This window comes from Marvinbryantia sp. (assembly GCF_047017445.1).
Classification (GTDB): domain Bacteria; phylum Bacillota; class Clostridia; order Lachnospirales; family Lachnospiraceae; genus Marvinbryantia.
Genome location: NZ_JBKXTT010000018.1, coordinates 1 through 57,671, shown reverse-complemented (window position 1 = coordinate 57,671; position 57,671 = coordinate 1). Strand labels below are relative to the sequence as shown.

The window sequence follows — 57,671 nt, the reverse complement described above, 5'->3', positions numbered from 1 at the left end:
ACCAGATTCCAGTTGTTTGAGTACCATACATTTTTACATCATTCTCAAACTGGTGGGGAATTGACATGAAGAAAAAAAGAGTTTGAGTACCATACATTTTTACATCATTCTCAAACAAGTTTCGTGTAGATCAGTTCGATATCTTCGTTTGAGTACCATACATTTTTACATCATTCTCAAACAAAGATTGTTTATTCCGGCCACAAGTTGCGGTTTGAGTACCATACATTTTTACATCATTCTCAAACGGGACAAAACAGGTAGGGAATAACAATTTTGTTTGAGTACCATACATTTTTACATCATTCTCAAACCTCAAATTCAAAAATGATATGCCATCACTTGCATAAGGTATGATACTCAACTCTAAGATTAAAAGATCTCACAGCCATCTGAATCTATAATATACCTGAAACATCCTTCAAGACAATCCTTTTCTTGATTTTCAATCAACAACATATTCACTTCCTGTCTAAGTGATTCTTTAATAAGACTCTCGACCTGATTTTTATCCAGATAGCTCCTCACATTAACAAATACTATAAGTTTGATTTCCAACACACAGGCAATCACTTTGATGTATCTAACAAGACGTTCCAAAAAGTCCTCTTCAAACCCTTCAAATTTTATACCAGATATTTTAAATAAACCGGTTAAATCGAGCTCACTATCAATATCTAAAATATATTCTGTACTCTGTTCCAAATCCAATAAATACTCGTTCACCCCCTGCATTAAACTTCTGGTTTTCGCAAAAAACTCTTCTGCAACAGCACGTCTGCTTAGATCTGCATATAACTTATTAAGTATCTTTTTATCATTTATATCCACTGAAAATGGATTAAATATGATCTCAGTATACTTAGCGATATTCACTTCATTTTCTTTACTGGAAAGTACAAACGAGCCCTCTCTACCAGTATATTGAGCAAACAATTCCTGTACATACTTCGAAAAAAGCTGCGACGATTCTATAATCCATTCACAGACAGGCATATTTTCTGAAAGCAAGCTGCTTTGTAATTCGTAATGAACTAATTTCACAGGATCACCAGTCTTTCATCACTATTTAAAACTTCACTTTTTATATTCCCAATCACAATGTCCATCTTCGCATACTGCTTTTCAGTCACTGTCAATAGCTGGATCAGACCTTCCTCCGGTTTATTTTTATGTACGTTTTCAATAATTGTTCGAACTGCCGTCCCATTTAAAGCCAGTTTACAGTAAACCGATTCCTGCAGCATCAAGAAACCATTTTTCAGCAAAAATTTTCTGAATTTTGTATACGCACGTCTGTTTTCGCTTGTGATCACCGGTAAATCAAAAAATACTAATACCCGCATAAACCTATAACTCAATCTTATACATCCGAATCAGAGAACTGTCATCCTCATTTAGCGCATCAAATACACTTCTTACATAAATTTTAACAGCATTATTCACATATTGAATTTTTCCATCTATCATGATTTCCTGATTCATTATATTCACCAGCTGCATTTTCTCTTCATGTTCGAACTGGTCAAGACACATAGAAACAACCTGTCGGTCAACCAGTATCCGAAACGGCTCCATCAAATCTGATCCGAGGTTGAACTGATTAAACATATTATCGTGGAACAATCCTAATTGCGTTATATACCCATTTGACACAATTTCCCGTGTAAATGCAGAAAGAATAATAGAATAGCCATAATTTAACGCTGCATTGATATAATTATCCTCTGTCCTGGTAAAATCCATTCCAAACAACGCATTAAAATAAACCTTTGCGGCATGTCCTTCCCGGTTCGTTCCGTCATTCCAAGTAATTTCTTTCAAATAAGATGACAGCAGCTCTGCTTCTCCCTTTCCAAGTATTTCTAATAATTCCTTTTGCTTGCGGATCTTTTCAGTAACGATTTCCGTCCAGACAGCTTCTTTTGTCTTTTGCTTCCATCCGATTTGCTGTCTTATTTTATTGCTGGTATCGTGACTTCCATAATAACTGACCAGCTCCGACGAAGGATTTCTCTTTTCATCACAAAAAATAACCTTTACCTTTCTTCTCGCCAGCTCGGCAAGCAAACTGGTCGTCAATGATACTGCCGTAGATTCAATCAATATCGTAGATATTTCGCTTAACACAATCTTCGTTATCTCCTCACTGCGCACAACCATATATCCCAGCTGAAGATCCAGTTTTGCCCGTTTGGAGATAACGATTATACGCCAGCTCAAATCTTTAACAGATCAATCTCCTGTTCGTAGATTCCCGTTGGAGATTGATTTATTATTGATATCTGATTACATTTGGAAATATCATTATTCATAACTAAAATTCCTGCACTTCCCGGTCCGCCTATTAATTTTAAATTTGCCGAACCGCTTTGACACTGAAATATGTGCAGAATTTCAAAAACAATTAAGCACTTATCCTCCAGACTCAGTTTGATAAACTTTTCCCGACAATCAACCAATGTTTTTTCCTGAGCGGATAGCCGCACTTTGTATACCGTATTTCGTATTTTATCGAGAAACGTATCATATAATTCTACCACTTCCTTCTCTGACAACGAGTCTTCCTTAACTACTCTGAGATTTTTATTTTCCTTTCGCCTGTTGCAGAACTTAACGACTTTTTTCAGCTTCTCTGTATCTTGCGTCGATAAAAGCAGCTGATTAGCCCCTTTAAAAATTAATCGTCCACCGGTTCTGCCCGATAGCCACATTTTAAAACCGTCTGCTTTAAATAATGTATCCGTTTTAATCTTTTTTAATAGAATCTCCGGCTCTATTAACCTCCGCTCATTTTTCAGATATGAGATTGCTTCCTCTTCGCTGCTTTCAATCCTTTTCTTTAGATAAAGAGGTATAAATTCCAGCGTACGGATTTCTGCTCCCTTCTTATCTTTCGATTTCACAAGCATAAAATATGCCCCGGCAGCTTTATTATAACCGCCATATTTCTGAATATCAGAAAGTCTTTCATCACTACCCTTAACAGCAACCTGTCCTTTTCCCTTTTTCATAATCTGCTGATCAAATAAGCCGCCTTTTACCTCATACGCTTTCCGTGTCACCAGAATATTATTTTTTTCCATATACTTTCTGACAATCACAATACTTCCTTTTCCGCCTGCTTTCCAGGCCACTTCACCATTTCTGCAGACATCCTGTTCTGAGGTAAACATTTTCTTCAGATTATACGTCCGCCCAGGATTCTCTTTCACAAACCATGCTGCATTCTTTGTAAATTTCACAAAATATGTATTTCCCACCACAACATTCAAATAAGCATCCTTCGCATGATGTAAGTCGTTCATCTCACGAACCTTAACAAACCCAAAATCCTGCCGGAACTGTGATACCGTTTTTGCCTTTACATACACGATCTCCGTATCCGGCAATGCCTGTTTCAAAATGTCTGCAACCGCTTTCGTACTTTGGCGGGTTTCAACAATTTGTCTTTCAATAAAGCCAGCAAGCTCATTTGCCTCAAATTCCGTTCCGCGGACAAGACGTTCATATTTTTCTTTGCTGATGAATTTTCTGTCCAACAGAGTTTTCCAAAAAGGAGTCATTATTTTGCGAGTTTCTTCTTTAATCGGATACGTATCTGATTTTTTTGCATTGCATTCTTTCTTTACCAGCACCCGGTTGTTCAGACTGTCATCCATTGTCTTCGACTGCGGATAAATATGATCGATGTCATATTTCGTATTATCCCACAGATCTTCCAGATCAATCACTTCTCCGGAATACATACAGCGTCCCATCTGCGTATAATAGAGATATAATTTATCGCTTCGCAGCTGATAGTCTTCAAGCTTTCCCAATTCTCCAATCCAGTCTTTTTCCTCATTTCTGCACGCTTTATATAATTCCTGCAGCTGTTTTTTTCTGGATTCCGTACGCTTGCTTTCCTGCTTCTCTCTTGCCATTTCTACAAAAACACGCTTCGGCGCTTGTCCCATAATCTTCTGAATTTCCTTCACGATCTGCAATGTCTGCCAGATCTGACGTTTTACTGCCGGCGATACATATAAATCCTCCACCATCTTATAGCTTAATTTGGTATTTTCCAGATTTCCATTATAAGTATTTATTTCTTCGCTGAACTGGTATTCTCTCCCCAAAAGCTGCATTAAGTTGTCGTTTGTTTCCCATAAAGCGGTAATGATATTCCACACTTCTCCGGTTTCCGGAGCCGGAACCGTAATTTCTTCAAGAAATTCTTTTGATAATCTCCCCCACCTTTTATATGACAACATACTTATATTTTTTATCTGCTTTTCAGTCAGATCGGGCAACATTTTCGTCAGCCGCTGTCTTAAAAGTTTTTTATCTTCTCCGAACAGTACAATATTCCGGATGATCATTTCTTTTTCTCTTATACTTAACTCTTTTCCAGTGAGCTTTTCTTTAAAGTCATGATACGCCGTCAGCGCCGCTTTAAAATCACCGTCAATTCCTGTTATTTCAACATCTTTTTTAACAATTCCTTCGCGCGTCAAATAATCTTTTAATTTTCTCTGTGTAACTTTTCTATATCTGCAAAATAAATCGGTATATATTTTCTGCTTTAATTCAACGGAAATCTTTACCCCATTCAAACGCAGATTATTCAGCTCATTTAATACCATAAATTTACTGTACAGCAGAGAATCCTTCGGCAGTACATCCTTTCCTGTCAAATAAGCGCATTTATTTGTCATACGCCGGATGAATTTCTCCGCACTTGCTTCCACATCAATTACTTCCGTAAAATTCCATGGATAAACCTTCTCACTGCTTTTTCTTTCCGCCCACGTAAATTTTGAATTGTCCTTATTCACAATCTTATTTATTGGACCGACATAATATGGAATGCGAAATTCGAATAATTGCACTATTTTTTCTCCGCTTTCCTTCAGCAGCGGAATCCTGTCTTTCAAATTGTCAATGATTCTCTCCAATTCATACTTATGAATTTGATACGGAATAACCCCATTATCCCTGGTTATCTGTTTCGGCAAAAAATTTTCCTGTTCCATTTCCTGCAGGATATATTTTGCCTCCTCTGCGCCTCGCTCTTCCAATCTGGGTACAACCTTTTTCTTTAGGAAGTCATAAAACTCTGTTTTACCGCACTGTTCCTGCACTTCCTGTTTCTTTCCGTTTTTTCTGATCATTCCAATGTATGCACAATAATTATACAGCTTACTTTCTGTCCTTACGAAAAGCTGCGCATATTCCTCTTTTGTAAGATATCTGCGCACTGCGTGCTTCAATAAAGCCAGATCCGTCTTATGCTTTTCATAAATACGCACTTTTGCTTCTGAAATAGAGGTGCTGTCCCTTAAAACATCCACCAATAAAGACCAATCGTATACCGCTTTGGCGGACTCTATAATATAATAGCGTTCGCCCAGGTCCGCCTCAACAATTCCTGCATAATCATCATACCCACTATCAGAAAACGAAATTTTCGAACGTTCACAGCCTTCCAGATCACTATCCGAAAAAATATCACTTAATTTTACCGTTCCTCCTGCCAATAAGTTGCAAACTGCTTTTGCACAACTTGTTTTTGCATCAAGTACCTTTATTAATTGTGTTTTTCTAGCTGTTAGTGATTTCATGAGCTGTCACTGATATGATTTTATCACTTGTCAGCAGGTTGCTCAGTTTTCTGTCTCTGTTTTTGTTAGCAGACTGGGGAGTTGCCCTCCCCAGAGCATTATCAGATAAACTGTGATAGTTCTTTTAAAGCACATGCGATCATACCAGCTTCATTAGCCTCCATTCCGGCTGCTTCCAGACTTTCCTTATTCCAGAATCGGTCTGAAGGATGTGCCAGTTCCACACCTATCCGGTGGTTTGGAATACATAAAAACCATCCGTTTATCTGTCTGCCAAAGATTAAGTGATAACTGTTGCCATTCAGATCGAGTTTAGCCTCATAAGGCTGAATATGAAGCTGGATTGGATGAATCTCTGCCATACTATTCTCTAACCTCCAGCATTTCATGTTCTGTAACATAACGAATCATGTAATCATCAATCAGGCGTTTGTTTTGTTGAAACGCATACATCAATGCTTTCTCACAGATACGGTTGATCAGCCTTGGAATGCCCATAGATGAATGATAGATTTCATCAAGAGCTTTCTCTGTAAACAACTCCTGCTGACATCCGGAATAGTCCAGATGACTGCGGATGTATTTTTCACATTCCGCACGGTCCAGATGAGAAAGTACACAGTACATGTCAATACGCTGGCGGATTGCAGCGTAACGCTGAAGTTTCAGTTTTGTTGTCCACAGTTCGGTCTGTCCGACTAATACAACGGCCATTGGACTCATAGAGTCAAAGCGGTAATTCAGGAGAAAACGGAACTCTTCCAGAGTCTCTTTTTCCAATAAATGTGCTTCATCCAGAATGCAGACTACTTTTTTGTGCTGTACTCCGCGGATGATCTCGATCTGTTGCTGCAACTGGCGTTTGGAATCTCCCCTGTAAAACCTGGATTCCAGTCCCAGCTGGTCCAGGAGTCCTTTATAGAACCATCTTGGAGTCAGTTTTGAATCGGAAAGATAAAGGACAATGTATTCCGATTTTGGAAGTTCTTCATAAAAGCGGCGGATCAATGTAGATTTGCCACAGCCGGGATCTGCAGTGACTACTGCAAACTTCTGGCGGTCTGCCACATAAGCAAGACGTCCAAGAGTCTCTCGAAAAGAATCCGATTCATACAGTTTATCTGCAGGGACATCCCTTACAAAGGGGGTATGTTCCATGCCAAAGAACGTTTCATACATTGCCATCTGCCTCCTTTCTGTAAGATGCGAAAGAAATGGCATTGGCTACCTGTTCACGGTTCTTTTCATGCTGTATTTCAAGAGCATCTAAAAAGCGTGAGGTACTTGGCTTCTGTCCCTGCATGGAAACCGGGAGCGCAGGATTTTTATCACAGTAAGATCCAATCTTAAGTGGTCTGGCTGTGAAGGGCTCATAACCGGGATAAGTGACAGTCAGTACTTCCGGAGCCGCAGGATCGTAAGCGATCCCTACTTTGTATCCGATCAGTTCAGGCTTAGTTTCATAACGCTGTCCCCGGAAACTGATGCAGGCTCCTTTGTCAACTTTACGTTCTTCATGATGAAGAAATGCCTCAGAAACAACAGATGCATTGATGAAGTTAAGGGGACGTGTATCGCGGTTCCATTCCTGAAGCGGCGTAATTCCGTTTTCAGGTACTGCAGCGCCAAGGCTTTCATAGTATTCAGAAATCCCCTCGTGCGGCTTTTTGTGATAATACTCTTCAAGGAAGACGGACCATAAATGGTTCAGTTCTTCCAGGGATCTTATATTTTTCAGTTTGGCTTCCCGATTGAAGGTATCCACTACCTGATGGAACTTTTCAATCTTTCCCTTACTTTTTCCACTCCGGATGCGTGCGAATTTTACACGGATCCCAAGTCTGGCAAGGGAGCAGCTTAACTGTCTGGCAACATACTGACTGCCATGATCGAAATAGCAGGCATCGAATGATCCGTAGCGTATAATAGCCTGATGGAAGGTATCTTCCACAATCATTTCTTCCTGATTATCATAAAAACGGGAAGACAGGATATATCTGGAATGATCATCGATCGCTGAAGATAAATAAGTCTGGACTTTTGCTCCATTTTTACCGATAGGCAGTTTGGGGCCATATTTGATGTCCCCCTGGATCAGCATCATGCGGTGTGGCTTACAGAACCGTTTGGATGAGCTTTCACGTGCATCCCGGTACATCTTCATATGTTCCCTGCCAAAACCACGCTTATAAAGATGCCGTTCCAGAGTCGGACGTTTTAAAACTCCGGGAGCCACATGGCCTTCCAGCTCAAGGATCAGAATGATTTGTGCGATGGAACGTTCCGGTACTTCCTTTCTGAGCTGGATAGCCTGTTCTACAAGAAATTCAAAGTTTTCGGGCAGTCTCTGTGAGCGGTGTTTCTTCCTGGTTGCCGGTTTTAATCCGGAAAACTGTCCTTCTCTGTATGCTTTTTCATAGCGGTATAGAGAACGAACCGTGATCTCATTTTCCTCGGCGATTTTTTTGCGGAGATGGAGCTTTTTGGCATTATCCAGATCCTCGCGCAGAAGCGGGGAAATGAGCTGGAAACGATGGAGAGCTTCCTGCTCTTCCCATTGTCTTACTATCTGTTGGTTTGTATTCATAATTCGTGACCTCCTTCTGAGATCACTATATAGGAAAAACCTGTGACAGACGAACGAAAGTAGGTGCATGCGTTTATCAGTAAAAAGCCGGCAGAAAGCCACCGCTGTTGTAAATAATACGGATGGTCTTTTCCAGCCAGTTGAGATATTTTTTTCTGACCGCTTCGAGCAGTGACTGGTCAGAGAAAAGAAGATCCTTGCCAAGTCCGAGAACACTGTATCCTGCATTTCTAAGATATCCTTCCATGTTTGAAAGATTGAGTTGAAACCACCGCAGCCAGTACAACATGGTACTGATTGAAGGATAGTCTTCAGAATCCTGATCATGAGGCGTTACGATCCCATCGATCACACCACTGATGACCTCTGCTTCATAGTGCTTATATGGAAGCAATACATCTGGAAGTTCATTATGATAGCTCTCACATGTAGTACATTTGAATCTCCGGATACTCAGAAAATCCCGATTACCGCCTTCATGCTTTCTAATACGAAGTCTGGAATCCCGGTATCTGAGCTGTCCACCACAGCAAGGACATCCTGGTACATTTTCACTGCTCTTAACAAAAAACACCGTTTGCCTCATTGCGAACAAGCGTATACTCTGCTATAATGAACATGGTTTTTACCAGATCTCAGAGTACGCGACTGTCCAGGAAGGTGCTCTGAGATTTTTTCTTTCTGTAGGATAATGACAGTATACAGAGCAACCTGACGAAAGGCAACAAGATCTATAAAATGTTATTTTAAAGGAGCATCAACATCTAGCTGATCTTGTCAGTTTCCTATTCTTTAAAATTTCTTCCACCAAATGAAACTTTTCCTCTTCAATAGTTAAGCCAAAGTCCAATTCTTCGTTCTTTATGTTTTCTAAGAGCTGTTTGAATGTTGCATCAAATTCTTTTACCTGATTAATATCTCCTGGAAGCAGGAAGTGGCCTCTATGTTTCAATATATGATGAAACGCCAGATAAACCAGACGGATATCCGGTGTATCTTTTGTTTCCATCAGCATTTTTCGAAGATGGTAGATTGTCGGAAACTCTTTGTGATATGTTTTGTCATCATAATCCTTATCTGCGAACAACGTATACGGTAATTCCGGGCATCTTCCTTCCAAATCCCGCTTGTCCTCCGGATAATACTTGCTCTCTTTCATTCGCAGAAAGAACCCCGCATCAACTTTTGAAATTTCCTCTGAAAAGATTTCCTGCAAAATTTCTATGCGCCAATTTCTTCTGTCCAGTCGTCTTCTTGAAGTCCGGAACGCACGTCTCTCTTCCGCCGTTGATGCGCTTTCAAACAGACGTACTCCCCATAATGATTTTCCATGTTTTCTAAGAACCTGATATTTCTCATCCGTTACCGCCCAGCCAGTTGAACCGGTTCCCATATCCAAACCTAAAAAATATTCCTGTCCCATAATCCTTCTCCTTATCACAAAATATCCTTCTCCTTATCACAAAATATTTATTGACATTTTTCTTTTTTGTTATTATACTAAGAATAAGTTTAGTACCATACTAAATTTACATCATAAGTTCAAATAAAAATTTATTCAAATCGCCACATAACGTGGTCCGCAGTGTGCGGATAAAGCCTGTTTATTACAGGCTTTTTTATTTATTTTCAGAAATATTATACTGCCGCATCAAACGCTCCGTCTCATACTTCATCTGTTCTACTATCTCTGGCGGTCCGATAATCTTCACATTTTCTCCCAGAGAAAAAATCCATCCCAGAAACTGTCTGCTGGCATATACTTTTACGCTGACGGTAAAGTGTTTCTCATCCAATGGAATCATCCTCACATCTTTTCCAAACCGATCTATAATAACGCCCGCCAGGCTATTTTCCACTAAAAGCTTTACGTTCTGCTCTTTCCCACCAAACATTCCAAAACTTTTCTTTGCGTAATCTGCCATATCCAGCTTTTTAAAGCTTTCTTTTCCATCCCGTTCCTCATCTGACATCTGTATATGCAGCATTTTATCCACACGATAATGCTTAATCTGTTTTGCCCCGGAATCGTAGCCAACCAGATAATAGTTTTCATCATCCCACGATAGTCCCCATGGACTGATGTCATAATACCTTCCGTCATGTCGAAGCTCCATCTCTTTTTTCACGTTCCATTGATAGTACTGAAAACGAATTTTCCGATTCTCCGAAATCGCATTATGCACTGCATCCACTGTATAATAGATACTTTCATTCATCGTCTTTATCCGCCCTGCAACATATACCTGCCGCTGCAGCTTTCCCGCCTCATACCGGCTTGCCAGTGTTTCCAGTTTTCGTATTAACACATTAGACTTTTTTTCTGTGATAAACTTCGAGGACTGAATCGCATCCACAAGCAATTTCAGTTCAGGAAGCTCAAATGGACATCAGTATAAATACTTTTCCGATCTGCCGTAATCCCATATTCACCTAATGCTGCAATGATTTCCGACATCGTAAGATAATGATTTTCGTCCGTTTTTTCCTGCATGATCTGAGCAAGACGATACAATTTAAATTTCTGATTTGTCCCTTTGGGCATAGTATCCCTCCCCTGCTCCTTAATAAAATCAGTATAACATAGCCAGAAATATATTGTACATGATATTTTATATATTCATTAAAAAAATCTGAAAAATCATTACTGTTCACTTCTTTCACAGCAATCTTCGCAAATCCATTAAAAATTCGCTTCGCGAATAGAGTTTTCAGATATAACCATCGTACACAACCAGGTGTACTATAAAAATACCACACAAAAAAATGAACCGGGCTTTTCACCCGGTCCACTCATTAATTTACTGACTTTTTCTTTCAAACCACCAGATCCATGCCACAACAGCGATCACTACTGCAAACAGCAGACCTGCCACTATGTGCATTCCCATAAATATCCCTCCCGTCCTCAAATTAAATCTGAAGCACTTTTCAGAATATCCTGGTGGTTACAAATAAGATAAGTTGTATTGATACGAGATCGTAAAATCGGATCTCCGATATGACTGTTTATTCGACAGCCTGTAAAGAAGCCGCCGCACAAGACGATAGAGAAACAACACAAATATCCCGCATATGGATATGCAGGTTCGGGAAACCGCTCTTTGCTGCACCCGCTGTTCTCCCGTACCGGCACGCCCGATGATTTCTGCGTCCCGCGGCGCTGCTGACAAGACAGCGACCGGGGTTGCTGTTCCGATTCTGCAGATAGCTGCGCTTGTGGCCTGTCCTTCCACTTCGCGCGGCAGATAAATAGCCATCTTTATTTTTCCGGAAACAGAAGCCAGCTCCAGAACGATCAGCAGGAGAACAGTCCATATGTACTTTACGCCGGAATGTCTGGTTTTCGCAGTCCAACAGCGCATTGCCGTTCCTCCTGTTCTGGTGTTTCTCTCACTGCCATTATACACAGAAAGCCTCATCTGTACAAGGATAATTTTCCAGCAGCATTCGCAAATTTACTGTTCACTCCGTTCACAGCAACCTTTGCAAATCCATTTAAAATTCGCTTCGCGATTGGGATTTGCTCACGCTTGAATCACGTTCTCACGCCTCAAACCCACAGGACTAGCTTCGCGTCGCAGCAGATGTTTGAGGCTGGCGTAAACTGTAACAATTTACTCTGTCATTCAACCCATTCGCAAATCGCATTTACAGACCGGTTATTCTTTTTGTGCGATCACACAGTACCAGTCCGCTTTATCCGGTCCCACCTCCTCAAAGTACGCCGGATAACACATTACCTGCAGCTTTCTGTACCCCATGGACTCCAGCTTTTCCAGCAGGCGCAATCTTTTTATTGGAAAATAATGCTCTTCAAAATGTTCTTTCTGAAATATTTTCCCGTCCTTTTCAAACAAATAGAGCAGATGGAATGTCATAGACTCATCTGCGTTGTAATCCCACACTTGAAGGAAATTAATCCGGGTATCTCCGTCAAACACCGGGTTATACAGATAAAAACGCTGCCGTTTTTCCAGAATCTTATCCCAGTTCCGCATATCAAAATAAAGATACCCACCGGATTTTACCAGGGCATCCATCTGTTCCAGCACCACTTCCGCTTCTTCATTTGTCACATATGGTATAGAATTACCCGTGCTCGCCACACAATCATATGTTTCACTGAAATTCTGCTTCAGTTCCCGGAAATCGCTTTCTCTTAAATCAATTTCCAGACTCTTCGCATGCGCCTTTTCTTCACATTTTTTCAGCATCGCGCTGCTTAGATCCGAACCGGAAAGCTTAACGCCAAGCTCTGCCGCAGGAAGTGTCAGATTACCGGTCCCGATGCTGACATCCAGCATCGTATGAATATTTTTTCTCTCCAGAACCTTTTCCCAATGCCTTCTTACCTCGCGATGTCTCTCTTCATTTTCAAGTAAATCATAGATGTCTGTTCTTTCGTATAAATTTGACACTTCAGATATTCTCCTCTCAGATTCCCTTAATTTGCGGATTACGTTTTTTCAATTCCACAAAAAAGTGCTGTTTTTCCTGCACCGCACACATAATTTCCTGCCTTCTTCCCTTTATAACAATCCGATCCAGCGACGCTGCGCTCGAAGCAATCGGATTATGCGTCTGGTACACCTCGATAATATCACTTATCTTTATGGAATCTTTGCCGATTCCAAAAACAACCGTCACACTGCCTAAGCCAAGAAAGATATAATTTCGCAAAAGTATTGGAAGAAAGACCACTTCAAACATCGCCATCCCAACAATCAGCTCCGGAAGATTATTTGATGAAAATATCAGCTTCCACAAAAACAGCGCATTTCCAACCACAAAAATCCCCCAGAACCATACTGCTGCTTTCCCTTTAAATTTCATACACTCTTCCCCTCTCCGGGTTTTGGCAGAGCCCCATCCGTTTCTGCATACCTGTTTCTTTCGTATATATCCCGTTCCGAAACTCATTTTTTGTTCCCGCAGGCAACGAGCCAAATGGACATACAAGCAATGAGCCAAATGGACATGCTTGCGACGCGAAGCTAGTCCTTTAGGGCATGTCCATTTGGCACCACCGCATAGGTGCCCCGAAGTCAAAGCGACCCTGGGACACCCATGCAGCATCTTATTTATAAAATTCTTCTACAGCCGCCGCAAAGAATTCCGCGAATCCCTCGCCGTACTGTTTTTCAAACGCAGCCTTTGCCTGTTCATTTGTCTGATAAAATGCGGCAAGGTCCTTCACGACCGCCTTCACATCCTTCATCTGATAAAGCTGCCCGGATACGAAATCGTATTCTCCGATAAGCTCCCTGACCGGAAAGCCGGAAACATCCTCTCCGCGCTTTGCCGCAAGCTTTTTCAGCACTGCGTCCAGCCGGTTCTGATATGCCGCAAAGATTTCCGGTTCCATCGGCTTTGCTCCCTCCAGCACCTGCTCCTTATCTCCGTACCACTCTACCAGCTTCCGGAAATTTTTCTGAGCCTGCTCTCCAGATGCATTTCTCACAAACATTTTGTGAAATTCGGCTTCCACCTCTTCCATATCCGTGAGGACATTTTCTGCGCCGCTCGTTTCAGCGGCCGCACATTCGTCCGCCAAAATATAGTTTTTCATATACTGCTTTTTCTGTTCGTCCGTCATCTGGCTCATGATCGACTGATAGAGCTGTTCGATGTCGTTCTGGTCAAATACTGTAAAGTCCATCCTGTTCTCTCCCTTCAAAATGTCATCAATGCCGGAAATCAGGCGCTCCAGGCGCTCTTTTTTCTGTTCCAGCATTCTTCGCTGACTTAATAAAATGTGATTTCTGTCAAGAGCAGGATTATCCATTATGGACTTAATCTCCCTGAGCGGCAGATCAAATTCCCGGAAAAACAAAATTTGCTGCAGCCTTTCCAGAGCTTTATCGTCATAAAGCCTATAGCCGGCGTCACTGACCGCGGAAGGCTTCAAAAGCCCGATCTCATCATACCAGTGAAGCGTGCGCACGCTGATTCCCGTAAGTACAGAAACTTCCTTTACCGTTTTCATCCACTGTTCCTCCTGTCCCTGATGGAATCAGCATAGTGCATAACGTAACGTGAAGGTCAAGCGCAAATTACAAAAACTAAAAAAATTTTCAACCCATTGGCTTATTCGCCAAATGCTCGTGCAAGCACGGCACCTGGCTCATTGCCCGCGGGAATAAATGGGTTGCTTACAGCACATGAAATCCCTTATATTTCAGACACTCTTCCACTTCCGCGGTATCATTTACATGAAGCACCATGATCGGACTTCCTTTTTCCCGATCGAAGGACAGGTACAGATAGTCGACGCTAATATTGCTCTCCTCCAACGCCACCAGAAGACGATTCAGATTTCCCACCTCATCGGCTACCTCTACGCCGAGAACATCCGTTAATTTGCAGAGATATCCCGCCTCACTTAATGCTTTCATCGCCGTCTCCGGATCGGATACCAGCATACGGATAATCCCGTACTCCGCACTGTCGTTTGTAACGGAACCCAGAATATTGATATCATTTGCCGTAAGTATTCCGGTAATCTTCTGCATCGTTCCCTTTTTGTTTTCTGCAAAAATCGCAAGCTGATTTAACATAATTTTTTCCTCCTCGTATTCCCGGCAGAACATCACCAGAACTTTGCGTGATATGATGCCTGTCTGATCAGATACTATTCTAGCACCAGATAACAGCAGATGTCAAAAAATATCTTCTCCTTTGCCAGAAATACGAGTTTTGCGTCTTCCGGTTTTATCTTTTCTTACTTGATCACCACTCCCTGGGAAACCAGTACATCCTGCAGTTTCCTGATATCCACATCACCCGGAGTTACATTTTCCTTTACTGCCAGCGCAGCGGCAGTCCCCGCCGCCTGTCCGGTTGCCATACAGCAGGGAATTACGCGATAACTTGCCGCCGCTTCCGAAGTGCCGCTGATACACCGTCCCGCCACCAGCAGATTTTTAATATGCATCGGAACAAGACACCGGAAAGGAATCGTATAATACCCATCCACCTGCTGAAAGGTGGCTCCTCCTCCTTCCGAATTATGAATGTCAATCGCATAGGCAAATGTACAGATTGCATCATCAAAATGCTTTTTCTCCATAATGTCCTGCGCTGTCAGTTTGTAGCGTCCCTGCACATGCCGCGTCTCACGAACGCCCAGGGCGGACGCCACCTGAATAAGCTCTATGTTTTCACATCCCGGCACATACTTCTGCAGAAAATGCAGAACCTGCTGTACCTGCTGACGCCCTTCCATAACCGCCTTACTGATTTCTTCCGTGTTTGTAGCGTCCACATAAGTCATCCGCGTCGTGTTAATTTTCCAGCGCCCCTTTGTAGGCTGTTCATAATTTCCTATTTCATTACGTTCAATGGTCCAGTCCCCGTTTTCTCTCGCTTCCTTTATACACCAGGACCAGCAGTTCTCTCCCGGAATGCCGAGTTCGCCTTTCAGCTTCTTTTCTTCGAGAGTTCCCACAAATTTATCCCGATCAATATTTCCCACTTCGAAGAACAGGCTAACCGGCTGCATAATACCGTCTTTTTCATCTCCCTTGACAAACTCTTCTCCTCCGTAGTAAGCCACATCCGCATCACCGGTACAGTCAATATAGGTATCCGCCTCTATGAGCGTCAAGCCTTCCTTCAGGGATGCCAGAACGCCCGTAATCTTTCCTTCTTCTGTAAGAACATCGCACACCTGGACATGGTAAAGAATTTTGGCTCCCGCTTCCTGAACCATCTCCTCCATCACTATAGCAAGCACTTCAGAAGAAAACGGCGTGACATGGCAGTGACTTCTGTCATAGTAGGAACTATATGTGGTCATCCCCTCTACCCTGGAAGGATGAATTGCTCCGCCCCGCTTCTCCATTCTGACACAAAGTTCATCGAAAATTCCTTTGACAATCTGTTCTGTGGGATCGTCATTATAACAAGTCATGAAGGGGCCCACCAAGCCTATGGTCGCCGTTCCTCCTAACATCTGTTCCCGTTCGATCAAAAGCGTATCTGCTCCATTTCTGGCAGAAGCCACTGCCGCCGCAAATCCGGCTGCCCCTCCTCCAATTACCAATACTTCCGTTTTTATAGTCCTGTCTATCTCTTTTATATACCTCATTCTTCCTTCTCCTTTTTGCTCTCCATATAATCCCAACACGTCTTCGCAAAAGCATTGGCTCCTATTTCACTGAGGGCGGGAATTCCCGTTTTCCCCAGCTCCCAGGCTCCTATTTTCAAAATAGGAACCTGGTATCTGCGGGATACCATGCCGATTTTATTTTGTTCCAGATAATGAAAATATTCATGGCAGAGAATGATATTCAGACCTTCATCATAAGAGAAACCATTATTTTCACACCAGAGCTTCACGGATCCTGCGTAAATCGTAAGCAGCTTCTTTCCTGACAGGTATTCACAGAAATAACGGTTTTTCCCTAATACATTGTCAATATCCTGGCAAACAATTCTGATCCCGTTTTTTTTCAGAATACCCATCATGTGTCTTACTTCTCCGCCCTCCAGTGCCAGAAATTCCCTGGCTTCCTTCTCCCCGGCTGCCCATGCATCGTCGAAAATTTCGGTGATCTTCTCCTCCGGGATCTTTTTTCTCACATAATCTGTCAGTAAAATCTGCATACTGTTTTCTTTATCCGGAAAGGGATATTGTTTCATATATTCTTCCTTTTCCTGCTAATCTGTTCTTGCGGATGTAAGAATCATAAGCGTATCGTCCTTCCGGACAGCTGCCAGTTCCACTTCCGCCAGAGACTTGATCTGTGCCTCATCCAAAAGACCGGAGAGATCCAAAATACGTTTTCCGAAAATAACGTACGTATTTGGCATCGTCTTTCCTCCGTCATTGTATTCCGTCATATTCTCCACTGCCTGGAGCAGCACAGACTCCCAGTTGTCCCCATTGGCCCCGTACACCTTTCCATTCTTTTTCTGCAGCCGGACAACACCTTCCTCATCCACGATGACCGTAGGCTTCGTTACAGATTTAAAAACGCCAAAAAATTTTTTCCTTAACACTTTATGCTGCATCGCATACATCATCCCATTGCTTACCGCCGTATAAACGGTATTCTCCGGCGCATCCATATGCTCCGCCGCTATTTTGCGGATCTCCTCCTCTGTCAGTTTCCGTTTGGTCAGATCCTTGGAACGGAGCTCCGTGGTTCCGATGGCGATAGCACGCACCATGTTCTTGCTTGTATCCACCTCCACAGACACCTCTACCGTCTCAGGGGAAGCCCCCGACTGAATCGCACGTTCCTCCGCCTCTCTGCGCACAGACAGGATATCCTCCTGTGTCGGATTCGCAATGGTACGCTCTACGGTATCGCGAATCATGGCCAGTGCCACCCCAATGGTGGAAATTACTGGTGCATTCTTTGCATTTTTGTGCTTCAGCCCCATTGCCTCGGCCAAATGCGGAACAACACTGGACGCTCCTCCTCCGCCGCCTACCAGCACCAAAGTCCTGGTATCCATACCGTAATCTTCAATCAGCCCTTCTACGACTTTTCTGTTCTTCAGAGCGGAAAGACGAAGCGCCTCCCGCGCTGTATCCTCCACGCTCATCCCCATGCTGTCAGCCAAAGGCTGCCATGCCTTTCTTGCCGCCTCAATACTTCCTCTTGCATAATCCCCCTCCGGAACATATCCAGCCAGATTGGCCGCTCCTGCCAGAGAAAGGGCAAACTTCTTTCCATTGGAACACTGTACATATCCATAGTCCGGATCCGTCTCAGATGGTTTCACGGTATGCAGAACAGGCTCTACGATTTCCTCGCTGTTCGAGTACACTTCATATGCAAGACCGGCAATGTGAACACTTCTTGGCCCCACGTCCACCAGTCTTCCTCTTTCGATCTGCATCATACTTCCGCCGCCTATGCCCACTGTCCTTACGTCCAGAGAGGTCAGATACGTCTTATGGCCGCCTATCTCCGCATATTTGACCATTACTTTTCCATCCTTTACACAGGAAATATCTGTGCTGGTACCCCCTACTTCCAGAAATATTCCATTGGTGAGCTTTTCGTACATCAGCGCCCCTGCCACACCTGCTGCGGGGCCGGAAAGTATGGTCAGAATCGGTCTCTTTCTCACCTCCTCGACAGTCATAACGCCGCCGTCACACCGCATGACCATCAGAGGTGTTTTGATCCCTGCCCGCTTGATACTGGTCTCTGTCATCGTAGCCGCATCCAGCATTTTCGGCATAATACTTGCATTGACCACCGCAGTCCGCGTTCTCACCTTCAGTCCGTACAATTTGGAAATCTCGTTGGTGGCCGTAGCCGCCATACCATTTTCCCGGCAAATCTCAGATACCTTTGCCTCGTTCTCCGGATGATCCACACTGAAAGCCTCCGCCGCCACCACAGCTTCACAGCCTTTATTCTTTAATCTCAGGACAGCTTCCGCAGCGTCTTTACAGAACCTGTCCAGATCAGTTCCGCCCTCTACATACTCATTTTCCGAATGGAGGCTTTTTGCCGCCGTCAAAGGGATATCCCCCATAAGCGTGTCGCTCTTCGACTTCGTGCCTTCGATGCCTTTTCCTATGGTGACGATACCCACTCTGACTACGTCGCCCTCCAGCAGCGCGTTCGTTGCCTGTGTTGTACCGTGCGAGATAAACGCCACATCCTCCGGCCGGACATTATTTTCTTCCATAATCGCCTGCAATACCTGCACAATACCCGCGGCCACACCTGCTTTGTCACTGTGTGTAGTCGGCACCTTTACTGTGCTGATCAACTCAAACGTATCATTGTTGATCAGCGCTGCATCGGTAAAGGTTCCTCCTACATCAATCCCAATTCTTACCTTCATTCAAACTTTCCGTCCTCTCTGCAAAATTTTTCCTACATGTAAAGAATCACGGTAGCCACAACGCCCGCAATTACAGCCGGATAAATCCACGGAAGCAGCTTCTTGGTAACGGAAGTCACCTCTTCGCCCGTATAGCTCGTCACCCATACATTGTGCGTATTGGTCGGGCAGCACAGCAACTGCATAACGGACACAGAACAAAAGCCGCCCATAATTGCATTTGCAGGCAAAACGTTCATATTTACCATCAATGCCGCAATACCGGCTCCAAGCCCCCACATATTGAGCGGCCCGCGATACAGGCACAGCGGAGCCAATATGATAAAGAACGCCATAAACCCTACTACTGAGCTCGGAGTAATCACACGCATAACAGGATCCAAAGCTGTCGCCACCGAAGGTTCATTGATCGCTACCAACAGCATACCGATTCCCAGCATTAGCGTTACAGACGGGGCGGCAGCCGCAAAACCGTCAAACAATGTCTTTGTCAGCATATTCATCGTCTGCTTCCAGCCTGTTTTGACGCAGGTAAAGAGGCACGCCCAGATAATAGAAAACATAAATGCCGGAATCAGGGGGATTTTAAAACCAATAACCAACACCAGCGGAACAATGGGAGTAAGCATCGCAAACACTCCGGTTACTCCTTTGATCTGAGGCGAATCATTTTCCGCCTCACCGATCGGGGCAGAAAACGCATACTTTCTTCCCACCTTGCGCAAACGCAGAGTAAAGAAAACAACTCCTGCGATAAACGCAACAACAGCGCAGATCAGCTGAATGGTAAAGGTATCATCAAAAGTAGTTCCAACAATAGCTGCCAGGGAATTTACATTGGAAAGGTTCACATTATTTCCTACAGTATAGGCAAACAACATGGCAGCGGACGCCGTAAATTTGTCGACTCCCACAGACACCAAAATCGGAATTACGATGGTACCGATCATAATTACGGTTCCGAGACCATTTACTACGGAGAACAAAACGGAAGCTACGATAAAGAGAACCAGCGTCACGACCAGAGTTTTATCTCCTCCGAGCTCGGCGCCTTTTTTAATCATAGTTTCGCTGATCCGGGTCTTTTCCATCACCATCCCCAGCCAGGCAGAGAAAATGGCCACCATGATTGCATCTCCGAGACGCAGTACCCCCGCCTGCATCACAGTCTGCAAAAAGCCTACTGAATTGCCGTCCGTATCCGTAGCGACAGCAGGAACGCCTCCGATGATACAGATCCCCACCGCAAGGACAAAAAGCGCCAGAACTGTCGGCATTTTACGTGTAACCATCAACCCCATAATGAACAGCATAAATAATAAAATCAATATACCTTGTAACATAATTTAATGCCTCTCCTTTTTCTTTTTTTTATAAAAAAATGATTCACACCTGCGCAGACCATGTGAATCATTCTTCATACTATTGATATTGGAGAGATCAGAAAGTACTTTTTAACCTTCCGGCAAAAGCTGCCGATAATTTTCGATCAGGATTTTTCTGGCAAAAACGTCATAAATCTGTTTTCCCGGCTCACCTGACTTCCGGATGACCGGCTGAAACGGAAATTCCCGGGACACCCTTTCCACAATCTTTTCCAGTTCTTCCACCTGTCCGCCGATAAAAATATCCTTTACCGGAAAGAACAGCAGGGCGCTCTTAATGACCTGAACCAGTTTTACTGCCAGCGCCTCAGGCGACAGCTTCCTTAACATCGCTTCCTGTGCCAGTTCGACCCCCCGCCCGGAGCGATGCTCATATCCCGCATAATTTCCGCTTAAAACGGCCGAACTGATATCAAAAATAGAATCGTCGGAATTATGTATCATTTTGCGGTTCAGTACAAAGCTTGCAGTAATCCTCTCTCCAATATTCACATATGCATAATCTGTACACTTTGCATCCACGGCTTTCAGGTAATAGTCCAGGCTATAGCGGTTCAGCAATTCTTTCTTTACGGGAACACCGTATCTGGTATTAATTGCCGTCTCCAGGCGGATTACATCGGAAGAAAGCGATGTGGAAAATTCTGTCATCAGGTCATACTCCGGCAAATCGTCCTGGCACAGCAATCCCAGACCAACCACCTTTGCCGGCATGGCGGTATTCCCCTTCTGAATATTCTCAATCAAATCACCAATCACCTTCAAAAGTCTGTTGCCTGCCGCATATCTGTTTGACAAAACTTTTTCCTCCAGCAGATTACCTCCCAAATCAAAAATCCGGGCCTTCACGCCGTCCCTGCGTATTTCCACTGTGATGACACAGCCGTAATTCGCTTTCATCTGAAGAAGAATCGGTTTTCTTCCCCCCGTCGATTCTCCTTCCCGCACCGCTTCTACAATCTCATCCTTCAGAAGAAGAGAAACCGCCTGACTCACTGTGCTGGGTGAAAGTCCGCTTTTTTCAGCAATCTCGATTCTGGAGATCTGTCCCTCCTTTAAAATGTATTCCAACACCTGAACTGTATTATTGACTTTTACATCCTTCAAAGATTTCTTATTCATAAAATTGTCACCTACTATTTTTTTATTTCAAAATAAGTATATACCCTTTCCCCTTCATTTTTCAATATTTTCGCGACAATTTTTCTAAATTTTTTCTTAAAATCTCTAAAGTCTGAATGCCTTGTTTGGAAAACTTATTTTTAATTTCGAATTAAGTATACCTTCTTATTGGCAATTTGTCAATTATAAATTTGATTTTATATCTTTGTGTTTGTCACAATTGCTACGATTCCCCCACGATTCACCCACGCAAGCGGTCTTTACTCCGCAAGAGGCGACAAATACACATGCGGGTGGAGGGCTATGAATTACAGCCAGTGTTTTAAAGTCTTTCGCGCATCCGCCTGGTTATACATAACTCTGTCCTTCCGTCCCTTTTTCTGCTTCTAATACTACCCGGATCCTCGTACCAAGCTGCGTCCGTGACAACACCTCAAAATGTCCGTGATGCTTGTCAATGATCCACTTCGCAATAGAAAGTCCCAGCCCGGTACCCTGGAAGCGCCTCGCATCATCCGCACGGAAGAAACGTTCAAACATTTGCGCAACATCCTTTTCCGCCATGCCGATGCCGGCGTCCTGCACCTGCAGCCAGGCGCGTCCATCCCCGGTGCGCCCGACGCCCAAAAGGATTTCTCCTCCATTTTCCGTATATTTTGCGGCATTATCAACAAGAATCCGCACCGCCTGCTTCAGCATGGCGGCGTCCGCCCGGATATAGATTTTCTCTTCCGGCATCTGATAGTGATACGGGTGATTTTCGTCGATCATCAGAGATTCCTCGTAAACCTCCTGCATCATATCATTAAGAGACACCGTTGTCATGGTAAGCTTCTGCCTGCCGCTGTCGCCGCGCGCCAGGAACAAAAGCTGCTCTACAAGATGCTGCATATGATCTGATTCATGCTGGATCGCATTGATCGACTCATCCAGCACCTTCTCATCCTCTCTGCCCCAGCGCGCCAGCATATTTGCATATCCCTGGATCACTGCGATCGGCGTGCGCAGCTCATGTGAGGCGTCGTTCACAAAACGCGCCTGCTGCCGGTAAGAATCACGCATCCTGATCAGCAGGTTATTCATCGCCGCCTCAATCCCCTGCAGGTCGGCGTCCCCAAAGGAAAGCAGGTCGGCGTCCTCCGGCTGCAGGCTGGAAATCGCCTCCTCAATCTGCTGATATTTTTCCTCTGTGAACGTCATTTTACTCAGTTCGTCCGCTTTGAGAGCGATTTCGTCAATCGGCGCCAGAATTTTGCGGATTTTCCGTTCTTCGCTGCCATAGGAAAAACAGATATTCAATAACTGGCAAACAAAAATCGTCAGCACAACCGCCCCGATTACCTGCGCCGTCGGATAAAGGGCAAGCTCCAGTAAAATCTTACCGGTGCCCTCCTGTACCACATAAGTCACATTTTGCAAATACTGCGTCTCCGCAAAACGTCTCACATAATCAAGACGGATCTCCCCAAAACAAACAAGTTCCCGATCGATGATCCACCCTGCAAAAAGCAGCACAAAAAGAAGCAGGTCCATTCCGACATACAGCCCCAGCTTCTTTCCAATCCATGACCTGTGCATTTTTCTTGCAATGGAGGTCATCCGCCTGGTCTGTACATTCATTTTCCCCTGCTTTGCACGTTTCGTATCTTTTTGCTTCTGTTTCGGATTTTTCTGTTTCTTTTTCATCGTTCCAGATTTTTCTGCTTCTTTTTCATAATTTCGGATTTTTCTGCTTCTTTTTCATCGTTCCGGATTTTTCTGCTTCTTTTTCATCGTTCCGGATTTTTCTGCTTCTCTTTCAGCGTTCCGGATTTTTCTGCTTTTTATCGTTCCATATCTCTCGTCAAACCGTGATATTTTATCCTCATTTATCACTCACATCCGATTTGATCACATACCCGACTCCGCGCACCGTCTGTATCATTTTAATGTGAAACATTTCATCAATCTTCGCGCGCAGGAAGCGGATATAGACGTCGACCACATTCGTCTCCCCGACATAGTCGTAGCCGCAGACCTTATTGAGCAGGACATCGCGCGTCAGCACAATGTCCTGGTTCTCCAGAAGTGTTTTCAGCATCTGAAATTCGCGGTTTGTCAGACTGATGTCGGTCCCATCGTATGTGACCTGATGACGTTTTTCCGAGAGCGCCAGTCTGCCCCAGCGGTATACGCCCGGTTCTTCCTCCGTGTGATTTTGTGTAATATTTCCGCCATTTCCATGAAGCTTCAATGCCACGCGGATCCGCGCCAGCAGTTCCTCGATCGCAAATGGTTTTGTGATGTAATCGACCGCTCCGGCGTCCAGGCCCGCTACCTTATCCATCACAGCGTCCCGCGCTGTCAGCAGGATCACCGGCGTCGGCTTTTCCTGCTGCAGACGCCGCAGAACCTCCAGACCGTTCAGTCCGGGGAGCATGATATCCAGCAGGATCAATGCAAAATCGCCTGCCAGCGCAATTTCCAACGCCTCTCTTCCGTTTGACGCCTTGCTGACCAGATAACCCTCGTGCAAAAGCTCCAGCTCTACAAACCGCGCCAGCTTTTCTTCATCCTCAACTACCAGAATATGTGCTCCCATGATGCCCTCTTTTCCTTACAGCTTTTTGAATTCATCCTTCGCTTTGTCAGCCATTTTGCTCGCCTGCTCCATCACCCTGTTTGCTTCATCGAGATTGTCTTTTCCCTCAAAGGAATACTGACATCCCAGGAACAGACCGACGATGATTGCCGGAACGAGAATCTGCCACATCAGAATCATAGCAATAACCACTAAAATAATCGGCACGCGCAGGATCTCCTCTCCTTTTCGTTTAATGCAGAGCGCATTATCGCGGCATTTGCGGAGCACGATCCCGACAAGACGTCCAAGCTTGCGGAAAATATTGTCTTCGGACTCCTTTTGCTCCTGCACCTTGTCCTTCACTGACACATATTGCGTCTGCTCCTCGTAGCTGGTGGAGTAAGTCTCCCTGGCTGGTCCCTGCGTTTTTCCGTTCTTTTCCAGATAAACCATTGCATCCAGCAGATCCCAGTTACTTGCCTCCAGCGCTTCCTTTGCCTCTTCATATGTGACATTTGCGCGTTCTCTTAATTTTTCCACTTTCTCTAATTGTTCCATATTCTTCCCTATCCTTTCCGAATGATTTCTTCTTTGATGATGACTACTTTACCAGAGTTTTCTTAATCATTCTTTGAAGGAAGATTAAAAACAGATTAAAGCTACTCTGCCGGTTTCTGATAAAATCTTCCGGAGAGCTGTTCCGTACGGATCGCGTTGACGAACGCCTCCGGGTCGGTTTCCCTGATAGCGTTCATTACTTTTTTGGTCTCGGCGTAAGATACAACAGAGTATACCACGTTGCGCTCACAGTGTCCATAGGAGCCCTCGCCCTCCAGAATAGTCGCACCGTGATGACTTACCCGGAAAATTGCATCGCTGATTTCCTGCGGTTTATTTGTGACAACAAACACGGTCAGCCGCTGATATTTCTTATAAAGAGCATGCAGCACCTGGGTGGACGCATACTGAAAAATAATGGAATACAGCGCCTTGTCCCAGCCAAACAAAAGACCAGCCGCGGAGAGAATGATAACATTCAGCCCCAGTACGAGGTTAAAGGATTCCACACCCTTTTTCTCGGACAGGTAAATCGCAATAAAATCCGTTCCTCCCGTCGTCGCATTCATTGCGAAACAGACGCTGATCACAAAGCCATTGATCATACCGCCGAAAATACTGATCAGAAGCAAATCATATGTGATTTTATAGCCCGGCACCATATCTGTAAAAATACCGGTGAGAAAAATCATCAGGCAGGAGTATAGTGTAAATTTTTTTCCGATATAGCGGAAGCCGATATAAATCGGCAGAGCGTTCAGCAGCACGTTTACCAGCGTATATGGAAGTTCCACTTTCCAGAACATCTGCGCAATGCGCTGTATCAGAATCGTAAGCCCCGTTGCGCCGCCCGGATAGAGACCGCCGGTGCGCACGAAGGATTTAATATTGACTGCCATCAGCAAAGACGCAAGACAGATTACAACAATTCGTTTTCCATCCTCTTTCACATCAAATTTCATCACAGTTCCCTCTCATATCATATGTTTCTTCCAGCTCAAAATACATCACATATAATTTCCCACAGAAAATTTATAAGCCGCGCGCGTGAAGCTCCCCTGCAATTTTCTCATAAGTCGGTACCGGTACATTCCACTTCTGTCCCATGCGCACCACCTCGTATACCAGACCGTCGATCTCTGAAGCTTTTCCCTGGCGGATATCACGCTGCATAGACGTGGATGCCTCCGGCGTCAGCGCATCCAAAATCCCCAGGTTTGTCTTTACAATATCTACTGTAAAGGGAATCCCCATCGCCGCAGCCAGCGCATCGACCTCACCGATCAGCGCCGCAAAGGTATCGCGGATCTCTCCGGGCTTCTGCATATCTCCTGCCATTGCATTGTAATACTGCCCACACGCAGCTGCCGGTGATACGTAGGAAAATTTCTGCAGGGCATCCCGCCGGATATTTTCTGAAAGGATCGCCGTAATCCCGGAATCCTCCAGATCCTTTTTCACCTGCTCAAGCTCCGGGCGGTACTGCGACGGCTCGCGCACGCCAAATACCACGCGGAAAATGTCTCCATTCTGCCAGATGCAGCCCGGCCGCTTAATTTCTGCGGCAATGTAAATGCAGCCGTCCGTCACAAGCAGCTCCGGGAGCTTTTCCTGCAGACGCCCGCCCGTTCCATAAATGTTTAAAATCGGAATCACGACCGTCTCCGGCTTTGCCACTTTTTGAATGAAGGGTACTGTATCCTCCAGAGAATATCCCTTCACGCAGACAAAGATCACATCCGGCTGTTCGTCGTAATGCTCCATGTCCGCCGCCTTCACTGGTTTTACCGTGTAATTTCCCTTTCTTGTCGTCTCCATCTGCAGCCCGTTTTTCTGCATCGCCTCCAGATGAGCGCCGCGCGCGATCAGCGTCACATCCTTTCCCGCTTCTGTCATATAGGCGCCGATGGAACCACCGGTTCCGCCCGCCCCGATCACTATGTATTTCATATATCCTCTCCTGTTTCTCTTATTATTTTAAAACCCCGTACATGCCTTTTTCTATCGTTTCACAAAAATCTGACACCATCTTTTTGTTCTCTGTGTTTTCACAAAGATCCGCTTTGCCTTTCCATTTCTTATTTCATTCCTTCACAAAAGTCCGCTTTCTCTTTCCATTTCCTATTCCTTCACAAAAGTCCGCTTCCTCTTTCCATTCCTTATTCCTTCACAAAAATCTGGCACATTTTCATCGCCGCCAGCGCATTTTCATGGCTCTGCGGCGTAACGCCCGCACAGCAGGCGGCGTCCACCGTCACCTTTACCTCCGGCGCGAATGCCTTTGTCAGCATTGCGTTTGATATCACACAAATATCTGTACACAGCCCGACAAACTCTACCTCGGTGACGTCCGCATAACAGCCGTTTTCCCAGTCAAGCGCGTATTCTCTGGAACCAAATGTCACCTTTTCATAAATTTTCGCAGCCGACAGATCCACGATCTGCCTGATCTGATCGCAGATTTCCCAGCCTGCCGTGCCCTTTATGCAATGCGGCACCGGAAGATTTGCTCCCTCCTGTGTCTGCAGATAATCCTCCCCGTGCGTATCCATGGTGAAAACGATCCGCTCTCCATCCCGCTGATAGCTGCGGATTTTTTCTGCCACATTCGCCACGATCGCCTGCGCCTCGCTGGTGCCAAGCGCGCCGTCAATAAAATCCCTCTGCATATCCACTACCACTAATAACTTCATTTTTCTTCCCCCTTTGCTCTGACGTCTCTGGTATTTTCTGTGATATTTTCTGCCGATGGTATCTGAATTTTCTGTGATGTTTTCTGCCGATAGCACCTGCATTTTCTGTGATGTTTTCTGCCGGTGACACCTGCATTTTCTGTGATGTTTTCTGCCGGTGACACCTGCATTTTCAACAATATCACGAGTAAAAAGCTCCCCACGTTTCTGTCGTGTAAGGAGCTTTTCCGGCGCCCTTGCCGGAATCATATAATGCATATGTGTCCATATGATTTTTCCGTGCCTGCGTGCTTTCAGAAGCGCAGAAAAAATCACATACTTATGTTACAGCTTTTCCTCCCACTCCTTCTCCCGGAAGCCGATCAAAACGCCGTCCTCCAGAATCACAAGCGGGCGTTTCACCAGCATTCCGTCGGAAGCGAGCAGCTCGATCTGCTCTTCCTCACTCATCGCGGGCAGCTTATCCTTCAGTCCCAGCTCTCGGTACAGCATCCCGCTGGTATTGAAGAATTTCTTCAGCGGCTGTCCGCTTTTTGCCTGCCACGCCCGCAATTCCTCCGCCGTCGGATTTTCCTCTTTTATGTGACGGTCTGTGTAAGCAATGCCGTGGGCGTCCAGCCACTTTTTCGCCTTCTGGCAGGTACTGCACTTCGGATATTCGATAAACAGCATTGGTATCCCCTCCTTTTGAAAACAGTATAGCATGTAACATAAAATTTTTCAATGAAAGTGTGGAAAACCCCCGCGTTTATCCTTGCAGGGCGGATTGCACACTGCCCAAAGCCGTGGTAGAATCAGAGTATAGTTACCCGGAAAATGTTATCTGAAACAGACGGAGGCGATGACGAAAATGGACAGACGTATATTTACGGTGCGTTTCGTCCGGGAAGGACGCGAGGCGCAGGTGGAGGAGGGGACGACCCTGCTGGCGGCGGAAATTGCGGCCGGGCTGGTGCCGGATGCGCCCTGCGGCGGACAGGGGAAATGCGGAAAATGTAAAGTAAAGCTGGACGGAGAGATAGTTTCTGCGTGCAGAACAGTGATAACGGGCGATTGCGCGGTGGAAACGCTGCATGACGAAGAAAAAAGCGCGAAGATCCTGAAAAATGGAAATATCCGCAGAGTGCCCTGCGAGCCGGGCAGATTACCCGGAGGGGCAGCACGCCCTCTGCTGGCGGCGGTAGACCTGGGCTCTACCTCTGTGGTGGCGTATCTTTTGGACGCCGCAACCGGAGAAACACTGGGGACGGAAAGTATCTTAAATCCCCAGCGCCAGTTCGGCGCGGATGTGGTGATGCGCAGCGGTTATGCCCTGGAGCACGGAGCGGAAAGCCTCAGCACCTGCATCCGGCAGGCAATCGATGAGCTGCTTGGGCGGCTTGCCGCCGGCGTCGGGCAGGAGAGCGGAGATATTGTGCGTATTGTGATGGTGGGGAACACCTGTATGCATCACCTGTTTCTGGAGCTTCCGGTGGACAATCTGGTGCACGCTCCCTACACGCCCAGCGTGACAGATGCCGTCACACGGAAGGCTTTGGAATGCGATATCCATGTGCATCCGGAGGCAAATTTAAGCTGGCTTCCCAATATCGGCGGCTTCGTGGGAGCGGATACAGCCGCCTGTATGCTGGCGGCGGAGTTTGATAAAAGAGAGGAGCTGACGCTGCTGGTCGACATCGGGACAAACGGGGAAATGGTGCTGGGAAACCGTGACGGTTATACGGTCTGCTCTACGGCTGCCGGTCCCGCCTTTGAGGGCGCGAAAATCTCCTGCGGTATGCGGGGCAGCCGCGGCGCCATCGACCATGTTAAGATTGAGGACGGAAAGCTGAAATTCCACGTGATCGGGGAATGTGCGCCCGCAGGCCTGTGCGGCTCCGGGCTTCTGGACGCAGCTGCCTGCCTTCTGGAGCTGGGGCTCATCGACGAGACCGGTTACATGAAGGAGCCGTATTTCTTTTCGGAGAATGTCAGCCTGACACAGAAGGATATCCGTGAACTGCAGCTTGCCAAGGCGGCAATCGCCGCCGGAATCCGGCTTCTCTGCCGGAGGCGGGGCGTAAAACCGGAGGAAATCCGCACGCTTCTGCTGGCGGGGGCGTTCGGAAACTATCTTGCCCCGGAGAGCGCCTGCGCAATCGGGCTGCTGCCGCTGGTTCTAAAGGAGCGCATCATTCCGGTTGGGAATGCCGCCGGAGCGGGAGCGCGGCTTGCCGTTCTGTCTGAGGCGGAATTTGCCCGCAGCCGTGAAATGGCTGCCCGCGCGGATTTTCTGGAGCTTGCGTGCGAAGCGGATTTTATGGATGTGTATGTGGACGAAATGAGTTTTGCAAAGGAGGATTTCTATGGAATATAAGGACTGGGAAAAAATGGCGCTGGAGATTGGATTCAGCTATGCGGCGCATTTAAACTGCGATACGATTGAGCTGCGGCAGGAGGTGCGGGACATGTGCGGCGCGAATACCTGCGGCATGTACGGAAAGAATCTTGCCTGTCCGCCCGCCTGCGGCACACTGGAGGAATGCCGGAGGGCGCTGGAGGGACACCGGGAAGGCATCATCGTCCAGACTGTGGGCGATATAGAGGACAGCCTGGACTTTGAGGGAATGCAGAAGGCGGAGGCTCTTCACAAAAAGCATTTCTACGAAATGGCGGAAAAGCTGCGCAAGATTTGTCCGCAGGTTCTGCCGCTGGGCTGCGGCTGCTGCACCGTCTGTAAGACCTGCGCCGGTCCGGAGGGAAACTGCCGCTTCCCGGAAAAAAGAATCTCCTCCCTGGAAGCGTTTGGAATCGTGGTCAGCGATTTATGCAAAAGTAATGGAATCGGCTATTACTACGGACCGCAGAAAATAGCGTATACCTCCTGCTACGTACTATGAAAGCCCCGTCTCCATGCAGGAGTGCGGTGGGAGCTTGCTCACACGGGCACTCTATTATTCCTGCTCCCGTTCCTCCTCCATATCAATCAGCCGGAAGGAAAGCAGCAGATACAGCAGCTCGTCGGGGTCCGACAAATCGCTTTTCAGAATATGCTGTATCCGGTCCAGCCGGTACAGCAGCGTACTGCGGTGGATAAACAGCGCATTTGCCGTTTTTGTCGCACTCTGCTGGTTCTCCAGGTAGCACCGCAGCGTCTGGAAAAGCTGGGACTGATTTTTTTCTGATTCATATTTTAAGGTAAGAAGCTTCTCGTGACATACCATGTACGCGGGAAGCTTTTTTGTGGTCTGCTCCAGCAGATAGGTCAGGGCAATGTCATTAAAATGATGAATCCACTGGTGCGGATGTTTCCGGGAACCGACCCCCATAGAAAGGGAAGCCTGCACGTACTGCCTGTGAAAGTTGAAATGTCCCAGCATCTTCCGGCTGTATCCGGCGGTCAGAAAGCTGTCGCGGATAAAGCCGGCTAATTTTTGCTCGATTTCCGACTCCGACAGATGACAGAGATCCAGATTGATATACGCCACGATATTTCCTTTGTGCGTTACGGCGCAGGAGGCGGGCACCATGTTTTCGATATAACTGCAGATGGAACGATGGGTCAGATTTTTATAATCCATCTGCTCCGTTTTCAGAAAGAGGCAGAGGTAATAATGGGAAGAAAGCCACCCGCAGGCGGTGAGCTGACGGCTGATTTCCACATAATCCGCGCTGGAATCTGTCAGAACGGCCCGGAAAATCTGACGGAGCTGGCGGCGGGCGTCGTGGCTGTCCACGATATTGGTGGACATCGCATGGGAAATGACCCGCGCGAGGTACTCCAGAATAAAACCGAAGGTATCGTCGAGCGGAATCTCGCCCGGAGTGACCAGCAGACGGTAAAGCGTCCGGTCAAATTTCCGGATATTGACGCAGAGACTGGGACCGGCAATCCCGTTTCCGGGATAATAGAAATATCCGATCCGGTGGAAAGCCTCCGCGTAAGCGGGGTCCTGCTTCAGCGCCATAATCAGGTCGGCGGTGTTCTCCGTGGAGCCGAGTACCGGGGTGGCAAGCTCTCCGAAAGGACTGTTTCTGGAAGCAATGATAGTGAAATCCATGCTGATGACTATGCTGGGATTGGATATGATGGAGCCGGTGAGGTCCAGCAGATTCTGGATGGAACCGTTCATCATCCGGGATTCAAAAAGCGCCTGGTTCCATTCCTCATATTTGCGGAAAATCTGCGTTACTGTCTCCGCCAGCGCCTCCGGGTCTGCGCCCGGAACCAGACAGAGATTCGGGGTTTCCTTAAGGAGCGCGGAATCGGCGGGCTCCGTCACAATCAGCAGGCTGTGCAGGGGATTTTGCAGAAAATCCGGGAGGATTTCCGGCGCAATCCAGACCAGATTGCCGGTAAAGGGCGCGTCCGGTCTGTGGCAGACGCCGTATTTCAGACACGGAGAGGTGGTGAGACGGGTGGAAGCGTCTGTCTGGGGGTACGTTTTCTTTAAATGCCATACAATCAGGCGGGGACTTAAATCCATAGCGAGGCTCCCTTCTTTCTTTTTATCATACCGCCATGCGCGGAAAATGGCAAGAAGTGTTTTCCTACAATTTGTAGGAAAACAAGGGTGAAAAAAGGACATATCTGCAAATAGATAATCGCAAAAAGCTATGTTACAATGGGCTTACAGAAAAGAACAGGACGTCCTTAAAATTGTGGAATATGGAGGTGTAATATGATTATTATCGGGGAAAAAATTAACGGTTCTATCCCGGCGGTAGCGGAGGCGATTGCTAACAGAGACGCTGAATTTATCAAAAACCGCGCCCGTATGCAGGATGAAGCGGGAGCGACCTTTATCGACTGCTGCGCGTCCGTGCCGGAGGCGGAGGAGGTGGAAACGCTGAAATGGATGATTGACTGTATCCAGGAAGCGACGGACCTTCCGATTTCCGTGGACAGTCCGAGCGCGCGGGTGCTTGCAGAGGTGATTCCGTACTGTAAAAAGCCTGGTCTGGTAAATTCTGTTTCCGGCGAGGGCGATAAGATGGAAATCATTTTCCCGCTGATTGCGGACACGAAATGGGAGGTCATCTGCCTGCTCTCCGACGATACAGGAATTCCAAAGACAGCGGCGGACCGGCTGCGGGTCTTTGACCGGGTGCTGGAGACGGCCGGGAAGTATCACATCAGTCAGTCCAGAATGCATATCGACCCGCTGGTGGAAATGCTCTGTACTTCGGAGGACGGCATTGCCATGAACGTAAAGGTTATCAGCACTGTGCGGAAGCGCTGTCCGGATATCCATATTACGGCGGCGGTCAGCAATATATCCTTCAATCTTCCTGTCCGGAAGATGATTAATCTGGGCTTCACGGTACTCGCCATGAACGCCGGGCTGGACAGCGCCATCCTGGATCCCACCAACCGGGACATGATGGGAATCATTTACGCTACAGAGGCGCTTCTGGGCGAGGATGAATATTGCATGGAATATATCAGCGCATACCGGGAAGGTATTTTCGGACCGAAGAAGTAGATGCCGGATGGCATGAATGCGCTTCTGCGAAAAAGAATAAAATTGCAGGAAATACAATTCCTGCGGGTATTTACAGGATGCAGTGCAGACACCCATGCACGGTTTTGTGTCCGTGGGAATGAAAAAATGCCAATAAAATGACAGGAGGTATTATATATGGCAGGAATTCAGGAAGTATACGAACTTGTAGTAAAGGGAAAGGCGAAGAAGGTTGCGCCGGCGGTGGAAGCCGCGCTGGAAGAGGGCTGCGAGCCGGTGGCAATTCTTAATGAGGGCATGATCGCGGCGATGGATGAGGTCGGCGTGAAGTTTAAAAACGGTGAGATTTTTGTCCCGGAAATGCTGGTGGCGGCAAAAGCGATGAAAAACGGCGTGGCGGTGTTAAAGCCGTATCTTTCCTCAGGAGAATCCGGAGCGGCGGGCAAGGTCATTATCGGAACGGTTGCGGGCGACCTTCATGATATCGGCAAGAATCTGGTAGCGATGATGCTGGAATCCTCCGGATTTGAGGTAATCGATCTGGGCGTGGATGTTGCCAAAGAAAAATTTGTGGAAGCGTTTGAAGAAAATCCGGATACGAAAATTATCTGCTGCTCTGCGCTTCTGACGACGACGATGCCGGCGCTGCGCGACACGGTTGCGCTGCTTAATACGCTGCCGGAGAGAAGCAGGATCAAGGTCATGGTGGGCGGAGCGCCCATTAATGCGAAATTTGCAGAGGAAATCGGTGCGGACGCTTATACAGAGGACGCCGCTTCCTGTGCACAGAAGGCAAAGGAGCTGACAGCGGCTTAAAATGGAAAAAAGGAGGGCTTTACATGCTAACTGCAAAACAGAATATGATTGAATGCATGAAGGGAGGAAATCCGGACCGGTTTGTCAATCAGTATGAGGCAATCGCGCTTCTGTATCATCCGTTTATGTTTGCCAGTCCGCTTCTTCAGAAGGGAATGGAAAATGTGAAAAACGCCTGGGGAGTGACCAACACCTTCCCTGAGGGGACGCCGGGTTCCTTCCCCGTACATACCCCGGATAAGATTGTTGTCCAGGATATTGAGCACTGGAAGGATTACGTGCACGCGCCGTCACTGGATTTTTCGCAGGAGCAGTGGGATCAGTGCAAGGCGATGTACGACGCAGTTGACGGGGAGAAAGCGTTTAAGGCGGCTTTCGTGGCGCCCGGTCTGTTCGAACAGAGCCATCATCTTTGCGAAATGGTCAGAGCGCTGACATATTATATCGAGTATGAGGATGAAATGCACGATATGATTAAGTATCTGACGGAGTGGGAGCTGAAGCTGGCGGAGGGTATCTGCAGCCACCTGCATCCGGATATGCTGTTTCATCACGATGACTGGGGCGGACACGACAGCACCTTTTTAAGTCCCGGTATGTTTGAGGAATTTTTCCTGGAGCCGTACAAGGAAATTTATGGTTATTATAAGAGCCACGGCGTACAGTATGTGGTTCATCACTCTGACAGCTATGCGGCGACGCTGGTTCCGGACATGATTGAGATGGGCATCGATGTATTCCAGGGCTGCATGGAGACAAACAAGGTAGATGAGCTTCTGGTAAAATATGAGGGCAAAATCAGCTTTATGGGCTGCATCGAAAATGCGGATGTGGATTTTGAGGACTGGACAGATGAAAACTGCGAGAAGGTCGTCCGGAGAGTCTGCGACAAATACGGCATGAAGCATTTTATCCCCTGCATTGCCCAGGGCGGTCCCGGCTCCGTATATCCGGGTGTGTACATGTCCCTGACAAACGCAATCGATAAGCTTAACAAAGAAAAATTTGGAATCGAAGATCCCGATTCCGCACGTATCCCGATAAATATTATGTTCTGATATCAGACAAAAGCTGCGCCCGGTCATTCAGACCGGGCGTCGTACTATTCTCTCCGTTCGCAGCAGCTTTCGCAAATCCATTTAAAAATTATCCCTTGACGCCGCCCGCCGAAACGCCGCCGACAATATTGCGGGACAGAAACAGATAAACAACAACAACCGGAAGAATGGAAAATACGATCATCGCATAAACCTGCCCCATATCAAACTTCAGAAAATCCGCGGAACGAAGCTGCGCGATCAGGATCGGGAGCGTTTTCTTTGTATCCTTATGCAGGATCAGAGCCGGAGTAAAGTAATTATTCCAACTATTTACAAAGGTAAAGATCATCTGTACCGAAATTGCCGGTTTCATTAACGGAAATACGATCGTATTGAACGTATGGAATTCTCCGGAGCCGTCGATCCTCGCCGCCTCCACCAGTGAAAGCGGCAGATTGCTCTGCATATACTGCTTTATGTAATAGAAGGTAACCGGAGCCGCGATCGTCGGCACGATCAGCGGAATAAAGGAATCCTCCAGCTTCATCTTCTGCACAAGCTGTACGAAGCCGAGCGCCGTCACCTGTGTCGGGATCATCATGATCATCAGGATAAACGTGAACACGAATTTTTTTGCGCGGAAGTTATACGCATGGATCGCATAGGCGGTCATCGTGGAGAAATATACGCTCAGAACCGCGCTGCATCCGGCGATGATCGTGCTGTTGATCAGACCGCTCCATACCGGCAGCGTGCCGTGCATCAGTTTATCCCAGTTTTCAAGCAGGTGGGTGCTGGGAATCAGCGTAAAGCCCTTCGTCAGCTCACCATGGGATCTGGTGGCGTTGATGAACAGCACATAGAACCAGAACAGGCACAGAACCACCATGAAGCAGAGCACCACATAGGCAATCACTCTTCTTGCACCGACACTCATGCCCTTTTTCTTTTTACTATCTTTGTCCATATCCCCGCCTCCTATTCTTCACTGGCATTCGTAAACCGAAATACCACCAGACTGAGCGCTCCGGTCACAATAAACAGGATTACCGACAGCGCGCCCGCCATACCGTAATTCTTGCTGAACAGATGCTTATTCAGATACATAATAAGTGTCATGGTAGATCTCATAGGATCTCCCTGACCATTCGTCAGGATCTGCGGAACATCAAACATCTGCAGACCGCCGATCAGAGAGGTGATCATCACATAAATCAAAATCGGCTTCAGAAGCGGCAGCGTAATTTTGAAAAACACCTGGGTGGAAGTGGCTCCATCCACCTCCGCCGCCTCGTACATACAACTGTCTATTCCAAGCATCCCCGCAAGAAGCAGGATGGTCGTATTCCCAAACCACATCAGAAAATTCATCAGTGCAACCAGAGAGCGCGCGCTCCACTTATTCGACAAAAACTTAAACGGCTGGCTGATAATCCCAAGGTTCATCAACAGTGAATTCATGGGTCCGCTGTCGGAAAACAACGTAAAAAATAACATCGCAAAGGCGGAAGCCATGATCAGGTTCGGCAGATAAATCACGGTCTTGAAAAAGTTCGTGCATTTCAGCCGCAGAGACGGATCGGAAAACCATGCGGAAAGCAGCAGCGATACGATGATCTGCGGAATAAAGCACATAAGCCACATGATGATCGTATTCCTGAAGTAGGTGAGCAGATCGCCGTTGCTAAGCAGCGTTTTATAGTTTTCCAGTCCCACAAACGTCGGACCGATCTGTGTCAGTCCGGAACGGTAATTTTCAAAAAAACTGTTGTAAATGGTTGTTACAAGAGGTATAAACTGAAAAATAATATAAACCACAACAAAGGGAATCAGAAAGATATAACCCCACTTATTGTAGCTGACCGCTTTTTTATTATTTCTTTTTTCTTTCATAAGCAGATATCTCCTATCATACCTTCTTTGAAAAGTATGAGCATACTGTTCACGCCAGCCTCAAACACCTGCTGCGACGCGAAGCGAATTTTAAATGGATTTGCAAAAGGTTGCTGTGAACGGAGTGAACAGCAGCATATGAGCGCCACACCTGCCCAGGCAGGCATGGCGCCGATTTACTTATTTTGTCCGATATTCCTTCCGGATGGATTATGCCTCGGGTTTTGTCAGCTCCGGATATTTCTCGATAACTGCTGTGTAGAACTGCTCCAGCGCTTCCTCATATGTTGCATTTCCTTCAAAGTAATTCTTCATAGCTGCCTGGAATTCCTCGTTGCAGCCCTGGTCGTAAGAGGAAAGGTTGCTCAGATCGATGCTGTCGATTCCTGCGAGGAACTTCGAGATCGGGTTCTGTCCGCCAAGGATCGCATCACCGAAGCTCTCGTCTGTTGCCAGCGCTTCCATCGCGCCCTTGTTGTTTACGAAATCGCCGTCCGCTTTCGCAATTTCCGTCATAACGTCTGCATTGCAGGTCATCTGAAGCATGATATCCTTTACAAGGCTTGCGTTGTCGGTTCCGGTCGCGCCGCAGATCCATGTGCCGCCCCAGAAGAAGCCCTGCGGTCCCTCGGTGGTCGCCCAGCCGCCTTCGCTTGCGATAGAGCCTTCGGTGTCTCCCGCCATCGAGAAATCATAGAACCATGCCGGTCCGAAGTAGCAGAATACTTTGCCTTCCGGATAAAAGCCCTTGGACCAGTCGTCGCTCCACAGCTCATAGGTGTTGGTCTGTCCTGCATCTACCATTTCTTTAGACATATCCACCCATGCTTTCAGGTTGTCGTCTACATGAATGGTCGTTCCGTCTACCCATTTGCTGGTCACGTTGTTGGAGAATACGCGGTATGCGTCGTTTACGGTAGAGGTCATATAATATCCGGCATTCTTCATGGTCTGTGCCGTAGCCTTAAAGGTGTCCCAGTCAGAAACATAAGTCTGCACTTCGTCGGGATCGTCTGTTCCGAGAACCTCCGTCGCAATCTCACGGTTGTAGATCAGAAGTCCCGGGCACCCCTGCCACGATACGCCCTTGAGCACGCCGTTGGAATCCGTTACGATATCCTGTGTGTAGCCAAACTGCTGGGAAAGATCATCGGCAGTAATGCCAAGGTCCTCCACGCTCATGGTATATTCTGTATCTACATATTTCAGAGCGTAGTCCGCTTCGATCAGGAACAGGTCAATCTTGTCGTCCGCCGACGCGTCAGCCTGCGCCAGGAGCTTCTCGTCCAGATTGTTCTGATATGCGTTGTCATCGTTCGGCGTGATCGTCCAGACAACATCTACGTCACCGCTCTTGCCATGCGTAGCGTCAACCTCCTCATAGCCCGGATAATGATCCGTGATACGGCTCTTAAATTCCTCGTTCCAGCAGTAAATATTAAGCACTTTGCCCTCTGCTGTCTCTTCCGCCGCTGCAGGTAAAACGGTGCCGACGGTTAAACCTGTCATCATTGCTGCTGTCAAAATAGCGCTGATCATTTTCTTCTTCATAAATTTACTACCTCCTTAAAATTTTGCTTTTTGCATTTATCTCATATTACAGCTCGTGTAATAGAAATATCTCAAATGATTCGTTCCTTTGCTCCGTCTTTGGGATATAGCCTTTTTACGGAAGCCCCTTTGAAAAGTGTCCCGTCCACGGTAAACTTGTCGATCAGAGTGGTCTTTGGATTCTCGATCAGATCCACCAGCTTCTCCGCCGCGATTCTTCCGATCGCCGCCGTATCCTGGCAGATGGTGGTCAGCTTCGGCTCCAGAACGCTCGCCACGGTGATCCCGTCGTACCCGGCAATGGAAATATCCTCCGGAATGCGAAGCCCTCTGCTGCGGATTTCATTGATCCCGCCGAGGGCGGAAAAGTCATCCGGGTAAAGGATACAGGTGGGCGGACTTTGAAGGTCCAGAAGACGCCCCGTTGCGACTGCAGCGGCATCGGCGTCCCGGTACGGAACGGTCCGCATGTATTCATCCGGAACAGAAATCCCCATGCTCTGCAGGGTTCTGTAAAATGTATTTACGCGGCTTCTGGTTACGGAAGAATCCTCCCCGTGAATGTAGGCGATCTTCCGGTGCCCCATACTGTATATGTAGGAGACAAGCTCCTCCATTCCGCGGATATTATTGGATACCACGGAAATCCTGCCGTCAAATACATGGTCAATAGTTACTAAAGGAATGTCCGACCGGACAAGCTCCTGTACTTCTTCCGAGTAGAAATCCACACAGGCGATCACCACTCCGTCCACGCCGCGGTAGCGGCAATGCTCGTAATAGGTCATCTTCCGTCCGGAAACATTTCCGTTTGTAAAAGTGATATCATACCCCTTTTCTTCCGCAGTGCTCTTGAAGCTTTCCAGCACATGATTAAAAAAATCATGCGTCAGACCGCTCATCGCTTCGTCCATAAACAGTACCCCGAGATTGTGGCTGCGTTTCGTTTTCAAAGCTCTGGCGGAGGAATTTGGCAGATACCCCATCTCCGAAGCTGTTTTCAGAATATAATTTCTGGTTTCTTCGCCGATGTCTGCGTAGCCGTTGATTGCTTTGCTGACGCTGGCTACCGAAACATTGCACCGTTCGGCAATCTCTTTCATGGAAACCATAAGCCTGCCCTGCTCTTTCTTCTCTGTTTTTCCTAAATCGTTTTCGTACGCTCATTTTATTCTCTTTCGTACAAAAAATCAAGCTATTTTTTTCGATTTTTGTGCGTTTTATATATTTTCGCTCAATTACACAAAAAGATCGCCCCGTTTTTATTGCTATTACGCAAAAAAATTATATATTTTAACGAAATTTTTCGTAATGAGTCGCAAGCATCCCATCCCAATTTTTCTGCCTTTATTTTTAGAAAAAATATTGCATTTTTTCTTTATTTCTTATATACTGGAGGCAATAAGGGACTAATATTCTTTTTTCACAAATTATTTTCTAAACTATTTCGTTTTCGTATATTATTTTTCTGTATTTTCCTAAATCGCGATAAAAACGCAGGAGGTTTCACTATGAATTTCGGTTATTTTGATGATGCGGCAAAAGAGTACGTTATCACGACGCCTGACACTCCCCTTCCATGGATCAATTACCTGGGGACGCAGGACTTTTTCTCCTTAATTTCCAATACCTGCGGCGGCTACAGCTTCTACAAGGACGCAAAGCTGCTGCGCATTACCAGATATCGCTATAATTCCATTCCGCTTGATTCCAACGGAAAGTATTATTACATTAACGACAACGGAACCATCTGGAATCCCGGAACAATGCCCTCCAAAACCCCGGCAGACTCCTACGAATGCCGTCACGGGATGGGCTACAGCCGGTTCCGTTCCTCCAAAAACGATCTGGCGGCAGAACTTCTTGCCTTTGTTCCCGTTGACGCCGCCTGTGAGATTAATCACATAAAATTGAAAAACAATTCTTCCGGGAACAAGGATATTTCTCTTTTTTCTTATGTGGAATTTTGTCTTTGGAATGCCGTGGATGATATGAACAATTTCCAGAGAAACCTGAGCATCGGCGAGGTGGAGATAGAGGGAAGCACGATCTACCACAAGACGGAATACCGCGAGCGCCGGAGACATTACAGCTTCTTTGGCGTCAACACAGAAGTCGATGGCTTCGACACCAGCCGCGATGTTTTCCTCGGTCACAATGAGAGCAACGCGTTCCCGCAGGCTGTAAGAGAAAAGAAATGCCGCGGCTCCATCGCCAGCGGATGGTATCCCATTGCAAGCCACCAGATCAATCTCACGCTTGCGCCGGGTGAGGAAAGAGATTTTGTCTTTTTGCTCGGATACTGTGAAAATCCGGAGGATCAGAAGTGGGAAGCCCCCGGCGTCCTCCGCAAAGATGGCGCCCGCGCGCTCCTTAACCGTTTCTCGACCACTGAGCGGGTGGAAGCTGCTTTTAAAGAGCTGAACGCTTACTGGGACGACCTTCTCTCCAGATTTTCGGTGGAAAGCGGCAATCCGCACATCAACCGTATGGCAAATATCTGGAACCAGTATCAATGCATGATCACATTCAATATGTCCCGCTCCGCCTCTTATTATGAAGCGGGCACCGGACGCGGCATGGGCTTCCGCGATTCCTGCCAGGATCTTCTCGGCTTCGTCCATCTGATCCCGGAACGGGCAAGGGAGCGCATCCTCGATATCGCCGCCACGCAGTTTGAGGACGGAAGCGCCTATCACCAGTACCAGCCGCTCACAAAGAAAGGCAATCTGGATATCGGAAGCGGCTTTAACGATGATCCGTTGTGGCTGATCGCCGCGGTATCCGCGTACCTGAAGGAGACTGGCGATTTCCAGATTCTTGAAGAAATGGTTCCCTTTGATAATCAGGAGGACAAAGCGCAGCCGCTCTTTGAGCATCTGCACCGCTCTTTTACTTTTACCCGCACGCATCTGGGTCCGCACAACCTTCCCCTTATCGGGCGCGCAGACTGGAACGACTGTCTGAACCTGAACTGTTTCTCGAAAGAACCCGGGGAAGCCTTCCAGACCACGGGACCGTCCGAGGGTCCGGTTGCGGAGTCGGTGTTTATCGCAGGCATGTTTGTAAAATACGGCAGGGAATTTGCCGATATCTGCCGCCGTACCGGAAGACCGGAGCTTGCAGCAGAAGCACAGAAAGCGGCGGAAGAAATGTATCAGGCAGTCCTTGACGCAGGCTGGGACGGCGCATGGTTCCTTCGCGCCTATGACGCCCAGTCGCAAAAGGTCGGCTCCAGAGAATGCGAGGAAGGGCAGATCTACATCGAGCCGCAGGGCTTCTGCGTCATGGCAGGGATCGGCGTAAAAGAAGGGCTTGCGGAAAAAGCGCTGGATTCCGTAAAAGAACGGCTGGATACAAAATACGGTATTATGATCCTGCAGCCCGCCTATACCCGGTATTATCTGAATCTCGGAGAAATTTCCTCCTACCCGCCTGGATATAAGGAAAACGCCGGTATCTTCTGTCACAACAATCCCTGGATATCCATCGCGGAAACCGTGATCGGCCGCGGCGACCGGGCATTTGAGGTTTACCGGAAAACCTGTCCGTCTTACCTGGAAAGCATCAGCGAAATCCATCGGACAGAGCCTTATGTCTATTCCCAGATGGTTGCGGGCGCGGACGCTTATTATCACGGTGAAGCGAAAAACAGCTGGCTGACCGGCACCGCCGCATGGACCTTTGTCAATGTTTCCCAGGCGATCCTCGGCGTGCAGCCCTCCTGTGACGGTCTGATCATCGATCCCTGCGTGCCGTCGGATTTCGGAAGCTTCCGGCTGGTCCGCAAATTCCGGGGAGCCGCCTACTACATCGACGTGCAGAAGCCGGACGGCGTGCAGAAAGGCGTGCAGAAGATAATCGTTGACGGCAGGGAAATAGAAGGAAATCTGATTCCGCTTGAGGAGGGAAAGACGGAGTATCATGTAACCATTTATATGGGATGATGCCGGCTATCTTTTTTGCTCACAGATATACGCGGTAACACTGTCTGTTCCCGCCAGAAAATCCTCCGCGGTCTGCACTGCCCTGGTATCCGGCTGAAGCTGTCCGGGCAATGTGCAGGCCGCGGAGATTGCTATACGTCTCATATTGTTTCTTTCCATACATAAAATCTCATCTCCGCATCGGAATACAGCGCAAGGCTGACCGAAATTTCCAGCATCCGGCTGTTCAGCCGGTGATACATGACGGCGGGTTTCCAGGGGATGCCAAGCAGATACTCACGCTCGCGTCCCGTAAGGCAGGAAAGCATCCGCGAGAGACGCGCTTCCCGGTCCCGCCGGATCGTTCCAAAGGGACAGGAGACATAAACGTTTTCTTCCCCGCTTCTTAAAATCTCTTTTTGCAGCAGCGCCCAAAGCGCACGCTCCGAAAGCCCTTCCGTGCTGATTTCCCGCGCATGCTCCGGCAGGCTTTCCCGCAGAATGCCGCGCTCCGTCAAGTGCCGGTACACCGTTTTTTCCACCCGCTCGCGGGGCGTTGGAAAGGTGAGCTGTTTCATAATAGCGTCCGTCGTATAGCCCAGATCGCAGAGGTGGCGGATCGCATCGCCGCTGGCTGCGTCATGTACAAAATCCGCCAGCGCCTCCTGGAAATACTTTTGTGGTTCTTCCTTTTGCTGCTTTTTCAAATCGGAAGTCTCTTCTTTTAAGTTTTTCACATCTCCCACCACCATTTCTCCTGCTTTGAACGCCCGGCTGTATTACCCGATCAGTATAGCATAAAAAGCCCTGCATTTCCATAGCGTCAAAAATATCCGCATTTCACTTTCCAAAATCAACAGGTGAATCTGCAAACAGGGGACGCTCCATTTCTGAAGCGTCCCCCGTATGTCATATATTCTCACTGCTCTTTAATTGCTGTGCCCTGCCGGCATATTATCCCACATTCATCCGCACGTAGCGCTCTGTGTAGGTCTCGCCCTCCTCCGGGATAACCATTCCATTCGTACCCCATACGAGATAGAGGTTTTCCAGTCTGTCCTCGTCGACCGCAAAGAGCAGGGTGTACTCCAGGGTTTCCCCTGCTTCCAGATCGCGGTAGAAGAAATGCGGATTCAGTTTTCCTGCATACGGCGACTGGTCAAAGTAAATTGCCCTGCCATCATAGCCAATGCTCTCCGACCACCCGTTAAGCGGCATTGTCGAGGTAGTGTCATACTTATAGTTACTCTCTTCAACCGGCTCCAGATATGCCATCTGCGGAGCACCCGCCCAGAAATCGATCGCCGCGTCGCTGATATTTTCTGCGGTAAGCGTAACCTTTAAGAATTTACGTTTTACATTTTCCGTTGTCTCCTCCGCATCGTCTTCGCCATCACCGGTAACTCTTGCATAAGAAGTTGCCGTGCCGTCCTCATTGATCTTCGGCGCAAGGTCCTCATCGTAATTAAAAAAGTTTTCCTGCGGATAATCTGCAATGGAGTCGATGACCTCTGCACTCTTTACCGCAATCCGGGTTGTGTTGACATCTTTTTCCTGCTCCGGATCCACAAACATATTCTTTATCTCAAAGCTCTCCCCGACATCATAAATATATTTCTGCGGCACGCCGGCTTCCAGTTTCGCCTGCTGCTCCTCATTCTCCTGCGCAATGCTCTCCTCGATCATTTTCTCCTGCGCTTCCAAATCCTCTGCACTCATGTATTCCAGCGTTTCCTCCTGCTTTGTGAACTGCAGTCCTTCCGCCACCTTCACCAGCTCTTCCATAGAAAGATCGTTTCCGCCAAAAAGAATACATACAAACCCATCGTTCTCATTGAACAGATAAATGCGCTTATCCATATACTTTGATCCTTTGGCTGCAGCGCCTTTCAGTGTGATCAGGTGCGCCTCCATACCGTTGATCGTGGTTTTTTCGATATTCTCAACGTTGTCCACATCCAGCAGCCCCGACTGCTGATCCAGATAGTTTGCCGTGACGGTATATATGGTAAAACCATTCTGCCAGGAGCCATCCGCGCACCAGGTGAGTTTATGCCCCGGCTGCTGCTCATATCCCTCCGGAACATATCCCGGCTCTGTATCTATCACATTTGGCGTCAGCTCGTAGTTAAATTCCAGCTTGTAGCTCAGCGTATCCTCGCTCTGCTCAACCGTTTTGGAGAACATGCCATTGATTGCCATGACTGTGACGGAGGATACCGCAAGAACCGCCGCCGCTGCCAGAGCCGCCCAGCGTCTCGGCATCCGTCTGCCCGGCCGCGCCGCGCTGCCTCTGTGTCCGCCTGCACGTCGCTTATCCGCGGCACGCATCGCTTCCCGTCCCGTCGTCTGTTCCTCGGCACGCACCGCTTCCCGTCCGTTCACGTTTCCTGCCGCCGCGCTGCTCTGGTACATGCGCTCCGTCTGCCGCTTCATTGCCGCATCTGCGCGCACGAAGCTGTACGCCTCCTGGATCTTCTGCTCTGTAAGCGCCGACGTGCTGATATCCCGGCGCAGAATCCGTTTCATTTCCGCTTTTGAGTATTTTCTATCCATAAATCGCTCCCGCCTCCTTCATCTCTAATTGCATCGCGAACTTTTTTCTGGCACGTACCAGCCTGCTCTTCACTGTGTGCTCGTTCATGTCAAGCAGTCCGGCGATTTCTTTCGTGTTGAAGCCCTCCACATAGTACAGCACCAGGATCGTCCGATACTTCTCATCGATCTGCTGCAAAAGCTCCCGAAATTCCACATCCGCAAAGCTTTCATCCGTTACCGCCTGCGCCTCCAGCTCCCCCGGAAGCTCTTCTCTATGGTTTTGCCGCAGGATATCCTTGCACCGGTTGATCACGATGCGGATCAGCCAGGTCTTAAAATACTGCGGCTGCTGCAGCGTATGTAATTTTTCGTAACAGGTCAGAATCGTATCCTGCATAGCATCAGCGACGTCCTGCTCGCTCGTCAGATAAGAGCGGGCAACCTTTAGCATACTCTGCCGGTTCAGCTCCATCAATTGTATGAAGCTCTCCGCGTCGTTCTCGTGCTGTGCCTTTTTCACCAGATGTTCCAAATTTACACCTCCATATCTGTAAACTACGCCTCGCCGCTTTTTGCTTATACCTGGCGGCGCCCGGCGTTTCAAAGACCGGTCTTTTTTCTTTTTACAATCATTAGACGTGCCGAAAGGAAAAAAGGATGCAGCCAAAGCAAAAAAATTTACATTTTTTATTCTTTGTGATATGATAGTAAAGCGCTCTTACTGTTTGCACAGGACTTTTGTTTCCTGCAGCGCAAAGGAAGCGCATTTTTTAAGGAAAGGATATCTGAACATGCCGCACCACAATCACCACTTTTTACATATTAACATACACCATCACCAGCAGCATCAGACACTGCTGACAGAGGGCCCGATCCCGCAGCGGATCATCTCTTTTGCCCTCCCGCTGTTTCTCGGAAATCTGTTTCAGCAGCTTTATAATACGGCGGATTCTCTGATCGTCGGAAATTTTCTCGGCAGCGAGGCGCTTGCCGCTGTCAGCTCCTCCGGAAGCCTTATTTTTCTGATGGTGGGATTTTTTAACGGGATCGCCCTCGGCGCGGGCGTCGTCACCGCACGCTATTTCGGAGCAAAAGATTATGAGACGACGCAGAAATCCATCCACACGACCGTTTCCTTCGGTATCGTGTGCGGACTTCTTCTGATGGTGCTCGGCATTTTTCTTGCCCCACAGATTCTCATCTGGATGGGAACGCCGGAAAATGTGCTTCCAAATTCGGTGCTGTATTTCCGCGTGTATTTCTGCGGCTCGCTTGCCTTCGTACTCTACAACATTTTCGTCGGCATCCTGCAGTCGGTCGGCGACAGCAGACGACCGCTGCTCTATCTGATTATTTCGTCGCTCACGAACATTGCGCTGGATCTTTTTTTTATCGCGGTGCTCGGCATGGGTGTCGGCGCTGCGGCGCTTGCCACGATCATCTCGCAGTTTTTAAGCGCCCTGCTCTGCCTGCACCACCTGACGCACGCGCCCCGGGAATACCGCATTTCCCTGAAAAAGCTGAAGATCGACCGGCAGATACTGCGCCAGATCATCTCCAATGGTCTGCCGTCCGGCATCCAGAATTCGATCATCTCGATCGCAAACGTAGTTGTGCAGTCCAATATCAACGCCTTCGGGCCGACGGCGATGGCAGGCTGCGGTTCCTACTCGAAGATTGAGGGCTTTGGTTTTCTGCCGATCACCTGCTTCGCGATGTCGCTGACCACCTTTGTCAGTCAGAACCTTGGCGCAAAGCAGTATGACCGCGCAAAGAAAGGCGCATACTTTGGCATTATCTGCTCCATCACACTGGCGGAGCTGGTCGGCATCACGATTTACCTTGCCTCCCCGGTGCTGATTTCTCTCTTTAACAGAGAAGCGGACGTCGTCGCCTTCGGCGTCATGCAGGCGCACACCGTCACGCTGTTTTACTTCCTGCTCGCCTTCTCGCACTGCATTGCCGGCATCCTGCGCGGCGCCGGGAAAGCGATCGTGCCGATGCTGGTCATGATGGTCTGTTGGTGCGTGATCCGTGTCAGCTACATCACCATTGCCGTGCGGATCGTCCCGCAGATCCAGACCGTGTTTTGGGCGTATCCGCTCACCTGGAGCCTAAGCTCCATCGTGTTCCTCATCTACTTTTTGAAAGCAGACTGGATACACGGCTTCGAAAAAAAGAAAAATGCCTAAAAAATTTGCCGCATCTTTGATGGATGCGGCAGTTTTTTACTGATGACTTGCTTCATAATCGCGGAAATCCTTCGCGCATTTTTTCAGCATTTCCCGGATCGGCAGATGGTACGGGCAGCGTCCCTCACACTCGCCGCACCCGATACAGTCGTCCGCTTTCACATTCAGGGTCTGGTAGCGGCTGTACGCCCAGTCTCCGAGACCGTATCTCTGCAGATAGCCCGCGAACAGAAATACGTTTGATATGCTGATGCCTGCGCTGCACGGCTGGCAGTAGTTGCAGCGGCGGCAGAAGTTTTCGCCGAGCTGCTCGCGCACAGCGGCGATCTTTTCCGCATCGTTCTTATCAAGCGGTCTTGCCTCCTCCACCGCTTCTACGTTCTGCGCAGCTTCCTCCAGACTGTACATACCCGGGATCACGATGGTAACGTCCGGATTTGCGCAGATATAGCGCAGCGCCAGAGACGCATCCTCGATCGCGCCGCCTGCAAGCGGCTTCATCGCGATAAAACCGATGCCGCGCTCGGAACAGACCTTCATCAGCGCCTCGCCCTGCGATTCCACGATGTTGTACGGGAACATGATCGTCTCCACCCATTCAAGCGTCAGCGCATGCTCAAACACCTGCAGGGAATGTGCCGTCAGCCCGATATGACCGATCTTTCCGGCCGCCTTTGCCTCCAGCAGCGCTTCCAGCGCGCCGCCCTCGCCCACAACCGTGTCGAGATCCGCCATCCCCGGATTGTGGATCTGGTACAGATCAATATAGTCGGTACGGAAATTTTTAAGGCTTGTCTCAATATCCCTTTCCATCGCTTCCTTTGTGCGCGCCATGCTCTTGGTCGCCAGCACAAATTTATCACGGATGCCTTCCAGCGCCTCGCCGAGAAGCTGCTCGCTGACAGTGTAGCCGCGGGCGCTGTCAATGTAATTGACGCCCTTCTCCATCAGTGCGCGCACCAGCTTTTTCACCTCTTCGGCGTTACTTTTCTGAATAGGGATGCCGCCGAGTCCCGCCTTTGATACCGTCAAGCCTGTCTTTCCAAGTGTTACGTACTTCATCTGTTGTTCCCTCCATGTTTCTTTTTCTCATTCCCAATGCCGATACGCTCCAGGCGTACTCGTCATCTATAAATTCTGTCAGACGGTGTTCGTTGCGCTCGCCGTCCATCACCGTCAGCACCGTCGCGGAAAGCGGCGGAAGCGTCATGGCGATCTCCCCGCTCCTCACCTCGTGAAATACGCGGTCTGTGTGGTAACCGTTCGCATCCGTCTGCATGATCTGGATCACATTATCCTCATCCGAGATTCCGATATCATAGGTGCGGATCTGCCGCTGCATCGGCGCATTGCTGTTGTTGAACACGATCAGATAGCGCTCGTCCTTCAGAAATCTCCCGTAGCAGATAAACTGATAATCCGTCGCGACCATCTTGATGGAGCCGCGCTTCAGCGCCGCACTCTCCTTGTGAATGCGGATCATCTCTTTGTGGAAAGCGATCAGCTCTGTATCCTCCCGTCCCCAGGGATAGGTACGGCGGTTGTCGGGATCCGTAAAACCGCAGACGCCCGCCTCGTCGCCATAGTAAATGGTCGGCGCACCCGGCCACGTCATCTGCATGACGACCGCCTCGCGCATGACCGCTTTATTGACGTCATGTCCCGCCGCCTCGCTTCCAAGCGACGCCACACGTCCGACTCTGTGGTTCGTGCGCGTAAGAAAGCGGGAATGGTCGTGATTGGAAAGCTCGTTCATCGCCACCTGGAGGGACGGTCCGAGAAAGCTTGTCATAGAATGCCCCATCGCCCACTCAAAATGCATTCCATTGCCAAGCATATCCTGCCGGTATTCGTCGCTGTGCTTCTCCATGCCGGTGAAAAACCAGGTGAGAGGCTCCATAAAAGCATCATAGTTCATAACAGTGTCCCACTCGTCGCCCTGCAGCCAGGAGCGTGGATCACCGTAATGCTCCGCCAGGATCAGCGCATCCGGGTTCGCCTCCTTGACGACCTCGCGGAATTCCTTCCAGAATTCGTGATTGTACTCGCTGGAAAAACCAAGATCCGCCGCCACGTCCAGACGCCATCCGTCCACATTGTACGGCGGAGAAACCCATTTTTTCGCGATCTGCAGAATGTAGTCGTGCAGCTTCTGTGAATGCTCATACGTCAGCTTCGGCAGCGTGTCGTGCCCCCACCAGCCGTCATAGTTCGGATTGTAGGGCCAGTTCTCACTGTTAAATTTGAAAAAGCTCCGGTAGGGGCTGTCCGCGGACACGTAAGCGCCCGGCTCATAGCCCGGCTGATTTTCGTAAATGCGCTCACGGTCAAGCCACTTATTGAACGAGCCGCAGTGATTGAACACCCCATCCAGGATGACGCGCATTCCCCGGCGGTGCGCCTCTTCCACCAGCTGAATGAAGAGCTGATTACTCGCCTCCAGGTTTTCCTTATCCGTCACGCGTGTGATGTAGCGGGTAGCGTGCTTATTCTCGTGGTCACCCTCCCGCAGAAGGTCTCCGGTATCCTTCACGATCTTCCCGTAATGCGGATCCACGTAATCATAGTCCTGGATGTCGTATTTATGATTAGACGGAGACACAAAAATAGGATTGAAGTAGAGCACATCTACGCCAAGCTCCTGCAGATAATCCAGCTTATCCAGCACGCCCTGCAGGTCGCCGCCGTAAAACTCGCGCACGCCCATACTCGCCGGGTATTGGTTCCAGTCGGTCACCTTTCTTGTCGTATCGCCGATATAAAAATATTCGCGGTCCTCCACGTCGTTCGTGGGATCTCCGTTGCAGAAGCGGTCAACAAAAATCTGGTACATCACCGCACCCTTCGCCCATTTCGGCGTGCGAAAACCCGGCACCAGCGTAAACCGGTATTCCTCGCGTACGTCCTTCGATACGCCGCGCTTATCAAAATAACAGACCAGCCGCCCCGCCTTCACCTTAAAACAGTAGCGCAGCGGATGGATGCCGATCGGCACATCTATTTTATAGTAATCAAAATATCCTTCTTCTCTGTCGAATTTCATCTGCAGCGTCTCTTTTGCCGTCTGCAGGTACACCGCATCAATATTATCCCGCTTTGCGCGGAAACGGATCGTAACTGTATCGCCGGGCTCCGGCTCCATCGGTGTCACAAAATTTTCTGTTTCGTCGCTGAACAGTGCAGATGCGATAAATACAGGACGCATCCCCAGAATATACAACTGCTTCTCGTTCAACAGCATCGTCTCGTCCCAGTTCAATGTTTTTCTCCTTTTGCAGAAATTACATATTTATTTTATACTATCCGCCGGGAAGATACAAGCACAACCTTCAAAACCCACGCCGCTTAAAAGCCGCGTAAAAGCCTTTTTTCCAGACTGCGTCATTTATCTGCCAACTGACGTTTCAGCACAACCTACAGGACCTGCCGCCGGCAGCTCCCTTCGGATGCATGGCAACGTAAAAAAGACAGCGGTTAGGCTGCCTTTTTTGGAGAAGGTATTTCTTCTTATGGGGTGTTGCAAAAACTATATAATGTATTGGGGGGTTTTACAATACGTAGTATAGCATGACTCCGCAAATAAGTCTACACAAACTTCACAAATTTTTCGGTGCATTTTTGTGCAAGATGCACATTCGCTTACGCAAAGAGTGCTTCGAACTCCTCCTGCCCGATCTTTTCCTTCTCAATGAGCAGTTTGGCGCAGGCGTGAAGCACCTCGATGTGCTCCTCGATAATCTGCCTTGCCTTTGTGTGCGCTTCGTCGATCAGACGCTTTACTTCCTCGTCGATCGTGGCTGCCACCGACTCGCTGAAGCCCCGCGACTGCGCGAGATCGCGCCCGATAAAGACTTCGTTTTCGTCAGTGCCGTAATCGATCAGCCCCACGCGGTCGGACATGCCGTAACGCGTCACCATCGCTTTTGCAAGGTGCGTCGCCTGCTTGATATCCTGCGAAGCCCCGGTGGTGATGTCGCCGATGATCAGCTCCTCCGCCACGCGGCCGCCCAGATCTACCACCAGCGTATCAAGCATCTTGCCCTTTGTCATAAACATTTCATCTTTCTCCGGCAGCGGCATTGTGTAGCCTGCGGCTCCCATGCCGGTCGGAATGATGGAAACGGTGTGTACCGGTCCCACGTTCGGAAGCACATGGAACAGGATCGCATGCCCCGCCTCATGGTATGCCGTAATGCGCTTTTCCGCGTCAGAGATCACGCGGCTCTTTTTCTCTGCGCCGATGCCCACCTTGATAAACGCCTGCTGGATATCCGCCTGCATAATGTACGCGCGGCTCTTCTTTGCTGCGTAGATCGCCGCCTCGTTCAGCAGGTTTTCCAGGTCCGCCCCGGTAAAGCCCGCCGTTGTGCGCGCGATGTCAGAAAGATTCACGTCGTCGCCGAGCGGCTTGCCCTTTGCGTGTACCTTTAAGATGTCCTCTCTGCCCTTGATATCCGGCTTGCCGACGCCGATCTTGCGGTCGAAGCGTCCCGGACGCAGGATCGCCGGATCAAGGATATCCACGCGGTTTGTTGCCGCCATCACGATGATGCCCTGGTTGACACCGAAGCCGTCCATCTCAACAAGAAGCTGGTTTAAGGTCTGCTCACGCTCGTCGTGACCGCCGCCCATACCGGTGCCTCTGCGGCGCGCCACCGCATCGATCTCATCAATAAATACGATACAGGGCGCGTTTTGCTTCGCCTCGGCGAACAGATCACGCACGCGTGATGCTCCGACGCCGACGAACATCTCCACGAAATCCGAGCCGGAAATGCTGAAGAACGGCACGCCCGCCTCGCCTGCCACCGCCTTTGCGAGCAGCGTCTTTCCGGTACCGGGAGAGCCGACCAGGATCACGCCCTTTGGAATGCGCGCACCCATCTTTGTGTATTTCTGCGGATCCTTTAAGAAATCCACCAGCTCCTGCAGGTCCTCTTTTTCCTCCTGCAGCCCGGCGACGTCCTTAAAGGTCACCTTCTTTGCATCCGGCATGACCAGCGTGGCGCGGCTCTTGCCAAAATTCATCATCTTATTTCCGCCGCCCGACTGCCGGTTCATCATGATGATAAATACCACCAGGATAATGCCCATCATCAGCACCGGAATGATGCTCGTGAGAAACGAGCTGTCCGTCGGGACGTCGTAGGTGTCGTAGGACACCTTATGCTGACGGAGCAGTTCCTCCGCCTCTCTTACATCCGTCACATACACCTGCTTTATGCTGCCGTCGCTCATAGTCAGCACGACCTCGCCGGTCGGCACTTCCGTGTTCTGGCGAAGATCCGCCGCCGCGACCGTGCCCTCCTCCAGCGCCTGCACAAATTCATTGTAGGTGCATTTTTCCTCCATTGTCACTCCGCCGCGCATCCCAAACAGGAGCAGCACGACCAGCACCAGAGCGATCAAATAAACGCCAATACCTCTTGTACTTCTGTTCAAAAAATAGTCTCCTTTCCTTACAGCTCCACAACGCCCACATACGGCAGATTGCGGTAGCGCTGCGCATAATCAAGTCCGTAACCCACGACAAATTTATCCTCGATCTCAAAACCGGTGTAATCCACCTTCACATCCTTCACCCGGCGATCCGGCTTGTCGAGCAGCGTGCAGAGCGCAAGGCTCGCCGGATTTCTTGCCTGCAGGATCTCCAGCAGATAGCTCAGCGTCCTGCCGGAATCAATGATATCCTCGATTACAATAACATGTTTTCCCTCCAGCGGCTCGTCGAGGTCCTTGACGATCTTCACCACGCCGCTTGATTTCGTGTCCGAACCGTAGCTGCTGCAGGACATAAAGTCCAGCGTTACCGGAACGGTAATTCTCTTTGCCAGCTCGCAGGTAAAAAAGATGCTGCCCTTGAGCACGCAGATCAGATGCACCGCCTTTCCCTCATAGTCCTCGCTGATTTTTCTTCCCAGTTCCTCAATCTTTCTGTCCACTTCCTCTTCCGGAATCAATACGCTGATTTTCTCCGACATCGTTTTCTCCCATCCTCCGTATCTCTAAAATTCTCTTTGTCTCCGGAGATACCCTGTATGCCTCGCTGATGCGGTGTCCGATCACCCACAGAATCTCACTCCCCTGTGCGAGCAGCAAAACGTGATCCCGCTGCGCTGCCGGTATCTTCTCTTCGATAAGGTATTCCTTCAATTTCTTTTTCCCGCCCTGCCGGTTGACGACGATATAGTCCCCCGGTCTGCGTGTGCGGATAAAAAGATTATTGCCTATTTTATCACAATCCAGCCATCTCGTATATGTATTTTGAAAAAAATTTTTATTTTCATTTGGAAAAATCTGCAGGGTAAAGACGCCCTCCGGCGTTTCGCAGCTTCCGGGCGCCTCTGCGCGCGCTGCAAAGGAAAACGGCTCCGCATCGCTGCTCCTTTTCCGAAGGATCAGCTTATCAAAGCTGCGCTCTGCCTGCCAGCCGCCGGGAAGCTCCGTGCGCCGCCCCGACTGTCCCGCAAGGAGCCTCTGCATATCCGCGATATGCCTGCGCCCGATATCCTTTAACGGGCAGCCCGCCCTTCTGAGACTTTCGCGCAGCGCATATTCCTGCAGAAGAACCGGCTTTTCACGCAGGGCTGCCGCGTCAAGCCGCGCTTCTCCCTCAGAAAACACCGCCAGGGCGCAAAGGCAATTTTCCGTCTCCTGCTCCATATACGCCTGCACGCGCTGCAGCTCCTGCGCAAGCGCCGCGATATGCGCGCGGCTCGCGCTGTTGATCTCTTTTTCGAAAACCGGAAGGATCTGATGACGGATGCGGTTGCGCGCATAGTCCAGTCCGCTGTTGGTGGCGTCCGTGCGCCACGTCTGGGAATGCCCGCGCAGGTACGCCTCGATCTCCGCGCGGCTTAAGCAAAGCAGCGGACGAATGATATTGCCGCGCACCGGACGGATCCCGCCCGCACCTGTCAGCCCGCTTCCGCGCGCAATCTGAAAAAGCACTGTCTCCGCCTGATCGTCCTGGTTGTGCGCCACCGCGATCTTATCGGCCCCCAGCTCTTCCCGGATGCGCTCAAACGCCTCGTAGCGCGCCCGCCGCCCGGCTTCCTCCACAGAAAGCTTCTCCCGCTTTGCCATTTCCGCCACCTGACAGGAAACCAGGCGAAAGTCTATCTTATGCTCCCGGCAGATTTTCTCCACAAACCGGGCGTCCCCGATGCTCTCCTGCCCGCGCACGCCATGCTCCACATGCACCACGGTAAGGGAAAAGGGCAGCAGCCGCCGGTAATCGAGCAGCACAAAAAACAGGCACATGGAATCTGCGCCTCCCGACACGCCTGCTATCACCTTATCGCCCGCCCGGATCATAGCGTGCTCCTCCATATAGGCAAATACCTTCTGCATACGTACTCTCCTTATTTTTTCCAGAATCCGCCCGCGAGGATGGTCATATCGTCCTTCGCATCGCCGTCTGTGAAGGACAGCGCCTGCTCCATCAGAAGCTCCGCAAACTCCGCCGGATTGTCGGAATTTATCTTCAGAATGAGATATTTCATCAGCTCTTCCTGCTCCTCCTGCGGCAATGCATCCAGCACGCCGTCCGACACCATCACGATCAGATCGCCGTGCTCCAGGCGCTTGCGCGAGCGCTCAAAGTCCACCTCCTGGAAAACACCGACCGGCAGGCTTGTGGAGGTGACCGTTTCCACCCAGCCTGCGCGCCGGATAAAGGTGGTCGCCGCGCCGATCTTTAAAAATTCACACTGCCCACTGTACAGGTTTATTCCGCAAATGTCAAGTGTGGAAAACCGCTGCATTCCCCGCTGGAGCACCATCGCAGAGTTGATCATCCGCACCGCCGTCTCCGCGGTGAATCCCGCTCCCATAAACTGCTCCAGAAGCTCGATGACCGTCTGGCTCTCCCTGTTTGCGCGCACGCCGCTTCCCATGCCGTCCGAGATGCCAAGGATCACCTGGCCGTGGCTGCCCGTCAGTACGGAAAAATTATCTCCGCACGCCGTCTGCCCCGCGCAGGTCCTCATCGCCGAGCCGGTGAGCATGTAGTAGCCTGTCTCCTCCACAAAATGAAGGGTGGCAGGCTCCGCCCCAAGGGTGAGCCTGCTGTTGCGCTCCGGCACGAGCGGACGGCTGCACACCTTTGAGAGCGTATCGGCGATCGCCTTCACCGAAACGCAGTGCCTGCGCGGTGTTTTTGCCGTCAGCACCACCTCCGGCGGTCCCCAGCTATTCTTTACGATGCGCAGGTTCTGCACCCGTACATTCTGCAGCCGCAGCTTTGCTTTCACCTTATGCTCCAGCTCGCTGTCCGCGTCGTCAGCCTCGTAAACCGTGCAGGCGATCTCCTGTATGATCTGCGCCGTCTCGGAGAGCTGCCTTGCCACCGCCGCCCTGTTTTCCAGCATCCGGTTGCTCCACATCAGATTGATGCGCGCCTGGCAGAAGCTGCCCCGCAATTCCTGTGCAAAAGAATAGCCCTTCACGCAGTAGCGCGCGAAGCGTTCCTCCGCTGCCGGGCAGTCGCCGCTCTCTTCTCCGTCCTCCGCCACCGCCGTCAGCAGATCGTAGACGAGCCGCGCGGTCCTCTCCTCATTCTTTTCCCAGCACTGCGCATATTTTCCGCAGGTGCGGCAGACCCTGCTTTGCACCGTGTCGTATATTTCCTCCAGATCGTCCCCGCTCAGCTCCTCTTTCTGGGATGGAAGATACTGAAAAACCTCCGCAAGCCGCTGAAACGACTCCGCGCAGCGCTCGATCCGTCCCTTTTCTGATGCTCTCTCCCACTCTTCCATCTCATTGCCTCCCAGAACCTGCAGTCTCACCTTTAAGTATACACGGGATCACGCGCATAATTTGTCAAAAGAGCGGGGAAGCGCAAATATTTTTGATAACCAGTCCGCAGCCAGGACGCGTGCGTTGTCACCTATTTCGTCGAAAAGGCGCCGCACCTTTCGTGCAGCGCCTTATTACGCCTGTTTTGTATGTACTAAGAAAACAGCGGCTTTAACGCCTCGGCAAGCTGATCCTTCTGCGCCTGCGCCTCAGCAAGATCTTTGCCGAGCGTGGTGAAGTAAGTCTTGATCTTCGGCTCTGTGCCGGACGGACGAACGACTACCGTTGCGCCGCCCTCCAGTGCGTAGATCAGCACGTTTGCTGCCGGAAGCCCTGTCTCTTCCGGTTTCTTGTAGTCCGTAACCTTCGTTACTTTGTAACCGGCAATATCCGCCGGCGGATTCTCACGAAGCTGCTGCATGATGCCGGCCATCTTGTCCATGCCGGTAAGTCCCGGGAATTCGAAGCTGTCCACCTTGTTCAGATAACGGCCGTATTCTTTGTAAATCTCTTCCATGCGCTGCTTTAAGGAACTGCCGATGCTTCTGTAGTAAGCCGCCATCTCGCAGATGAGCATGGAACCGATCACCGCGTCCTTGTCGCGCACATACGGACCTGCCAGATAGCCGTAGCTTTCCTCGAAGCCGAAGATAAAGCGGTCTACCTCGCCTGCCGCCTCCAGACCTGCGATCTGGTCGCCGATCCACTTGAAGCCGGTGAGTACGTTGCGCATCTCCACGCCATAGTGCTTTGCAACTGCGTCTGCAAGCGGTGTGGATACGATGGATTTCACGGCAACTGCCTTTTCCGGCATGGTGCCCTTCTCGATGCGTCCTGCGCAGATGTAGTCCAGCAGAAGAACGCCCATCTCGTTTCCGCTTACCAGCTCATAGGAGCCGTCCGGGCACTTCATCGCGATACCAACGCGGTCTGCATCAGGGTCGGTCGCAAGCATCAGATCCGCGCCCGTCTCCTTTGCAAGCTCCAGCCCTTTTTCCAGCGCCGCAAAGATTTCCGGATTCGGATAGCTGCAGGTGGTGAAATAGCCGTTCGGATACTCCTGCTCCGGAACGATGGTGATATCTGTGACGCCGATGTCTTTCAGCACCTGGGTAACCGGAACAAGACCGGAACCGTTTAAGGGACTGTAAACCAGCTTCAGTCCGGCAGTTTTGCACAGACCCGGACGAACCTGGCGGGACTCGATCGCCTCATAGAACGCCTTCTTGCAGTCGTCGCCGACAAAACGGATCATGCCGTTCTCAACGCCCTCTGCGAAAGAAACATATTTTGCGCCGTCGAGTACATCCGTCTTCTGGATCTCATCGTAAACGATTGCAGCCGCGTCGTCTGTCATCTGGCAGCCATCCGGACCGTATGCCTTGTAGCCGTTGTATTTTGCAGGATTGTGGGACGCCGTCACCATAATGCCTGCGTTGCACTCATAGTAGCGTGTAGCAAAGGAGAGCGCCGGTACCGGCATCAGCGCGTCGTAAATGCGCACCTTTATTCCGTTTGCAGCGAGCACACCTGCCGCCGTCTTTGCAAACACATCGCTCTTTAAGCGGCTGTCGTAGCTGATCGCCACAAGCTGATTGCCGCCCTGTGTCTTTACCCAGTTTGCAAGTCCCTGGGTAGCCTGGCGCACCACGTAGATGTTCATGCGGTTTGTGCCTGCTCCGAGCACACCGCGAAGTCCTGCGGTGCCGAATTTAAGCGCTACCGCAAATCTGTCCTTGATCTCATCGTCATTTCCCTCAATTTTTGCCAGCTCTGGTCTTAAATCTGCATCCTCCAGGTCTGCAGCAAGCCAGCGTTTGTAATCTTCCTGATACATTTTCCCCACTCCTGATTATTATTTTAAATCGTTTTGTACAAAATGACAAAATCTTAGTTCTAATATAGCGCTTTTCTGTGCATCTGTCAATGAAAAGTAATCTGTCGGGGCTGATAAAGTGCTATTTCGTTACTGTTCAGGTCAGGACTTTGCATTCACTGCAAAGTCCGTAAGAAAGTGATTCCGGTGTGAGCAAATCCCATTCGCGGAGCAAATTTTAAATGGATTTGCGAATGTTACTGTGAACAACGTGAACCAATGTCATTTAGTTAAGGCAATTGAAAAAGATCAATCTGAAGGTCT

49 protein-coding genes, 1 pseudogene and 1 CRISPR repeat array (1 of these 51 running past the window's edge) are annotated in these 57,671 nt (G+C 48.9%); of the genes and pseudogenes, 7 read left to right on the top strand and 43 right to left on the bottom strand.

Going from position 1 to position 57,671, the window contains the following annotated elements; all coding sequences use genetic code 11:
- Positions 1-314: a CRISPR direct-repeat array (repeat unit 36 nt; unit sequence GTTTGAGTACCATACATTTTTACATCATTCTCAAAC); it reaches 250 nt to the left of the window's first position.
- Positions 315-372: 58 nt separating this feature from the next.
- From csn2 to ACLU9Q_RS16830, 27 genes and pseudogenes are all read right to left on the bottom strand, one after another.
- Entirely contained in the window at positions 373-1,044 is a 672-nt protein-coding gene (gene csn2 / locus ACLU9Q_RS16960) for a type II-A CRISPR-associated protein Csn2 (protein ID WP_296835710.1), read from the bottom strand.
- Entirely contained in the window at positions 1,041-1,346 is a 306-nt protein-coding gene (cas2, locus tag ACLU9Q_RS16955; RefSeq protein WP_296835743.1) for a CRISPR-associated endonuclease Cas2, read from the bottom strand. Before cas2 ends, csn2 begins: the two co-directional genes overlap by 4 nt.
- Before the next feature lie 4 nt (positions 1,347-1,350).
- Entirely contained in the window at positions 1,351-2,223 is an 873-nt protein-coding gene (gene cas1, locus ACLU9Q_RS16950) for a type II CRISPR-associated endonuclease Cas1 (protein ID WP_302592181.1), read from the bottom strand.
- Complete coding sequence (gene cas9 / locus ACLU9Q_RS16945; RefSeq protein ID WP_412625680.1) at positions 2,220-5,606, bottom strand: type II CRISPR RNA-guided endonuclease Cas9; 3,387 nt, start codon at positions 5,604-5,606, stop codon at positions 2,220-2,222. Before cas9 (ACLU9Q_RS16945) ends, cas1 begins: the two co-directional genes overlap by 4 nt.
- A 101-nt stretch (positions 5,607-5,707) precedes the next feature.
- A complete protein-coding gene (locus tag ACLU9Q_RS16940) occupies positions 5,708-5,968 on the bottom strand; it encodes a DUF6618 family protein (RefSeq protein WP_178818208.1) in 261 nt (86 codons plus the stop codon).
- Between the two features lies 1 nt (position 5,969).
- Positions 5,970-6,785 carry an AAA family ATPase gene (locus ACLU9Q_RS16935; RefSeq protein ID WP_178818210.1) on the bottom strand — a complete coding sequence of 272 codons (816 nt, stop codon included), beginning with the start codon at positions 6,783-6,785 and terminating at the stop codon, positions 5,970-5,972.
- Positions 6,778-8,193 (bottom strand): DDE-type integrase/transposase/recombinase, encoded by a 1,416-nt coding sequence (locus ACLU9Q_RS16930; RefSeq protein ID WP_178818212.1) that lies wholly within the window; start codon positions 8,191-8,193, stop codon positions 6,778-6,780. The genes ACLU9Q_RS16935 and ACLU9Q_RS16930 overlap by 8 nt, the downstream gene beginning before the upstream one ends.
- Positions 8,194-8,269: 76 nt before the next feature.
- Positions 8,270-8,767: a DUF6431 domain-containing protein gene (locus ACLU9Q_RS16925; protein WP_178818214.1), complete on the bottom strand. Its 498-nt coding sequence runs from the start codon at positions 8,765-8,767 to the stop codon at positions 8,270-8,272.
- Between the two features lie 183 nt (positions 8,768-8,950).
- The gene (cas9, locus tag ACLU9Q_RS16920) at positions 8,951-9,616 is read right to left on the bottom strand and encodes a type II CRISPR RNA-guided endonuclease Cas9 (RefSeq protein WP_412625679.1); all 666 of its coding nucleotides are present in this window, start codon (positions 9,614-9,616) and stop codon (positions 8,951-8,953) included.
- Positions 9,617-9,812: 196 nt separating this feature from the next.
- A pseudogene (locus tag ACLU9Q_RS16915) lies at positions 9,813-10,738 on the bottom strand (helix-turn-helix transcriptional regulator).
- A gap of 403 nt (positions 10,739-11,141) precedes the next feature.
- A complete protein-coding gene (locus ACLU9Q_RS16910; RefSeq protein ID WP_296835806.1) occupies positions 11,142-11,558 on the bottom strand; it encodes a hypothetical protein in 417 nt (138 codons plus the stop codon).
- A gap of 297 nt (positions 11,559-11,855) precedes the next feature.
- Positions 11,856-12,614: a class I SAM-dependent methyltransferase gene (locus ACLU9Q_RS16905; RefSeq protein ID WP_412625678.1), complete on the bottom strand. Its 759-nt coding sequence runs from the start codon at positions 12,612-12,614 to the stop codon at positions 11,856-11,858.
- A 16-nt stretch (positions 12,615-12,630) separates the two neighbouring features.
- Positions 12,631-13,029, bottom strand: coding sequence for a PH domain-containing protein (locus ACLU9Q_RS16900; protein ID WP_412625677.1), 399 nt, complete (start codon positions 13,027-13,029; stop codon positions 12,631-12,633).
- Positions 13,030-13,273: 244 nt separating this feature from the next.
- The gene (locus tag ACLU9Q_RS16895; protein WP_412625676.1) at positions 13,274-14,182 is read right to left on the bottom strand and encodes a MerR family transcriptional regulator; all 909 of its coding nucleotides are present in this window, start codon (positions 14,180-14,182) and stop codon (positions 13,274-13,276) included.
- 166 nt (positions 14,183-14,348) lie between these two features.
- Positions 14,349-14,753: an amino acid-binding protein gene (locus ACLU9Q_RS16890; RefSeq protein ID WP_296835817.1), complete on the bottom strand. Its 405-nt coding sequence runs from the start codon at positions 14,751-14,753 to the stop codon at positions 14,349-14,351.
- 164 nt (positions 14,754-14,917) lie between these two features.
- On the bottom strand, positions 14,918-16,285 hold the full coding sequence (locus tag ACLU9Q_RS16885; RefSeq protein ID WP_296835819.1) for an FAD-dependent oxidoreductase: 1,368 nt from the start codon (positions 16,283-16,285) through the stop codon (positions 14,918-14,920).
- Positions 16,282-16,839 carry a hypothetical protein gene (locus tag ACLU9Q_RS16880; RefSeq protein WP_296835822.1) on the bottom strand — a complete coding sequence of 186 codons (558 nt, stop codon included), beginning with the start codon at positions 16,837-16,839 and terminating at the stop codon, positions 16,282-16,284. Before ACLU9Q_RS16880 ends, ACLU9Q_RS16885 begins: the two co-directional genes overlap by 4 nt.
- An 18-nt stretch (positions 16,840-16,857) precedes the next feature.
- Positions 16,858-19,011: a hydantoinase/oxoprolinase family protein gene (locus ACLU9Q_RS16875; RefSeq protein ID WP_296835825.1), complete on the bottom strand. Its 2,154-nt coding sequence runs from the start codon at positions 19,009-19,011 to the stop codon at positions 16,858-16,860.
- A gap of 32 nt (positions 19,012-19,043) precedes the next feature.
- Positions 19,044-20,354 (bottom strand): C4-dicarboxylate ABC transporter, encoded by a 1,311-nt coding sequence (locus ACLU9Q_RS16870; RefSeq protein ID WP_296835828.1) that lies wholly within the window; start codon positions 20,352-20,354, stop codon positions 19,044-19,046.
- A 111-nt stretch (positions 20,355-20,465) separates the two neighbouring features.
- Positions 20,466-21,518, bottom strand: a complete 1,053-nt coding sequence (locus ACLU9Q_RS16865; RefSeq protein ID WP_296835830.1) for a winged helix-turn-helix domain-containing protein — start codon at positions 21,516-21,518, stop codon at positions 20,466-20,468.
- A 348-nt stretch (positions 21,519-21,866) separates the two neighbouring features.
- Positions 21,867-23,204 (bottom strand): sensor histidine kinase, encoded by a 1,338-nt coding sequence (locus ACLU9Q_RS16860; RefSeq protein WP_296835834.1) that lies wholly within the window; start codon positions 23,202-23,204, stop codon positions 21,867-21,869.
- Positions 23,205-23,382: 178 nt separating this feature from the next.
- Complete coding sequence (locus ACLU9Q_RS16855) at positions 23,383-24,099, bottom strand: response regulator transcription factor (RefSeq protein WP_296835836.1); 717 nt, start codon at positions 24,097-24,099, stop codon at positions 23,383-23,385.
- 15 nt (positions 24,100-24,114) lie between these two features.
- Entirely contained in the window at positions 24,115-24,639 is a 525-nt protein-coding gene (locus tag ACLU9Q_RS16850; protein ID WP_296835839.1) for a hypothetical protein, read from the bottom strand.
- Positions 24,640-24,740: 101 nt separating this feature from the next.
- Positions 24,741-25,601 (bottom strand): YitT family protein, encoded by an 861-nt coding sequence (locus tag ACLU9Q_RS16845; protein ID WP_296835852.1) that lies wholly within the window; start codon positions 25,599-25,601, stop codon positions 24,741-24,743.
- Positions 25,602-25,671: 70 nt separating this feature from the next.
- Entirely contained in the window at positions 25,672-26,589 is a 918-nt protein-coding gene (locus ACLU9Q_RS16840; protein WP_296835842.1) for a ketopantoate reductase family protein, read from the bottom strand.
- 209 nt (positions 26,590-26,798) lie between these two features.
- On the bottom strand, positions 26,799-27,332 hold the full coding sequence (locus tag ACLU9Q_RS16835) for a cysteine hydrolase family protein (protein WP_296835844.1): 534 nt from the start codon (positions 27,330-27,332) through the stop codon (positions 26,799-26,801).
- 324 nt (positions 27,333-27,656) lie between these two features.
- The gene (locus tag ACLU9Q_RS16830) at positions 27,657-28,004 is read right to left on the bottom strand and encodes an arsenate reductase family protein (protein ID WP_296835847.1); all 348 of its coding nucleotides are present in this window, start codon (positions 28,002-28,004) and stop codon (positions 27,657-27,659) included.
- A gap of 178 nt (positions 28,005-28,182) precedes the next feature.
- Here ACLU9Q_RS16830 and ACLU9Q_RS16825 point away from each other — a divergent pair, with 178 nt between their 5' ends.
- Positions 28,183-29,688, top strand: coding sequence for an ASKHA domain-containing protein (locus ACLU9Q_RS16825; protein WP_296907472.1), 1,506 nt, complete (start codon positions 28,183-28,185; stop codon positions 29,686-29,688).
- Complete coding sequence (locus ACLU9Q_RS16820; RefSeq protein ID WP_296838952.1) at positions 29,678-30,211, top strand: DUF2284 domain-containing protein; 534 nt, start codon at positions 29,678-29,680, stop codon at positions 30,209-30,211. Before ACLU9Q_RS16825 ends, ACLU9Q_RS16820 begins: the two co-directional genes overlap by 11 nt.
- 54 nt (positions 30,212-30,265) lie before the next feature.
- Here ACLU9Q_RS16820 and ACLU9Q_RS16815 read toward each other — a convergent pair whose 3' ends face one another.
- Positions 30,266-31,798 carry a PucR family transcriptional regulator gene (locus tag ACLU9Q_RS16815; protein ID WP_296838949.1) on the bottom strand — a complete coding sequence of 511 codons (1,533 nt, stop codon included), beginning with the start codon at positions 31,796-31,798 and terminating at the stop codon, positions 30,266-30,268.
- A gap of 195 nt (positions 31,799-31,993) precedes the next feature.
- Here ACLU9Q_RS16815 and ACLU9Q_RS16810 point away from each other — a divergent pair, with 195 nt between their 5' ends.
- The 3 genes from ACLU9Q_RS16810 to ACLU9Q_RS16800 all read left to right on the top strand — a co-directional run bounded on the left by ACLU9Q_RS16810 (position 31,994) and on the right by ACLU9Q_RS16800 (position 34,650).
- Complete coding sequence (locus ACLU9Q_RS16810; protein WP_296838946.1) at positions 31,994-32,797, top strand: methyltetrahydrofolate cobalamin methyltransferase; 804 nt, start codon at positions 31,994-31,996, stop codon at positions 32,795-32,797.
- 156 nt (positions 32,798-32,953) lie between these two features.
- Complete coding sequence (locus tag ACLU9Q_RS16805; RefSeq protein ID WP_298514293.1) at positions 32,954-33,592, top strand: corrinoid protein; 639 nt, start codon at positions 32,954-32,956, stop codon at positions 33,590-33,592.
- 23 nt (positions 33,593-33,615) lie between these two features.
- The gene (locus ACLU9Q_RS16800; protein ID WP_296838941.1) at positions 33,616-34,650 is read left to right on the top strand and encodes a uroporphyrinogen decarboxylase family protein; all 1,035 of its coding nucleotides are present in this window, start codon (positions 33,616-33,618) and stop codon (positions 34,648-34,650) included.
- An 88-nt stretch (positions 34,651-34,738) separates the two neighbouring features.
- Here ACLU9Q_RS16800 and ACLU9Q_RS16795 read toward each other — a convergent pair whose 3' ends face one another.
- The 4 genes from ACLU9Q_RS16795 to ACLU9Q_RS16780 all read right to left on the bottom strand — a co-directional run bounded on the left by ACLU9Q_RS16795 (position 34,739) and on the right by ACLU9Q_RS16780 (position 39,188).
- Positions 34,739-35,599, bottom strand: a complete 861-nt coding sequence (locus tag ACLU9Q_RS16795; protein WP_296838938.1) for a carbohydrate ABC transporter permease — start codon at positions 35,597-35,599, stop codon at positions 34,739-34,741.
- An 11-nt stretch (positions 35,600-35,610) separates the two neighbouring features.
- Positions 35,611-36,525: a carbohydrate ABC transporter permease gene (locus tag ACLU9Q_RS16790; protein ID WP_296838935.1), complete on the bottom strand. Its 915-nt coding sequence runs from the start codon at positions 36,523-36,525 to the stop codon at positions 35,611-35,613.
- 210 nt (positions 36,526-36,735) lie between these two features.
- Positions 36,736-38,076 carry a carbohydrate ABC transporter substrate-binding protein gene (locus ACLU9Q_RS16785; RefSeq protein ID WP_412625673.1) on the bottom strand — a complete coding sequence of 447 codons (1,341 nt, stop codon included), beginning with the start codon at positions 38,074-38,076 and terminating at the stop codon, positions 36,736-36,738.
- 71 nt (positions 38,077-38,147) lie between these two features.
- Positions 38,148-39,188: a LacI family DNA-binding transcriptional regulator gene (locus ACLU9Q_RS16780; protein ID WP_296838929.1), complete on the bottom strand. Its 1,041-nt coding sequence runs from the start codon at positions 39,186-39,188 to the stop codon at positions 38,148-38,150.
- Positions 39,189-39,587: 399 nt separating this feature from the next.
- On the opposite strand from ACLU9Q_RS16780, the gene ACLU9Q_RS16775 reads away from it, so the two are divergent.
- Entirely contained in the window at positions 39,588-42,023 is a 2,436-nt protein-coding gene (locus ACLU9Q_RS16775) for a GH36-type glycosyl hydrolase domain-containing protein (protein ID WP_296907465.1), read from the top strand.
- A 6-nt stretch (positions 42,024-42,029) separates the two neighbouring features.
- Here ACLU9Q_RS16775 and ACLU9Q_RS16770 read toward each other — a convergent pair whose 3' ends face one another.
- The 4 genes from ACLU9Q_RS16770 to ACLU9Q_RS16755 form a co-directional block, all read right to left on the bottom strand.
- Entirely contained in the window at positions 42,030-42,182 is a 153-nt protein-coding gene (locus tag ACLU9Q_RS16770; protein ID WP_298514682.1) for a hypothetical protein, read from the bottom strand.
- Positions 42,164-42,748 (bottom strand): hypothetical protein, encoded by a 585-nt coding sequence (locus tag ACLU9Q_RS16765; protein WP_296841240.1) that lies wholly within the window; start codon positions 42,746-42,748, stop codon positions 42,164-42,166. Before ACLU9Q_RS16765 ends, ACLU9Q_RS16770 begins: the two co-directional genes overlap by 19 nt.
- 208 nt (positions 42,749-42,956) lie before the next feature.
- Positions 42,957-44,558, bottom strand: coding sequence for a DUF4367 domain-containing protein (locus ACLU9Q_RS16760; RefSeq protein ID WP_412625671.1), 1,602 nt, complete (start codon positions 44,556-44,558; stop codon positions 42,957-42,959).
- Entirely contained in the window at positions 44,551-45,072 is a 522-nt protein-coding gene (locus ACLU9Q_RS16755) for an RNA polymerase sigma factor (protein ID WP_412625670.1), read from the bottom strand. Before ACLU9Q_RS16755 ends, ACLU9Q_RS16760 begins: the two co-directional genes overlap by 8 nt.
- 259 nt (positions 45,073-45,331) lie before the next feature.
- On the opposite strand from ACLU9Q_RS16755, the gene ACLU9Q_RS16750 reads away from it, so the two are divergent.
- Positions 45,332-46,732 (top strand): MATE family efflux transporter, encoded by a 1,401-nt coding sequence (locus tag ACLU9Q_RS16750; protein ID WP_296839913.1) that lies wholly within the window; start codon positions 45,332-45,334, stop codon positions 46,730-46,732.
- Positions 46,733-46,768: 36 nt separating this feature from the next.
- On the opposite strand, the gene ACLU9Q_RS16745 is transcribed toward ACLU9Q_RS16750, so the two are convergent.
- The 7 genes from ACLU9Q_RS16745 to ACLU9Q_RS16715 form a co-directional block, all read right to left on the bottom strand.
- Entirely contained in the window at positions 46,769-47,794 is a 1,026-nt protein-coding gene (locus tag ACLU9Q_RS16745) for an aldo/keto reductase (protein WP_296839911.1), read from the bottom strand.
- A complete protein-coding gene (locus ACLU9Q_RS16740) occupies positions 47,715-49,973 on the bottom strand; it encodes a glycoside hydrolase family 13 protein (protein ID WP_296839921.1) in 2,259 nt (752 codons plus the stop codon). The genes ACLU9Q_RS16745 and ACLU9Q_RS16740 overlap by 80 nt, the downstream gene beginning before the upstream one ends.
- 398 nt (positions 49,974-50,371) lie before the next feature.
- Entirely contained in the window at positions 50,372-52,174 is a 1,803-nt protein-coding gene (gene ftsH, locus ACLU9Q_RS16735) for an ATP-dependent zinc metalloprotease FtsH (protein WP_296839908.1), read from the bottom strand.
- A gap of 17 nt (positions 52,175-52,191) precedes the next feature.
- Complete coding sequence (gene hpt / locus ACLU9Q_RS16730) at positions 52,192-52,713, bottom strand: hypoxanthine phosphoribosyltransferase (protein ID WP_296839905.1); 522 nt, start codon at positions 52,711-52,713, stop codon at positions 52,192-52,194.
- Entirely contained in the window at positions 52,658-54,085 is a 1,428-nt protein-coding gene (tilS, locus tag ACLU9Q_RS16725) for a tRNA lysidine(34) synthetase TilS (RefSeq protein ID WP_296908368.1), read from the bottom strand. The genes hpt and tilS overlap by 56 nt, the downstream gene beginning before the upstream one ends.
- A gap of 11 nt (positions 54,086-54,096) precedes the next feature.
- Positions 54,097-55,491 carry a SpoIIE family protein phosphatase gene (locus ACLU9Q_RS16720; RefSeq protein WP_412625669.1) on the bottom strand — a complete coding sequence of 465 codons (1,395 nt, stop codon included), beginning with the start codon at positions 55,489-55,491 and terminating at the stop codon, positions 54,097-54,099.
- A gap of 194 nt (positions 55,492-55,685) precedes the next feature.
- A complete protein-coding gene (locus ACLU9Q_RS16715) occupies positions 55,686-57,368 on the bottom strand; it encodes a phospho-sugar mutase (RefSeq protein WP_412625667.1) in 1,683 nt (560 codons plus the stop codon).
- Positions 57,369-57,671 lie beyond the last annotated feature (303 nt).

Bases quoted from the DNA above. Each gene is read 5' to 3' on its own strand.
- ACLU9Q_RS16720 (WP_412625669.1), bottom strand. From the start codon at position 55,491: ATGGAAGAGTGGGAGAGAGCATCAGAAAAGGGACGGATCGAGCGCTGC.
- ACLU9Q_RS16770 (WP_298514682.1), bottom strand. From the start codon at position 42,182: ATGGAAAGAAACAATATGAGACGTATAGCAATCTCCGCGGCCTGCACA.
- ACLU9Q_RS16775 (WP_296907465.1), top strand. From the start codon at position 39,588: ATGAATTTCGGTTATTTTGATGATGCGGCAAAAGAGTACGTTATCACG.
- ACLU9Q_RS16750 (WP_296839913.1), top strand. From the start codon at position 45,332: ATGCCGCACCACAATCACCACTTTTTACATATTAACATACACCATCAC.
- ACLU9Q_RS16850 (WP_296835839.1), bottom strand. From the start codon at position 24,639: ATGGAACAATTAGAGAAAGTGGAAAAATTAAGAGAACGCGCAAATGTC.
- ACLU9Q_RS16745 (WP_296839911.1), bottom strand. From the start codon at position 47,794: ATGAAGTACGTAACACTTGGAAAGACAGGCTTGACGGTATCAAAGGCG.
- ACLU9Q_RS16930 (WP_178818212.1), bottom strand. From the start codon at position 8,193: ATGAATACAAACCAACAGATAGTAAGACAATGGGAAGAGCAGGAAGCT.
- ACLU9Q_RS16760 (WP_412625671.1), bottom strand. From the start codon at position 44,558: ATGGATAGAAAATACTCAAAAGCGGAAATGAAACGGATTCTGCGCCGG.
- ACLU9Q_RS16875 (WP_296835825.1), bottom strand. From the start codon at position 19,011: ATGAAGGTAAGAATTGGGATTGATGTAGGAGGAACCTTTACCGATGCA.
- ACLU9Q_RS16865 (WP_296835830.1), bottom strand. From the start codon at position 21,518: ATGAATAAGAAATCTTTGAAGGATGTAAAAGTCAATAATACAGTTCAG.
- hpt (WP_296839905.1), bottom strand. From the start codon at position 52,713: ATGTCGGAGAAAATCAGCGTATTGATTCCGGAAGAGGAAGTGGACAGA.
- ACLU9Q_RS16900 (WP_412625677.1), bottom strand. From the start codon at position 13,029: ATGAAATTTAAAGGGAAAGCAGCAGTATGGTTCTGGGGGATTTTTGTG.
- ACLU9Q_RS16795 (WP_296838938.1), bottom strand. From the start codon at position 35,599: ATGGACAAAGATAGTAAAAAGAAAAAGGGCATGAGTGTCGGTGCAAGA.
- ACLU9Q_RS16835 (WP_296835844.1), bottom strand. From the start codon at position 27,332: ATGAAGTTATTAGTGGTAGTGGATATGCAGAGGGATTTTATTGACGGC.
- ACLU9Q_RS16715 (WP_412625667.1), bottom strand. From the start codon at position 57,368: ATGTATCAGGAAGATTACAAACGCTGGCTTGCTGCAGACCTGGAGGAT.
- ACLU9Q_RS16910 (WP_296835806.1), bottom strand. From the start codon at position 11,558: ATGCGCTGTTGGACTGCGAAAACCAGACATTCCGGCGTAAAGTACATA.
- ACLU9Q_RS16880 (WP_296835822.1), bottom strand. From the start codon at position 16,839: ATGAAACAATATCCCTTTCCGGATAAAGAAAACAGTATGCAGATTTTA.
- ACLU9Q_RS16885 (WP_296835819.1), bottom strand. From the start codon at position 16,285: ATGAGGTATATAAAAGAGATAGACAGGACTATAAAAACGGAAGTATTG.
- ACLU9Q_RS16820 (WP_296838952.1), top strand. From the start codon at position 29,678: ATGGAATATAAGGACTGGGAAAAAATGGCGCTGGAGATTGGATTCAGC.
- ACLU9Q_RS16810 (WP_296838946.1), top strand. From the start codon at position 31,994: ATGATTATTATCGGGGAAAAAATTAACGGTTCTATCCCGGCGGTAGCG.
- ACLU9Q_RS16785 (WP_412625673.1), bottom strand. From the start codon at position 38,076: ATGAAGAAGAAAATGATCAGCGCTATTTTGACAGCAGCAATGATGACA.
- ACLU9Q_RS16740 (WP_296839921.1), bottom strand. From the start codon at position 49,973: ATGCTGTTGAACGAGAAGCAGTTGTATATTCTGGGGATGCGTCCTGTA.
- ACLU9Q_RS16830 (WP_296835847.1), bottom strand. From the start codon at position 28,004: ATGCTGTTTATCGAATATCCGAAGTGCAGTACCTGCCAGAAGGCGAAA.
- ACLU9Q_RS16895 (WP_412625676.1), bottom strand. From the start codon at position 14,182: ATGAAAACGGTAAAGGAAGTTTCTGTACTTACGGGAATCAGCGTGCGC.
- tilS (WP_296908368.1), bottom strand. From the start codon at position 54,085: ATGCAGAAGGTATTTGCCTATATGGAGGAGCACGCTATGATCCGGGCG.
- ACLU9Q_RS16940 (WP_178818208.1), bottom strand. From the start codon at position 5,968: ATGGCAGAGATTCATCCAATCCAGCTTCATATTCAGCCTTATGAGGCT.
- ACLU9Q_RS16870 (WP_296835828.1), bottom strand. From the start codon at position 20,354: ATGTTACAAGGTATATTGATTTTATTATTTATGCTGTTCATTATGGGG.
- ACLU9Q_RS16860 (WP_296835834.1), bottom strand. From the start codon at position 23,204: ATGAAAAAGAAACAGAAAAATCCGAAACAGAAGCAAAAAGATACGAAA.
- ACLU9Q_RS16825 (WP_296907472.1), top strand. From the start codon at position 28,183: ATGGACAGACGTATATTTACGGTGCGTTTCGTCCGGGAAGGACGCGAG.
- ACLU9Q_RS16790 (WP_296838935.1), bottom strand. From the start codon at position 36,525: ATGAAAGAAAAAAGAAATAATAAAAAAGCGGTCAGCTACAATAAGTGG.
- cas9 (WP_412625679.1), bottom strand. From the start codon at position 9,616: ATGGGACAGGAATATTTTTTAGGTTTGGATATGGGAACCGGTTCAACT.
- ACLU9Q_RS16840 (WP_296835842.1), bottom strand. From the start codon at position 26,589: ATGAAATACATAGTGATCGGGGCGGGCGGAACCGGTGGTTCCATCGGC.
- ACLU9Q_RS16780 (WP_296838929.1), bottom strand. From the start codon at position 39,188: ATGGTTTCCATGAAAGAGATTGCCGAACGGTGCAATGTTTCGGTAGCC.
- ACLU9Q_RS16890 (WP_296835817.1), bottom strand. From the start codon at position 14,753: ATGTTAAATCAGCTTGCGATTTTTGCAGAAAACAAAAAGGGAACGATG.
- ACLU9Q_RS16800 (WP_296838941.1), top strand. From the start codon at position 33,616: ATGCTAACTGCAAAACAGAATATGATTGAATGCATGAAGGGAGGAAAT.
- ACLU9Q_RS16855 (WP_296835836.1), bottom strand. From the start codon at position 24,099: ATGGGAGCACATATTCTGGTAGTTGAGGATGAAGAAAAGCTGGCGCGG.
- ACLU9Q_RS16805 (WP_298514293.1), top strand. From the start codon at position 32,954: ATGGCAGGAATTCAGGAAGTATACGAACTTGTAGTAAAGGGAAAGGCG.
- ACLU9Q_RS16815 (WP_296838949.1), bottom strand. From the start codon at position 31,798: ATGGATTTAAGTCCCCGCCTGATTGTATGGCATTTAAAGAAAACGTAC.
- ACLU9Q_RS16845 (WP_296835852.1), bottom strand. From the start codon at position 25,601: ATGAAATTTGATGTGAAAGAGGATGGAAAACGAATTGTTGTAATCTGT.
- cas9 (WP_412625680.1), bottom strand. From the start codon at position 5,606: ATGAAATCACTAACAGCTAGAAAAACACAATTAATAAAGGTACTTGAT.
- ACLU9Q_RS16935 (WP_178818210.1), bottom strand. From the start codon at position 6,785: ATGTATGAAACGTTCTTTGGCATGGAACATACCCCCTTTGTAAGGGAT.
- cas2 (WP_296835743.1), bottom strand. From the start codon at position 1,346: ATGCGGGTATTAGTATTTTTTGATTTACCGGTGATCACAAGCGAAAAC.